Genomic DNA, 49802 nt, shown 5'->3' on the forward strand with positions numbered 1-49802 from the left:
CACCGTGCGTTATTACGGTTGCCCAGGCGAGGAAGGCGGCTCGGGCAAGACGTTCATGGTGCGTGCAGGCCTGTTTGATGACGTCGATACGGCGCTTACCTGGCATCCGGCGCCGTTCAACGGCGTACGTTCCACCAACAATCTGGCGGTTCTCGAATATTTCTATCGCTTCAAGGGCCTTGCCGCCCATGCCTCGAATGCAGCGCATCTCGGCCGTTCGGCGCTGGATGCCGTTGAACTGATGAATGTCGGCGTCAATTTCCTGCGCGAACACATGCCCCAGGATTGCCGCGTGCATTATGCTATAACCGATACCGGAGGGCGCGCCGCCAATGTCGTGCAGGCCCAGGCGGAAGTTGTCTATCTGGTCCGCGCGCCGGAGATGTCGCAGGCGCTCGATCTTGCCAAGCGGGTCGACAAAGTTGCACACGGTGCGGCGATGATGACCGAGACAGAGGTCGAAATCGTCTTCGACACCGCCTCCACCAATCTTCTGCCCAACATTACGCTCGAAACGGCCATGCATGAAAACATGATGGCGCTTGGTCCCATCGCTTTCGATGAAACGGATCTCGCATTCGCGAAATCGATCCAGGACACATTCACCGACGAGGCGATCAAGAGCAGCATCCGCCTTTATCAGATCAAGGGCGATGTCTTTTCCAATGCAAAGGTCGATGGTTCGACACCGTTGCATCTGGGGCTGCGCGACTTCGAGGGGCATTCGCATTTCCGTGCCGGATCTACGGATGTGGGAGATGTAAGCTGGGTAACGCCGACAGCGCAATGCTGGACGCCCACCTGGGCAATCGGCACCAACCCTCACACCTGGCAGGTGGTGGCGCAGGGAAAAAGTGCGGGTGCTCACAAAGCCATGGCACATGCAGCCAAGACGCTGGCGGCGACCGGCCTCTCGCTTATGACGTCTCCCGAACTTCTGGAAGCGGCCAAGGCGGAATGGACCGAGAAGACCGATGGCAGGAAATATGTGTGCCCGATCCCCGACAATGTGATGCCGGCCACACATTCCTCTGTGTGAAAAGAGATACGGCCATTCAGGGAATGGCCGCACAATCAGCTGGCACTAAGTTACCCAGCAAATCGCTAGTGATGCGCAGCGGTGGAGAACGAACCTTTGCGTGGCCGGTAGATGACGGCCAGCACCGCGATCCAGTAGCCAGAGAAGACGATGAGCTGCATCAGGTTTGGCCGGGCGCGATAGCCGGTCATAGATGCGAAGAAGCCGCCGGCGGTGGTGCCGTCGGAAAGAAGGAAATTGCTATTCCACAGCGCGCGCGACAGGCGTGGCAGGATGTCGAGATTGATCAGCCCGTCGATCCCCGTCATTAGAAGGCCGCAGGCGAGGAAGAGCAGCACGATCTCGGAAATCCGGAAGAAAACCCTCCACGAGATGACCCTGCTGCCGGTCATCAGCAGTGCATAGGTGATTGCGGCCGCGACGAAACCGGTCAGTCCGGCAAGAATACCGGCAAGCGGCGAACCCATGACCCCTGCAGACAGAATGCCGTAGATGAACACGACCGTCTCGCTGCCTTCGCGGGCAACCGCAATGAGCGCAAGGGCGAAGACGCCCCACCAGCTGCCTGCGGCAATCGCCGTGCTCAGAGAGCTTTCGAGCTCGCTGCGCATCGAGCGGGCATGACTGCGCATCCAGAAGACCATCTGCAGGATGAGCCCTGCTGCGAGCAGCGCGATCACCGTCTGGTAGATCGTCTGGGCGTCATCGGAAAATGCCTCGCCAAGCCAAAGCAGTATCACTGCAAGCACTCCGGCGATGGCAAGTCCCGCCGCCGCGCCGCCCCAGAGAAAACCGCGGGCGCGGCCTGTCTCCACGCTCCGGCTGACCAGCCAGGCATCGAGAATGCCGATCACCAAAAGGGCTTCGACGCTCTCGCGCCAGACGACAAAGGCAATGGAGGCAAACATGTCAGTCCTCAGAAGGAACCGCGACGAGAACCGCGGGCGGCGCGTCCGGATGGAAATCGTCGAAGAACGAATATTCACCCGGATCGAGATACTTGATGACGATGAAGGTCGAGACTCCGGGTCCGATCACCTTCTCCTTGCTCAGCGGAATGCTCTCGAACTCTGCCGGCGTCTTGCCATTGTTGATCAGCCGGATTTCGAAGCGGGTTTCGGCCGGCACTTCGAGACGCGACGGAGAAACCTCGCCATCGTTAAAGGTGATGGTGAAGCTCGGATCGTCAGCGGCCGTCGCTATTGTCGGCGGGACAATCGAAAAGGCAATGAACAGTGCCATGGTGAGGCCAAGGCACTGTTCGTTACGGGGTCGAGGGTGATCAGTAGCCACCCTTTTTACCCACGCCCGTGAAGGTAAAGTCATAGCTGGTCTCGAACGGCTCGAACCATTTGGCGACGCCGGTCTCGTCATCGACATGGCGGCCGAACATCATGCCGTCCGGCGCTGCAATCTTGAACACGAGGTTGTATTCGCCGGGGCCGTCGAGCTTGACGTTGTCGCCGTAATGCGGCCCGTCGGAGGCAACCATCGGCATCAGCGGGCCCTCCGACACTTTCGCGCCGCCCTTGGTCAGCACATAGCTGATTGTCAGGTTCGGCACCCAGTCGCCATTGGCAAAGCCGTTCTTGTTATCCTTCGTGGCGTGAATATCGGCTTCCAGATGCACGTCGGAATCGGCGGCTGCGCGCATCATATGGGCGGGTTCCATCAGGATAGGCTGCAGATAGACCGCAGCCACTTCCATGCCGCCAGCTTCCTGCGGCTCTCCGATCGGATATTCCAGGGCAGATGCCGAGCCGACGGAAAAGAGTGTTGCAGCCGCAAAAGCGGCGGGCAGGAATGCCGTTTTGAAAATGTGGGTTTCGCGCATAACAGGTCCTTTTCGGGAAAACGTGGCGCGAGCATCTGCTTTGAAAAATCTGGAGTCAAGTCCGAAAGTTTTTATCAAGGCCATGATGTAAATGACAAAATTCAAGTACTTCGGCTGATCTCCATGTTAAATATGAGAGTGTTTATCCTGATTGATTGGTATCTCACTCCAATTCGGGCGTGCGACATATTTACACGCTGAAATTGTTGTTGTGCCGAGAGAGATGAAATGACAGAGATTTACCGTCATCGTGATTTCGCTCCGGCGTCAACGTTCACATCATCGTTGCCGATTGAGGCGGAGGAGCTGCCCGAACGTCCAAACTGGCTGACCGCACTGGAAGCATTCTTCGTGCGGACGCGCCCATATTACTGGATCATCCAGGGCTTAATGTTTCTCGTGTTCCTTCTGGTACTCGGCCTGCCGCTTCTACTGCCTGATCCGCCGCCCGAGACTACCCCACTGTCGAATGGAACGCTGGCGCTGCAATATCTGCTTTGGGGCATCTGGTTTCCACTCGTCTTTCTCTCTGTCATTGTCTTCGGGCGGATCTGGTGCGGGCTTCTTTGCCCGATGGGTGCTGCTTCAGAGCTTGCCAACCGCTATGGCCTGCAGCAGAAGATCCCGGCCTGGATACGTTGGGAGGGCACGCCTGCACTGAGCTTCATCGTCATGACGCTTTACGGCCAGACGATCGGTGTGCGCGATCATCCCGAAGCCGCTGCAGGGCTCTTCGGCGGTACCATGCTGCTGGCCATCGCGATCGGCGGCCTTTATGGCCGGAAGAAACGAGTCTGGTGCAGGCATCTCTGCCCGATCGGCCGGGTGCTCGGGCTTTATTCCCGGCTCGGAGCGGTTCAGTTCACGCCGAAAATCCGGCTGCCTGGCGGCGATGCCTATAGTCAGAAAGGCGCCTGCCCGACGATGATCGACCTGCCGCGCAAGAGTGAAAGCCGGCACTGTATCGAGTGCTTTCGCTGCGTCCACCCTCACGCGGCTGGCAGCATCCGGCTGGATGTCCGCCGTCCGGGCCGCGAAATCGAGGACATACGTGATCATCGCGCCAACAAGGCGGAAGCCTGGTTCCTGTTTCTGGATACCGGCGTCGCACTCGGCGGCTTTCTCTGGCTGGTGCTGCCGCAATATCAGCAATGGCGGCAGGCTTTCGGCGTATTCGCAATCCAGCATCACTGGAACTGGGTCACTACCGTCGGCCCCTCGTGGCTGATGAGCGTTCATCCGGCGCGTGCCGAAGTATTCCGCTGGCTCGATTTCATCTTGATCGTCTTCTTCATGCTGGCAGTCATGGCGACATTGACTGCCGTGCTTGCTATGTTGACTGCGGCGAGTGCTTTTCTGGCGAAACGTGCGGGGGCAGATGCAAGCTTCGGGCAGCTGTTCACGGAACTCGGTTATCAATATGCCCCGATCGCGCTGATCAGCCTGATCATCGGGCTTGGGGCGGAACTGCTGGAACCGCTACGATATACCGCCTTTGGCGCAAGCGGTGCGGGGGCCATCCGCGGCGGGCTGTTCCTCATGGGGCTGCTGTGGAGCGTCTGGCTCGGAATAAAGATCCTCGAACGACAGCAGGTCGCGCCGATCAGTCGCCTTTTGCCTTTGCTTCCCGGCATTGCCGGCAGCCTCTTCGTCGGCCTCGGCTGGTGGCCGGCGATCATCGGGCTTTGATCGACGGCATTGCCGGGTTGGCAGCGGGCGTAACCTTTCTTAACGTGACGACACACCGGCCGCGCGTCTGATCGCTACGGTTGCTTCCGGATCATCCGCAGACACCTGCGGATAAAACGGAAAGGTGCCTCATGTACGGGATATCCCGATCAGTGCTGCCGCAAATGCGTCTTGCCATCTCGGCATTGTTACTGTGGCTGGTCTTCTTCTCGGCGTCACAGGCTGAAAGCCAAACTCCGGTCACGGTCGTCGTTGCTCGAAAAGGCGAGGTGACCGAGAGGATCCCCGTTGTCGGCTCGCTGGTTGCCAGTGAAGAGGTGGAAGTTCGTCCTTTCATCGAGGGGCGGGTGATCGAACATATCCTTGCCGAAGTCGGGCAGCGGGTCGAGAGAGGGCAGCCGCTTGCGCTAATCGACACGACCGAAGCACGCATGCTGCTCGACAAGAATTCTGTCAGCATGCTGCGGGCAAGAGCTGCCGCCGAAGTGGAGGAAAGCAGGCTGGAAGTTGCCGCCGTCAGCGAGGCAGAGGCGCGCAAGCTTTTGGAGCGCAGCCGGTCGCTGCAGCCGAGAGGCGCCGTATCGCAGCAGCTTCTGGACGAACATGAAAACGCCCATGCCCGCGCAGTGGCGGAACTGCGGCTTGCGCGCCAGTCGCTTGCTCTGGCGGAAGCCGATGCGGAACTGATTGCCCACGAACGGAAGGAAATCGAGCTGACGATTGAGCGCAGCACGGTCCGCGCGCCCGATGCCGGGCTGGTGCTCAAGCGGACAGCGCGCATTGGGGCGATGACGTCCGCATCCGCAAATCCGCTATTCGTCATCGCAAAGGATGCTGAAATCGAATTCTCCACGCAGGTGACGGAAACGAGTTTCCTGCGGCTCGATGAAGGCATGCGGGCGCAGATCAGCCTGCCGGGATATGAAGGCCAGCTCGGTGGCCGGCTGCGGCTGAATGCGGCGCAGATCGATCCCGTTACGCGCAGCGGCGAAGTGCGCATCGAACTGGATGAGGCGGACGGGCTGAAGCCCGGCGTTTTTGCCCGTGGCAGTATCAACGCCCCGGCACGACGCAACATTCTCCTTCCCGGAAGTGCTGTGAATACCGCAAGCGGCGTAAGCAATGTCTTTGTCGTCAAGGATGGTGTCGTGGATCGGCGCGACGTGACTGTCGGTGTCCGTCAGGAAGGCTTTGTCGAAATCATCGCCGGTGTCAGCGATGGCGAGATGGTGGTGTTGAAATCCGGCGGGTTTCTGAAAGCCCAGGAAAAGGTCCGGCCCGTCATGGCAATGTCAGAACGGTCGGTTTCCGATCATATGGCTTCCGCCCTTGCCATGGAAAGCAGGGGGACGGCGCGATGAACGGCAATATCTCCGCCTGGGCGATCCGCAATCCGCTTCCCTCCATCCTGCTTTTCGTCATCCTGACGGTTGTCGGCATCTATAGTTTTACCCGGCTACCGATCACCTATTTCCCGACGATCATAACGCCTGCCGTGAAGGTCACGGTCGAGCAGTCTGGCGCCACGCCTGTCGAACTGGAAACCGAAGTCACGCGGCTTGTCGAAAACGCGATCGCCTCGCTTCCGGCGATCAAGGAACTGTCTTCGACGATCGGGGAGGGGCGTTCCGTCACCACGGTCGAGTTCGAGCTTGGCCTGGTGTCGCCCGATCGGGCAATGAACGATGTGCGCGATGCCGTGACACGGATCAGAGGGGATCTGCCGGGCACGATCGACGAGCCGATCATCGAGCGGATCGAGGAGGAGGCGCAATCTATCGTCACCTATGCCGTCTCCAGCCAGGAAATGACGGTGACCGAACTCTCCTGGTTCATCGACGACACGGTCAAGCGCGACCTGCAGGGACTTTCCGGCGTCGGGCGTATCGACCGGATCGGCGGGGCCGACCGCGAGATCCATGTCGAACTCGATGCCGACCGGCTGCAGGCGCTTTCGCTTTCGGTAAGCTCGGTCAACGAGACGATCATGGAAACCCAGCTCGATCGCTCCGGCGGGCGCAGTGATATGGAAGGCCGTGAGCAGGTGTTGACGACGGCCGCTGCCGCGAGCACCGTTTCCGGCTTGGCGGAAACGCGCCTTTCGCTTGGCGGCGAAAACTCGGTCCGGCTGGCGGATGTTGCAACCGTCAGCGACACATTTGCCGAGCCGCGTGCATTTGCGACCCTGAACGGCGCTGATGTGGTCGGTTTCTCCGTTTATCGTTCCCAGGGTGCAAGCGCCGTCACCGTGGCGAACGAAGTGTCCGCCGCTGTCGAGAAACTGCGCCTCAGCCATCCCGGTCTCCGCTTCGAGATCGTCGATGATACGATTTCCTATACGGAGGGAAACTATCGCTCGGCGATCAATACTCTGCTGGAAGGTGCGGCACTCTCAATCGTCGTCGTGTTTCTTTTCTTGCGCGATTGGCGCGCGACGCTGGTTGCGGCTGTCGCATTGCCGCTGTCGATCATCCCGACATTCTTTGCAATCGACATGCTCGGCTTCTCGCTCAACATTCTCAGCCTGCTCGCCATCACGCTGGTAACCGGTATCCTGGTTGATGATGCGATCGTCGAGATCGAGAACGTCGTCAGGCATCGCAACATGGGGAAATCCGCCTATCGTGCGGCACTTGATGCAACGGACGAAATCGGTCTGGCGGTGATTGCTATCTCGGCAACGATCATCGCCGTCTTTGCGCCAGTCGGGCTGATGAGCGGCGTCGTCGGGCTTTATTTCCGCGAATTCGGCCTGACCGTGGCAATCGCGGTATTCTTCTCGCTTCTCGTCGCGCGGCTGATTACCCCGGTCATGGCGGCTTATATCATGACCGCCGCTCCGCCGGTCGAACCGAAAAAAGGCAGATTGTCGCTCGCTTATGAGTGGCTGTTGCGGCTGACCCTGCGCTGGAAATGGGCGACGGTCACAGTCGCTTTCGGTCTGTTTGCACTGGCAATGGTCTCGCTGATGTCGGTGCCGACGACGTTTCTGCCGGAAGAAGACACCGGCCGTCTGACACTGACCGTCGAATTGCCTCCCGGCACAAGCATCGACGAAACCCGTGAGGTCACCGACGGGATCGCGGCAACGATCGGCAAGGTCGCCGAAGTCGAGGGTGTGCTGGTTAGGGCCGGATCGAGCATGAGTGGCCAGCAGGACGTGCGTTATGCGGTCGTCTCCGTTGACCTTGTGCACAAGGCGGAGCGGAACCGGCCCTCCTTCGCCATCGAAGCCGAACTCGAAAAGGCGCTGGTCGACATTCCCGATATCCGACTGCGCTTTCTCAACGATCGCGGCGGTCGCGACATATCCTTTTCCGTGCTGGGCAGTGACGGCGATGCCGTTCAGGCCGCTACAGACCGGATCCTGCGCGAGATGGCCTCAGACAGCAGCTTCGTCGGGGCTTCGAGTGACAATGTCGCGATGCGGCCGGAGCTGCGCATGACGGTCGATACCGAAAAGGCCGCAACGCTCGGCGTCTCCACAGCAGCCATTGCCAGCACGATGCGCATTTCTACCGTTGGCGATGTGGATTCGCGCCTGGCGAATTTCGTTGAAGGCTCGCGCCAGATCCCGATCCGCGTCGTTCTTGATCGTGCCGCGCGTGGCAAATTGCCGGTTTTCGAAACGCTGAGCGTGCCAGCGGCGAATGGCCGGCAACTGCCGCTGTCTGCGATCGCTACGATCAGTTTCGACGAAACAATCGCGGCGGTCGATCGTTTCGACCGCCAGCGCCGGATCGAGATCGGCGCGGACATGGCCAACGGCCTGACCTCGGGCCAGGGGCTTGAGCGGCTGATGCAGCTCGAAGGCGTCAAGACGCTGCCGGATGGCGTACGCGTCCAGGCAACCGGCGATTCCGATACGGAAGGCGAGATCTTCGAAAGTTTTGCGGTTGCCATGGGCGGCGGGATCATGCTGGTGCTCATCGTCCTCGTCCTGCTTTTCAAAAGCATCCTGTCGCCCTTCACCATTCTGGCGTCGCTGCCTCTTTCTATCGGCGGTGTTGTCGCGGCGCTGCTTCTCAGCGGCTACCCGATATCCCTGCCTGTCGTGATCGGTATCCTGATGCTGATGGGTATCGTCACCAAGAATGCGATCATGCTGGTGGATTTCGCCGTCGAGCGGGAGGCGCATGGGCTTTCGCGCGGAGAGGCCGTTGTCGAGGCCTGCCGCGAGCGCGTGCGCCCGATCATCATGACGACGCTTGCCATGGCAGGTGGCATGCTGCCCTCGGCCTTCGGCATAGGAGAAGGGGGCGAGTTCAGGGCACCCATGGCAATCGCCGTGATCGGTGGGCTTCTCGTTTCCACCATCCTTTCGCTTGTGGTTATCCCCTCCTTGCACCTGATCGTCTCCGCCGGCGGTGATCGTGCAAGCCGTGTCTTTAGGCCCTTCCTCCCGTCGGCCGAAAGCCGTGTGGACGAGGAGCCTATATAATAGACGCGCCATAACACGCGGCCCCCCAGGCCGATCCCCGGCGCGTCTAGACGGGGCCAGCTTCCGCAGGCTGGCCCCGTCATCTGTTTCGGCGGAGTTTGATAATTTCATAAATTGGAAGAGCGGAGATGATCCCGTATCGATCCCATTCTTCCCGAAATGTCGCGACAGGCTCTCAGTAACTGCGATCAACTAGAAGCATCAGGATAACAGGGCCACCAAGAAGCGCGCTGACGAGAATAACCGATATCAGCACCTGGAACAGGAGGCGCGAAAGAGGTCTCCGGGCCATTCAGAGCAACCTGTGTCGGGTGGGAACTGCCTGATCTCGTAAGGGCTTCAGGGGAAGGGACAGCGAAAGCAACGTTGTCTTCAAACACATGGGTTGTTGCCTGCGGGCATGTAATTTCCCCGAAGCCGATCAGTCTTGAGCATCAGCAAGGTTCTGCAGATGCCTTATGATGTCGCCAACCGTAAAAAGGTGGTCGGCCGCGTTGTCATCGATCGTGCAGCTGAACTCCTCTTCGAAAACCATCATCATCTCGGTAATTTCCAGGGAGTCCGCACCCAGGTCGTGCAATAGGCTCGCCTCATCAACGAGAAGCTCCAACGGGAGATCAAGATAGGTGGCGATGATGCCTTTGACCCTATCGACCAGATCTTCGCTGTTGTTTTGGAGGGAGCCTGCATGAGGTCTAGTTTGCATGGTGCGGTCTCCCTTGGCGTTGTGATGGGATGCGGTGCTGTTTGCGAAGTCGTCAGTTATCGATTGCGAGGCGGCAGGCACTGCATGCATCCCACCCATATCGACCGGCCTCATCGCGTCGGCGATAAGGCGATGCCGGCAGTGTTTTCACGCCGACCAAGCCTTGAAGCCGCTCTTCTCAGCAAGAACTTCTCCCATCGGGTTCGGGCGACCAGCAATTCGGCTGCGAGCATCACGATGGTGACGATAAGCATGGAAAGCACGACGTCGGAGAGATAGTGTCCGCCGAACAGGATGCGGTTGAAGGATAGTGATATCGCGAGTGTTCCAAGAAGAATCTGCACAACTCGGCGCGTCAGTTTCCCCCCGGCTGGGATAAGGTAAAGCAGCGACATCATCGCCATTGCGCCGGCGGCTTCTCCCGAGGTGAAGGAACAGTTCGACGCGCAGGCCTGAGACATTTCCCAGGCTGCAGAAAGTGGCTGATCGCCACCCAGGCCAAGTGTGTCGCGCGGCCTTGCACGCCCGAAAGTGTCCTTCAGGAACATGTTGACGATGAGGCCGACACCCACTCCGTAGGTGATCAGGGGAACGAGCGTGCGCCCGAGGCTGACACCGAGCGCATTCCTGAGACGACGCGAGACCGACAGTGCCATCGAGGCACCGATGACGATGGTACCCGCCCAAAAATTCGCCTGTCGCAGCGCCTGCAGCAATCCATTGTGTCTTAAAGGAAACTGCTCGCCATCGAAGAAATACCGCGAGACGGCCATATCGATCGAGGGATTGAGGTAGAATGCTCCGCTTGCCACCATCGTTGCCATGAGTACGAGCGAAAGGTGGAATCTTGTCTGCTTGCGGTGCAGGATCGACGGCGTCATGGGTTTGCTCCGGGTTTTCGGGGCAAACTAATCCGGGCAACATCCTCGGTTCATTTCGTCTTATTTCGTATTGTTGCACGCCCTGTGGTGCGGTTTATGGAGTCATGCAGGGAGGCAATAACCGCTTGAATTTTGGGACGCTTCCCAAGCTTCGTAACAAAACTTAATAAAGCGAAACATATGCTATCCGGCCAGTATGCGACACGCGTGCATTCAGGCGATCAGGGACTACAGCCGTGCAAGCAAATTCAGCCAATGCAAAGATTTTGATTGTCGAGGACGATCCCGAGATCGGTAAACTGCTCGCGCTGGCCATCCAGGAAAACGGCATGACTGCAACCGTTGCCGAAGACGCGCATGTGATGAATGCCCTGCTGCGCAACAACGAATTCGACCTCATCATCCTGGATGTCATGCTGCCCGGTGAGGATGGTCTGAGCATCTGCCGGCGCATCCGCTCGGAAAAGACGACGCCGATCATTCTTTTGACCGCGCTTGGTGAAGAGGTCGACCGCATAGTCGGGCTGGAGGTCGGCGCCGATGATTATGTCACCAAGCCATTCAGCCCCCGCGAAGTCGTTGCCCGTATCCGCAGCCTGCTTCGGCGGGCATCCTATGGGCTGGTGAACACTGCGGTTCAGCGGAAACTACGCTTCGAGGGCTGGCAGATCGACCCCCTGCGTCGACAGCTGCACGATCCAAGTAACGCCCGGGTTTCCGTGACGACGACAGAGTTCGATCTGCTGCTCGCCTTCTGCCGCAATCCAGGCCGCGTAATTACGCGCGAAGAGCTGCTTTCGCTCACCCATACCGGCCTTGCCGGTCCGATCGAACGCAGCGTCGATGTCCATATCAGCCGTCTCAGGCAGAAGATCGAGGCGGATCCGAAAAGCCCGGTTCTGCTGCAAACCGTGCGGCTCGGCGGCTACATGTTTACCGCAAATGTCGAGCAGGGCTGAAAGCTCGAGGCGCGCTGAACCATGGGTGATGTAATCGGCAGATAACTCCGGCTTCATGACTGCGTGCTCGCCAGTCGCAGAACTCCGGTTTTAATCTGCGGAATTGCGGCGAAGGCGTATCGCAAGTGGAGTGAATTGCTGACTGGCGACGTTAGGCGGGATCGCGCGCGAAAGGTGGTAGACGCAATTCTGCACAGAACGCAGAAGCGATAGAAGCTGTTGGTGAATTCCGGGCGCCGAAAACAAGACATCGTCACTCAAAAGATCTAACGGTTTATCACCTTCCACGGATGTGAGGTGGCTTCTAGCCGCGCCGGCTTCCATCGCCACCAACCCGGCGGCGGCCACATCCCAAGGGAAAAGACTTTCAGTATGCGCGTCTAGGCGACCCATGCCAACATAACAAATGTCGAGCACAGGTGACGCGCTTCTACGAATATCCTGACAATTGCGCAGAAGTAGATCGACCCGCTGGCTCAGCGATCCAACGCTGGTTTTGTCGTGAGGGAAACCGGTGCTGACGACCGACCGAAGCAAATCTGTTGGCGACGAAGGCTCTATGCGCGTGCCATTGAAGGTCGCGCCCTCGCCTCTAACTGCGCGAAAGGTCTCGTCAAGGGCTGGTGCATGGACACAGCCAGCCAACACCTTCCCATCCATAGCGAACGCTACCGATATCCCGAAATATGGATGGCCGCGCACGTAGTTGGCGGTACCGTCAATTGGGTCGATGATCCATAGCGGGCCGGAATAGTTGTAGGCATGGCTGCTGCTATCCTCTTCAGACAGGATCCGATGGGCCGGAAATTCCCCGAGTATGCAGGATGATATTATTCGCTCAGAAAGGATATCTGCGGCGCTTACTATGTCTGTTCCGCCCTTGCTACGGATATCCGAGCGAGAGGCCATCCATTCGCTCACGACGGCGTGCCCGGCCTTTCTTGCTGCGCTTTCGGCGATTGCGGATATTTTGGCAATATCGAGCATAGGCATGCCCCCTCCGAACCGTTTCGCCAGCAAGATACGGTCATCGATATTTAGCTTGCCGCTGCGTTGAGGTCCACGGCGTTGGACAATTCGGGTAACCTCTATCGGAGTAGCCACGAGCGACGCTGGCCAAACAGAGTTGAGGTTGAGAACAGAAATGATTTGTCGGGGAAGTCCTGACATTCGCGACAGAGAGTATTCCTGAGAGCCGGACAATGCCCGGCCCTCGCTCCAAACGCCTCCCCGCCTTAAAATTTGTAGCCGACGAATAGAGAAGCTGAGGGCTGTGTCTTTTCTTCCACGATCGGGCTGTCTGCGGCGTCTCCTGTCAGGAAGCCCACGCCGGCCTCGCCGCGGATGAGCCAGTTTTCGCTCAGGAGGTAGATTGCCGATGCCGAAACGTTGACGCGTTTCAGGCCGGCCTCGGCCTTGTATTCTGGAAGACCGGATTTTGCTGCCTGGGCGGCGGTCACGTCGAAATAGGACTGCATATGCTTGTCGTTGGCGACTACCGCTTCGACACCGGCGCCTAGGATCAGCCGCTCACTTACCGGCGCCTGATATTCCGCGCCGAATGTGCCGATCAGGCTCTCGCTGCCTTCGATGGTCTGGTCAACGCTCGCATAGATCTCGAAACCGTCCCACTTGTAGGAGGCCTTGGCGCCGACCGTGGCTGCAAAGTCGATATCGCCCAGTCCCCTCAGGCGGTCAGCGTCGTCTTCATCACGCCCACCTTCGTAACCGACCTTGGCTGCGAGTGCGAAGCCGTTGTGCTCGAATGCGGTGATCGTCACGCCGCGCGGATCGATCTCCAGCCACTCGCCATAGGTGAAGACGACGAATGGTACGGGCTGTACTTTGAAATCGCCGCTACCCTCATATTCCGGCTCGTAAATTCCGCCTGCGCCGACGATGAGGCTCCAGTTGCGTTCGGGTTTCTCCTTGTTAAACCGCTCCTGGTCGAATGGCGGTTCCGGCGGCTGTCCTGAAAGGCCTGCATCGGCAGCAAGCGTGGTCGAAACCGTGCCGGCGATCGCGAGCGTGACGTATAAGGCGCTTGCGAGAAGTCGCCGATCGGTCCGTTGGATAAAAGACATGGGTGCTCCAGTGAATTTGACACGGGGCATCACCTGAAAGGGCGAGCCGTGCATGCAACGCATCTGTCCTGTCACGGATGGATCCGGCTCAGCATGTCTTTGTGTTACGCTTTGTTGCGGACAAGCTGGATTAGGTGGCCTAGGGCAAGCAAGTCGCGATCGACACAAAACTTAATGTGGTTTTGCGGCGGATGGCCTTATCTTCAGGGCAACAGGCCTGCGATAGGGGCCGCAATGCAATCTGTACCGGGCGGAACGGCCCAAGGGGGCGTTTTGGGATTTCGGGTCTCCCGGTTGTTTTCGACCATTCACGGCCAGATCACCGCAGTCATTTTTGCCTGCCTGATCATTGCTTTCATCATCGGTTCGACGCTCGAAAGTTGGGTCAGGGAGGAATACAGCGCTCCTGATATGGAAAGTATGTCGGCCCACGTGTCCGCGATCGCTTCTGTGCTTGCGCCGGCAACGCCCGGCGACAGAGATGTGATACTGGCGGCGGCTAATCACGAAGACGGGCGTCTGACATTGCAGCCGCTCTCGTATTCAGAACGGTTCACCACGTCCTCGCCTGACGAGCCTTTCCTCCAAGTCATCCTCGATCGGCTACTTCCTCCAGAAAACCACCCCGTACCATTCGGCGGCTGGAGGACGTTTGCCGACGGAAAACGTGTGCTTGCCGCGCAAGTCGACAACGATACACTTCTCGTCATGGAATTGCCCGAAAGCTTCCTTCGCAACGATGCGCTGATATTCGGTTCGAACTATCTGGTGGCAACAGTCACGCTGCTCATCCTGTTTTCGGTGTTTGCGGTGGGGGCGCTGACCAGCCCGTTGCGGCGCATCGCGTCGGCGGCAATGAAGGCGGATATCTCTCTCGGCCCGGCGATATTCGAAGAGCGTGGAAGCTCCGAAATCGTCACACTCGCCCGCGCGCTGAACGGCATGCAGCGGCGGATTTCGACCATGGTGGAATCGCGCACGAGGATGCTGCGCGGCATCAGCCATGACCTGAGGACACCGTTGACGCGCCTGCGGCTTCGCGCGGAAAGAGTGCAGGAAGACGAGACAAGGGAAGGCCTTCTCGGAGATATCGAGCGCATCGACCGGCTGCTGAAGGAAAGCCTGGGTTATCTTCGCGACAACCACCAGCGGGAAGTTTCGCAACGCGCGGATCTCGGCTCCATGCTGCAGACGACCTGTGACGAATTCGCCGACATGGGGCATGACGTGCAATATAGTGGCCCCGCACGCATGGTCACCAATTTCAAGCCTTTGGCGCTGACGCGCGCGATTACCAATCTCTGCGAAAACGCGATAAAGTTCGGCACGCATGTGAAGGTCGAGCTTCGCGCCGTCGAAGGGCAGGCGGTCATCGACATCAGCGATGACGGGCCGGGCATTCCGGAGCAATATCGCACCCGTGTGCTTGAACCATTTTTCAAGGTCGATACGGCGCGCCAGGACACCGAAACCGGCTTTGGTCTGGGCCTTTCCATCGTTGCCGAAATCGTCCAGGCGCATCATGGAAAACTGGTTCTGCTCGATCGTCAGCCCAACGGGCTCGTGGCGCGCATCATCCTGCCTCTGGAGCAAAAATAAAACGGCGAGCCGGTGAGGCTCGCCGTATCTTGGTCGAATGCGCGGAGCCGATCAGGCTGCCGCCAATGCTCCGGCCTTCGCGTCATTCAGATATTGGATGAGGTCCTCGATGGTGATGACCAGCAAGCCGTTCTGTTCCGCGAAGATCTCAAGCTGGGGAAGACGGGCCATGGTGCCGTCGTCATTGGATATTTCGCAGATGACGCCCGACAGTGCCTTTCCGGCCAGCCTGCAAAGATCGACTGCCGCTTCCGTGTGGCCGGGGCGGCCGAGAACACCTTCCGGATTTGCCCTCAACGGAAAGATATGGCCCGGGCGGGCAAAATCGGCGGGGCGGGCTGCCGGGTCGACAAGCGCCTTGACGGTCGCGGCGCGGTCGGCGGCCGAGATACCGGTCGTGGTGCCGGGAATGTAATCGACGGACACGGTGAAGGCCGTCTTCATCGATTCCGTGTTGTTCGGCACCATCAAGGGAAGTTCGAGTTCATCGATGCGAGTGTGGTCCATGGCGATGCAGATCAGGCCACGGGCCTTGTTCATCATGAACGCTATCTTCTCATTGGTTGCATCTTCTGCAGCAAAAATCAGATCGCCTTCGTTTTCGCGGTCCTGGTCATCGACAACCACAACCATTTCCCCGCGGGAAAAGGCTTCGATTGCATCTTCAATTCTGGAAATCGTCATTTCAAGTCTTTCAAGGGTTAAGCCGGTAAAGGCTGTTGCATCGGCTTATCACCGACAAAACTATCCCTTGGGCGAACAAGCGCCACGGGCAGCCCGGTCAAAGGCCGCCGCGGGTTGGTCTCTTCCATCCGGACTATAACCGTCGGCTCCGGCATCTCACCGGATCTGCTGACCTTCCTTTTTAAGGAAGCGCTCGCGGGCTCCGGGGGAAACCCCGATACCGCCGGTGGGGAGTTACACCCCGCCCTGAGAACGGAGCGAGTTTATTTCAACAGACGCTTGAATTGCAACAGGCAAACGCGCTCAGAAAATTCAGGTAGGGATGAAAATATTGCGCAATCGCCGGAAGATGCGCTTTATTTTGCTATCAGGATCTCGATGCCGCGCTTCTCGAATTCTTTAGCATCTCGGTCGGAAATGCCGTCATCGGTGATGAAGGAGTTGATCACGTCCAGCGATCCGAGACGGGTGAAGGACGAGCGGTTGATCTTGGTGCTATCGGCGACGAGATAGACATGTGCCGCTGCCTTGATCATCGCTTCCTTGAGCTGCAGGTCGGCAAAGCTCGGATAGGTGAGGCCCGCATCGAGCGCCACGCCGGCGGTGGCGAGAAACAGCTTGCCGGCAAAGATGTTGCGGAAATATTCGACCGACTTGTCGCCCGAAAGCGAGAGCGTCGGAGATTTGAACTGCCCGCCCGGCATATGCACCGCGAAGGTCGGCACCGAGCCGAGGATGATGGCGATGTTCAGCGCGTTGGTTATCAGCGTCAGGTCGCGCCGGTTGGTCAGCCGGGTCGCGATTTCGGTCGTTGTCGTACCAGCGTCGAGGATCAGCGTCTCGCCGTCCTTGACCAGGCTGGCGGCGAGCGCGCCGATCCGGCGCTTCTTGTCCATGTTCTCCTGATGATGGAGCGTCATCGTGCCGGTCGCAGGCGCTGCGGTATTCAGATAGGCGCCGCCATGCTCGCGGGTGATGAAGCCCTCGCTTTCCAGCCGTTCCAGATCCTGCCGGATCGTCGCTTCCGATACGCGGAAGGCGCCGGCGAGGTCTCTCACCCGCGCCGACCCTTCTTCCTGCAGCCATTCGAGGATACGGCGTCGTCTCGGCTCGGACAGGAGACCGATCATCGACTCCGAAGCATCCTGCTCTTCTTTCGCTTCCATTCCGGCCTGCCTAAATCCTTGAACCGCAAACAATCGAAACCATTCGATTCTCTTTTATGGGATCATTACAGGAACAGCCCTGAGCTTTAAATCCTCAATTCGCGTTCTGCTGCAGGACGACACGGGCCTGAAGCTTCTGCTGGACCTGATCGACGACGACGGCGGCGATGATGACGAGGCCCTTGATCACCGTCTGCCAGAAGGACGAAACGCCCATCATGATCAGCCCGTCCGCAAGGATGCCGATCACGAACGCACCGACGATCGTGCCCGCGATGCGCCCGCGTCCGCCGGACATTGATGTACCGCCGAGCACGGCCGCGGCAATGGCGTTGAGTTCGAATGTCTCGCCGGTCGCCGGGTGGCTGGCCTGCAGCTGCGATGAAATGATCAGGCCGACGAGTGCTGCGCAAAGCCCGGAGAACATGTAGACGAACAGCTTGGTGCGATCGACATTGACGCCGGACAATGCCGCCCCGCGTTCATTGCCGCCGACGGCATAGATATGCCGGCCAAGCGGTGTGCGCGTTGCAAGATAGGCAGCGCCCAGTGCGACCACGACCATGATCCAGACGGAGACGGGCAGGCCGAAGAATGTGCCCGAACCGATGATGCGGAACGTGTCCGATCCGTATTCCGGATTGCCCGCAAGATTGGGAAATGTCCGGCCGTCGGAGAAGAGCAGTGCTGAGCCGCGGGCGACATAAAGGATGCCGAGTGTCGCGATGAATGGCGCGACATTCAGCTTTGTTATCAGCATCCCGTTTATCCAGCCTATGAATATGCCGACGACAAGCACGATGAGGCAGATCTCGATCGTGTTGAACTGGACGCTGTAGGCGACACCGACAAAGCCGAGGTCGATGCCGTAAAGCACCAGATAGCCGGCGACCATGGCGCACAGGCCGACGATAGAGCCGACCGAAAGATCGATGCCGCCGGCAATGATGACGAAGGTCATGCCGATTGCGAGGATCGCGTTCAGTGCCACATGCTTGGAGATGATCAGCATGTTGCCTGTCGTCAGGAAGTTCGGTGCGGCAATGGCGAAGAAGGCGAAGACCAGGATCAGCGCCACGAAGGTGCGCATGTGCAGAAGCAGCAGAAGCGCCGATGTTCTGGATTTGTGACCGCCGATCACGGTCTTGGCGTTGCCCGAGGCGTCGATGCTGCTCATCGTGTTTCAACCCTGTTTAGATTGGGGGTTGCCGCGGAGATGACCTCCGCAGCGCTTGCGCCGGCCGGGAACTGTCCGGTCAGCCGTCCATTCGCCATGACGAGTACGCGATCGGAAAGGGCGAGAACTTCTTCCAGATCGGATGTTACGAAGAGGATGCCGAGGCCGTCTTCTGCAAGCCGGCGCATGGTGCGGAAAATCTCCGCCTTGGCGCCGATATCGATGCCGCGCGACGGTTCGTCCATCAGCAGGATTTTCGGCCGTGTCATCAGCGCCTTGCCGATCACGACCTTCTGCTGGTTTCCGCCGGAAAGGCTGGAGACGGGATGTTCGAGGCTGGCGATCTTGATCGCCATGCGCTTGACGAATTCCGCCGCCTTGGCGGCTTCGGCCTTCAGCGACAGGTGAAACCCGCGGGTAAAATCGTAAAGCGACGACATGGTCAGGTTTTCGCGGATGGTCATAATTTGCACGAGGCCGTCGCGCTTGCGATCCTCCGGGATGAGCGCCAGGCCGCGACGGATCCGGCCGGACACGCTCTTTTCCTTCACCGGCTTGCCGCCGATGAAGATCTGGCCCGAGGAATTCGGGTGTTGCGCCATGATGCATTCGAGAAGCTCGGAGCGACCCGCACCCATCAGGCCGTAAAGCCCGACGATCTCGCCCTCGCGCACGGAAAGCGACATGTGGTCGACGGCATAACCGCCCGCCGGGCTCGGAAGGCAGACATTATCGACACGGAACACTTCATTGCCGAGTTCATGATCGCCGGTCTTCGGAAACTCCTTCGAGGCGCTGCCGATCATGTTGGCGACGATCCATGGAATATCGACGCCCTGCATTGAGCGCGATCCGGTGATCGCGCCATCGCGCAGAACGGTGATGTAGTCGCCGATGCGGATCAGCTCTTCCAGCCGGTGGGAAATGTAGACGATGCCGACGCCCTGTTTCCTCAGGTCGCCGATGACCCGGAACAAGACTTCCACCTCGGCCGCGGAAAGCGCAGATGTCGGTTCGTCGAGGATCAGGATACGGGCGTTTTCGGCCAGCGCCTTGGCGATTTCGACGATCTGCTGCTGACCGATCCGCAGGTTGCCGAGCGGCGTGTCCGGGTCGATATTCTGTTCGAGGCGTTTCATCAGCGCCGCGGCAGCGGTTCTCTGCGCCTGGCTGTCGATATGGATGCCGGCGCGCGTCTTTTCGTGCCCGACGAATATGTTTTCCGCCACCGTCAGGTTCGGGAACAGGTTGAGTTCCTGAAACACGATGCCGACGCCGTGTTTTGCGGCATCCGTCTTGTCGGCGAAGACGACCTGCTGCCCGTCTATCTCGATCGTGCCGCCATTCAGCTGCTCGACGCCGGCGATGATCTTCATCAGCGTCGATTTTCCGGCGCCGTTCTCTCCGACGAGCACGTTTACCGCTCCCATGCGCAGATCGAAATCGACATTTTTCAGCGCCTGGGTGCCGGGATAGATTTTCGAGCCGTTGCGGATCGAAAGGCCGATAGGATTGGCGTCCGTCATGGCGCGACCTCGATCGATACCGGCGTGATCAACGGTTTTTCGCCGGCCGAGCGGATGACCACAGCGCCGACGAAATTCACCTTCTTGCCCTTCAGCTCGGTATCGGCCGCGGGCAGTTTGGAAACGGCCTTGTCGTTCAGCGCGCGCCCGAGTTTCGCGTATTCTATCTGGTCGCGGAATGTCGAGAAATCATAGAGGTTGGTGGTGTCGCGCAAGGCACTGCCCTTGACCACCGGTCCGAGCTGGAGCGTCGCATCTGCCTTTCCGTCGCCATCGACGTCGATTTCCGCAACGGCGGCCTTGGTGCTGGCGCGGGTATCTTCCAATACGGTGGCCGTGCCCTTGACCGGGAAATTCCAGCCGCCGCCGGCGCCGCCGACGCGAATACCGTGGCTTTCGCCCGCCTTGTCCAGGCTGCCCTTGATCGCGCCTTGCAGCGTTGCAAGATCGACCGCCTTTTCGGTAAGGGCCGGAACGAGCTTGGCGTCGAATGTCGTCTCGACGACTTCGGCAATGGGATCGGCGGCTGCGCCGCCTTCACCGTCACTGGTTTTCACCAGCTTGCAGCCGGAAACGGACGCGGCAAGAAGGCTTGCCACAAACAGGGTCGTGATCTTCATGGGTACCCGCACTTCTTTTAAAAGCAAGAGGCACCCGGGACATGTGGCATGTCCCGGGTGGGGATGGCGGTCTTATGGCTTCAGCGCGAAGGTCTCGAGCTTGCCGGCATTGTCGGCATTGATGAGAATGCAATCCATCAGCTGCTTTTCATCGAGGCCCGTCTTGCCGGTCTTGATGAACTTGTCCGCCTGTTCGACGGCGTTCTGCGCCTGCTGGTAGGCCGGCTGAAGAACGGTTGCCTTGATGCCACCCTTCTTGATCGAGTCACGAACGTCGTTCGAACCGTCGAAGCCGACGACGATGACATCCTTGCGGCCGGCGGCCTCAAGCGCCGCATAGGCGCCCATGGCCATCGTGTCGTTGCCCGAGATCACGCCCTTGATATCGGGATGTGCCTGCAGCATCGATTCCATCACCGTATAGGCTTCGGTCTGCGACCAGTTGGCCGTCTGCTTGGCAACCAGTTTCATATCGGAATACTGGTCGATGACGTCATGATAGCCCTGCGAGCGGATGCCGGCATTGGTGTCGGATTCCTTGCCGAGCAGTTCGGCATAATTGCCCTTTTCGCCCATCAGCTTGACGAATTCTTCCGCCCCGAGCTGGGCACCCTGGTAGTTGTTGGAGACGATCTGCGAAACGGCGACGCCCGCCGTGGTGATTTCGCGGTCGATCAGGAACGAGGGGATACCCTTGTCCTTGGCCTTCTGCACGGCGGCAACGGAGGCATCCGCGCCTGCATTGTCGAGAATGATGGCCTTCACGCCGGCGGCGATGGCGCTGTCGAAAAGTTCGCTCTGCTTGTTCGCATCGTCGTCGTGAACCAGAACCATGGTCGCATAACCAAGTTCCTTAGCCTTTGCCGCTGCGCCATCGGCTTCGGCCTTGAAGAATGGGTTGGAATGGCTCGGCGTGATGATCGCGATCGTATCGGCAGCAAGTGCCGTGCCTGACATGGCGCCGGCAATACCCAGCGCGACGACGGACATCAAAAGACGTTTCGTAAGCTTCATGATTACCTCCCGTTGAAAAAAGACCACCCTCCCGTGGCGTCTGTTTCGAACTATCGATCACTTTCGTTTATTGTCAATATATTTTTGATGACTGCGCTTTTGTGCGGCAATCACGCCTTGTTGTTCTCTCTTATGTTGCAATGCGGCATATTTTTTAAACATCCCGCCGCTTCAAGCTCCAATAATTCACTTGAATGTTCTCTCGACGTATGTCAGTTAATTTGAAACGAAAGAGATCGAAAGTAATCAAAAGTCTTTTGTTGGTTTGTCCGGGATGAGCGCTTTGTCCTGAGGAGAGGGGCGCATAGTGGCGCCGCGAGCGCGATATCACTCTGGAAGTCCGATAGGGGCGACACTGAATAATCGGAGGAAGCATCATGACTGAACAACGTTTCGGCGCCGGAATCTGGCATTTCGCAACCTATCTCGACCGTTACGCGACGGACGGTTACGGCACGCCGCGCAGCGTTATCGAGGCGATCGATCTCGCCGGCCAGGTCAAGGATCTGTCGGTCGTCGATATCAACTATCCCTTTTTCGGCGGCGACTTTTCCAATGCGCAGGTAAAAGAGGCGCTGGATCGCAACAAGCTCGGCGTCATCGGCATCACGCCGGAAATCTACACGCGCGAATTCGTCAAGGGCTCCTTCACCAACCCGGATGTGGGCGTTCGCCGCCGCACCCATGAACTGGTGACCGAAGCCTGCGACCAGGTCCGCTATTTCGGTGCCGATTACGTCAAGCTGTGGCCGGGCCAGGATGGCTGGGACTATCCGTTCCAGGTCGATTACGGCACTTTGTGGAAGCATTCGCTCGATGGCGTCGGGCAGCTCGCCAGTGAAAATCCGGATCTGAAATTCGTCATCGAATACAAGCCGCGCGAACCGCGCGTGCGGATGAGCTTCGGTTCCGTTGCCCGCACGCTTCTCGGCATCGAGAAGATCGGCCTGCCGAATGTCGGCATCCTGCTCGATTTCGGCCATGCCATCATGGGCGGTGAATCGGCTGCCGACAGTGCACAGCTCGCCATCGACTACGGCCGGCTGTTCGGCATGGACGTCAACGACAACTACCGCTCCTGGGATGACGATCTCGTCGCCGGCAGCCTGCATCCGATCGAAATCTTCGAGTTCTTCTATGTCCTGCGGAAGAACAAGTGGGAAGGTGTGTGGCAGCTCGACCAGTTCCCGTTCCGCGAAGACAGTGTCGCGACAGCCAATCACGCGATCGATTTCCTCAAAGCCGCCGACAAGGGCCTCGATGCGCTCGATGTCGATGCATTGAAGGAAGCGCAGAGCCGCCATGACGCAATCGGCGCCTTGAAGATCGCGCAGAAGGCCCTGTTCGGCGCCATGTAGGCGCCGCTTGCGGCAACAGCCAGGTCCGGCCCAATCCGGCAATGAAAGGCCAATACCCATGTTGAAGAATGACCTCGTCGATACCATTCGCGAGAAGGCATTGTGGATGCGCCGCAGGGCTTTCACGATGGTCTATGATGCCCAACTCGGACATCCCGGCGGCGATTTTTCGGCGATCGACATCATCGCGACGCTCTATTTCGGCGTGATGCGTTACGACCCGAAAAAGCCGGATATGCCGGAGCGGGATCGCTTCATCATGTCGAAAGGCCACGCAACGGGCGCGCTTTACACCGCCCTTTGCGCCGCCGGCTATTATCCGGAAGACTGGCTGAAAACCTATATGCAGCCGCAATCCAAGCTGAACGGCCATCCGAACCGCAATTATCTTCCCGGCGTGGAAACCAATACCGGACCGCTCGGCCATGGCCTGCCGGTGGCACTCGGTATCGCGATCGCCGGGCAGATGACCAATAGCGACTATCGCACCTTCGTTCTGACCGGCGACGGTGAGTTGCAGGAAGGATCTAACTGGGAGGCGGCGATGAGCGCCGGCAACCGCAAGCTCGGCAAGTTCACGCTCATCGTCGACCGCAATCGGCTGCAGCAGGGCATGGGTACGGAAGAGACCAACGGCCTCGATCCGCTCGACGACAAGTTCCGCGCCTTCGGCTGGGATGTCGAGGTGGTCGACGGACATGATGTAGGCGCTCTCGTCAACGCCCTGTCCGAACCGCCAGGCGGCCGTTCGAAACCGCTCTGCATCATCGCCAACACCATCAAGGGCAAGGGCGTTTCCTTCATGGAAAACAAGGCGTCCTGGCACCATGGCGTGCCGAATGCCGAGCAATATGATATCGCCATGGAGGAACTGGTCTGATGGCTGCTCCCGCTGCAAAACAGGAAGGTTTTTACGATTGTCGCGATGCCTGGGCACGCACGATCGAGGAACTTGCCGAAAACGATCCGCGCATTGTCGCTGTCGTCAATGACTCCGTTGGCTCCTCGAAGCTCGGCGGTTTCCAGAAGAAGTTTCCGGATCGGCTGATCAATGTCGGCATTGCCGAGCAGAACATGGTGGGCGTCGGCGCCGGTCTCGCAAATGGCGGGCGCATTCCCTTCGTCTCGGCGGCATCCTGCTTCCTGACCGGCCGTGCGCTCGAACAGGTCAAGGCCGATATCGCCTATGCCGGTTTCAACGTGAAGCTTGTCGGCCAATCGTCGGGCGTCGCCTATGGCGAGCTTGGGCCGACACACCATTCGATCGAGGATTTCGCCTGGCTGCGGCCGCTGAGCAATATCACGATGGTGGTTCCGGCCGACAGCTGGGAGACGGCGGAAGCGGTCAAATGGGCGGCTGCCCATGAAGGACCGGTCTATATCAGGCTCAGCCGCATGCCGGTGCCGGATCTGTCCGTTGAAGACCGGAAATTCCAGCCCGGCAAGGCCGAACTCGTCCGCAAGGGCAGTGACGTCACGATCATCGCCTGTGGCACCATGGTGCATCTGGCCGTGCAGGCTGCGGTAGAACTTGAGGCGGAAGGCATTTCCGCCCGTATCCTCAACATGGCAACGATCACGCCGCTCGATGAAGCTGCCATTTCCGCGGCTGCCAGCGAAACGGGTGCGATCGTCACGGTCGAGGAAGCCAATATTCACGGCGGCCTCGGCGGCGCGGTCGCCGAGCACACCTCCGCCAATCTTCCGGTTCCGATCGAGCGGATGGGCTTTCCGGGCTTCGTGCCGACAGGCTCGGTCGAATGGCTGTTCGATCACTTCGGCCTGACGGCCGCCGGGATCGCCAGGTCCGCACGCAAGGCGATCGGGCGCAAACGGGGATGAGCGCAGGCGGGAGGGGAGAATTCATCATTGCCGTTGATCAGGGGACGACCAATACCAAGGCGATCCTGGTCGATGCCGCGGGAGAGGTCGTCGCCAAGGCGTCCGCTCCCCTGACATCCAGCTATCCTCGCCCCGGTTGGGCGGAGCAATCTGCAGAGGATATCTGGGCGACGGTACAGGCGGTGATTGCCGATATCGTCGGCAAGGCCGGTGACAAGATTGCCGGGCTTGCGATTGCAAACCAGCGCGAGACGCTGGTGGTGTGGAACGCCGAGACCGGCAAGCCGATTGCGCCCGCCATCCTTTGGCAATGCCGGCGCACGGCAAAGGCCTGCGAAGCGCTGATTGCCGAAGGCCGCGACCCGATGGTGGTCGAGGCGACCGGGCTTTCGATCAATGCGCTTTTTCCCGCCTCCAAACTCGCCTGGGTGATGGAGAACGTGGCTGAAGCAAAGGCGCTTGCCGCGCAAGGCCTGCTTCGAGCAGGCACGGTCGATAGCTGGCTGCTCTACAAGCTGACGGGCGGAAAAGAATTCGCCACCGATCATTCGAATGCATCGCGCACGCAGCTGTTCAACACCGGCACGTTGAAATGGGATGAAGGTCTGTGCGACCTGTTTAAGGTTTCGGTCGCGGCCTTGCCCGATGTGCGCCCTTCCGACAGTCGTTTCGGCGAAGTGGCAGAGGGCGCAACCGCGCTCAGCGCCGGTGTCCCGATCCTCGCCATGATGGGTGACAGCCATGCAGCGCTTTATGGTCACCGCGTGCGTGAACCGGGCCTGGTCAAGGCGACCTATGGAACCGGTTCGTCGCTGATGACGCTGACGCCCGGACGTGTCCTGTCGAAAAACGGCCTGTCCAGCACGATCGCCTGGAGCGACCGGAACGGTGTCGCCTATGCGCTAGAAGGTAATATTACCGTATCGGCTCAGGCTGCTGCCTTTGCCGCCGAGATGCTCGGCCTGCCGGATGCAAAAGCCCTGTCCGCTCTTGCCCAAACCGTTCCGGATGCCGCCGGCGTCGTCTTCGTGCCGGCTCTTGCGGGCCTGGGAGCGCCGCATTGGAACGACAATGTCTCGGGCACGATTTCCGGCATGACGCTGGCGACAACCCGCGCCCACATCGCCCGCGCCACGCTCGATGCGATTGTCCTGCAGATATCCGATGTCTTTACCGCCATGGAAAAGGATCTCGGCGCAAGGCTCGATGGCCTGCTGGCCGATGGCGGCGCGTCTTCGAACGATTTCCTGATGCAATTGCAGGCAGATGTTCTGGATCGACCGGTGGCGCGGAGCGGTCAGGCGGAGGTCGGAGCGATCGGTGTCGCAATGATGGCGCTGCTCGGCCTGCATGGGGAGGGGGCTGGCGCCGACGAGACCCGAAGCGAGTTTCGGCCGCAAGCCGATGCAGCCGCCTGGCGACAGGAGGCAAGGCGCGGTTGGCAGTCGTTGCTGGCGAGGCTGATCGCGCATTAGGTCTGACGAGAGCGAACTCTCGTGTTGCTTCGCTGCCGAGGTCGCGCCTGAAGGGCGCGACATGTTCCTTTGCCGGCGAAAGCCGGCAAGGATCGATGGCAGGTATTTCAACTACTTTCGCGAGTGACTTTCGAATGGAGGCAACTTGGTTTTGAAAATAAGCAAATCGGATAAATTCGAAAACATTTGACAGAAAACGAAAATGCTTTGATAGTTGTCAACGAGGAACTTCAAGCGATCTTTGGGAGGAGATCATATGAAAACTTTCGCAAGACTTTTGGCTGCATCCGCACTGGCAACGGTGGTGGCGAGCGCAGCGCATGCAGAAGATCTGACCGTCTGGACGATCAGCTACTCGGCGGAATCTCAGGTGAAGGCGCTTCAGACGGCGGCCGAGAATTTTGAAAAATCCCACCCCGGTGTGAATGTCGAGATCGTCATGCGCGGCGTCGATGAGCACAAGACCGCCCTGCGCGTTGCAGCCGGGTCGGACAGAGGGCCGGACGTCTACATGAGCTGGGCCGGCCTCGGCCTCGGCGGCGAATATGTCAAAGCCGGTCTCAGCAAGGACATCACCGCCGACTACGCCAAATACGGCTGGAACGACCGCCTGACGGCGCCGTCCCTGGCATTCTCCAAGAGCTACGGTTCCGGCCAGCACGGCGTTCCGTTCCGCTTCTCCGGCGAGGGCCTGTATTACAACAAGGCGATGTTCGAAAAGGCGGGCATCACCCAGGAGCCGAAGACCTATGACGAACTCGTCGAAGCCGCCAAGAAGCTGAAGGAAGCGGGCATTCCCGCCTTCACCTTTGGCGGGTCGGTCAACTGGCATCTGATGCGCCTGATGGACGAAATCCTCGAGACCACCTGCGGCGCCGATGTCCATGACCAGCTGAAATCGATGAAAGCGGACTGGAGCAAGACCGAGTGCGCCACAAAAGCCTTCGCCGAAATGAAAATGTGGGGGCAGAACTATATCCTGTCGCCATTCATGGGCGTCGACCAGAAGCAGTCCTTCACGCTGTTCCTGGCAAAGCGCGCTGCGATGATGCTCGAAGGCGACTGGCTCGTATCGCAGATCAAGGAAGGCGGTAACGTCGACGATTACGACGTCTTCCCGTTCCCGAACGGTACCGGCCGCCTTTATGGCTTTGCCGAATATTTCTACATTTCATCGAAGACCAAAAAGGCGGATCTCGCAGCCGAGTTCATCAACTCGTTCACCTCGACTGAATTCCAGACCCAGATTGCCGGCACGTTCGGTGCGCTGTCCGTCAACAAGGAAGTGAAGCTGAAGGACGATGCGTCGGCCATGCACAAGGAATGGACGCAGATCTTCGCCGATGCGAAGGGCACGTTCGTCAATGGCGACCAGGCATTCCCGCTCGATGTGACGACCGAATATTTCCGCGTCATCAATGATGTCGCGGCAGCGAGGATCGAACCTCAGGCGGCGGCTGCTGCGATGCAGACGTTTATCGGCAACCGCAAGAAGTAAGTCGCGCGGCGCCTGATCTCTCCGCGGCGACGTCGCCGCGGAGACTGTCGACCTGCAAGGTAGGTCAGGACTCGGGACAAACGGGTTTCCAATGTTCAACTCAAAATTCATGCAGTCCTCACGGACGCAAGCCCTGCTGCTTATCGGTCCGGCGCTGGCGGTTTATGCCACCTTCGCCATCTGGCCGATGATCGAAGTGGTGTTCCTGAGCTTCCAGCACTGGAACGGCCTCGATCCGCACAGGGAATGGGTGGGGCTTGAGAACTACCGCTACATTCTGACGAATGACGCGGTGTTCTGGGTTGCCCTGCGCAACACCATCACCTGGACCATTCTTGCCGTCATCTTCCCGCCGACGATCGGCCTGCTCCTGGCGCTCGGTCTCAACCAGCAGCTTTTCGGCCGGGTGCCGATGCGCGCCATCTACTATCTGCCGGTCATCATAGCACCGATCGCGGTCGCGACCATCTGGCGGTGGATGTATGACCCGTTCTTCGGCCTGTTCAATCAGGTCCTGACCAGTCTGAGCCTGCAATCGCTGATCAGCGACTGGCTGGGTGATCGCGAGATCGCTCTCTATTCGATGTTCGTTGCCTATACCTGGCAGTATGTCGGCTTCTCGATGGTGCTTTTTCTCGCCGGCCTGCAGAGCGTCGATCGTTCGCTGGTGGAAGCTGCACGCATCGACGGCGCGAGCCGCTGGCAGGTTTTCCGCCATGTGACGCTGCCGGCGCTGCGGGTAACGCTGGCGATCGTGCTTGTCCTTTCGACCATCTCCTCGCTCAAGGCCTTCGACATCGTTTACGGCATGACCGGCGGTGGCCCGGCCCAGTCGACACAGATGCTGGCTTTGTGGGCTTTCATGCAGTCGATGCAGATCTTCGATTTCGGCAGAGGCTCGGCGATCTCGGTCATCCTGCTTCTGGTCACGCTGACCATTGTCGTTCCCTACCTGCGCTGGTCGCAACGTGATGAAGGAGCAGGCGAATGACTGCTATAGCACCCCGCCGCGAAGACGACTCCCTGCAACTCAAGCCGCGCCGGGACCCATTTCTGATCATCCTCTGGATCATCCTCGTCACCTTTGCGCTGGTCTGGATTGCGCCTGTCGTTCTGATCGCATTCACGGCGCTCAAGTCGAATGCCGAGGTTATGGCCACGAGCGCCTTCACGCCGCCGCAGGAGATTGCCTGGAACAACTTTTCCGGCGCCTGGGCGCGCGGCAATTTCGAGACGACGTTCAAGAACAGCGTCATCATCACCGTCATCAAGGTGCCTCTCGGACTGATGTTTTCGGCGATGGCGGCCTATGCGCTGGCAAGGATCAGGCTGCGTTTCGGCAAATTGCTGCTGCTGTTCTTCCTCTTCGGTGCGATGATCCCGTTCCAGGTCATGCTGGCGCCGATCTTCACCCTGGTGAACGGTTTTGGCCTGATCGATACCTATCCCGGCGTGATCCTGCCTTATCTGGCCTTCGGCGTTCCCTACCAGGTTTTCATCCTGCACGGCTTCTTCAAGGCGGTGCCGAAGGAATTGTCCGAAGCGGCGCTGATCGACGGTGCATCGCATGTCACGGTCTTCCGCCGGATATTCCTGCCGATTTCGCTGCCGGTGCTGGCTGCACTTTTGATCCTCGACTTCGTCTCCACCTGGAACGAATTCGCCATGGCTCTGGTGCTCTTGCAGGACCGTCACATGTGGACCCTGCCGCTCGGCCTGATGTCCTTCCAGGGACAGTTCTCGACCGATTACGGCCAGCTGAATGCGGCAATCGCCATGACCGTGTTCCCTGCGGTCCTCGTCTACATGATCTTCCAGAGATACTTCGTCAGCGGACTGACATCCGGTGCGGTCAAAGGCTGAAAATCCAATCATATCCAGGAGTTAGAAATGTCAGAACAAGTGAGCCGGTGGGACGTATTCGAGTTTTCGATCAAAGGTCCCGCAGGCGGCAATCCCTATCTCGACGTCAATTTCGCAGCGACGTTTTCGCTTGGCAATCGCGACGTGACGGTTCCCGGCTTCTATGATGGCGACGGCGTCTACAAGGTGCGTTTCTGCCCGGATACGGAAGGCGAGTGGCGGTTCGTCACGACATCGACCGACAAGGCGCTTGCAGGCCTGAGCGGCCAGCTCTCGGTCGGTCCGGCCAAATCGGGCGTTCATGGCCCGGTGCGGGTTCGCAACCAGTTCCATTTCGCCCATGCCGACGGCAAGCCGTATCTGCCCTTCGGCACGACCTGCTATGCCTGGACGCACCAGACGGTGGAACTGCAGGAACAGACCTTCAAGACGCTCGCAGATGGTCCTTTCAACAAGATCCGCATGGGTGTCTTCCCCAAGGACTACATCTACAACACCAACGAGCCTCTTTTCGACGTTTATGAAAAGCGCGCCGATGGCAGCCACGATCTGGACCGGCCGAATTTCGAGTGCTTCCGCCATTTCGAAACGCAGATCGGCCGCCTGATGGATATGGGTGTCGAGGCCGATATCATCCTCTTCCATCCCTATGACCGCTGGGGTTATTGCACGATGACGGAGGAGCAGGATTTCCGCTATCTCCGTTATATCGTCGCCCGCATCGCCGCCTATCGAAATGTCTGGTGGTCGCTTGCCAACGAATACGACTTCCTTCTGGACACGAAGCCGATGGAGCGTTGGGACCGCTTCTTCCAGATCATCGAGGAAGGCGATCCGTTGCGTCATCCCAAATCGATCCACAATGGCGACGTGGACAAGAACTATGATCACCGCAAGCCCTGGGTCGATCATGTCTGCATCCAGAACTGGGACGTCAAGAAGACGCTCGACTGGCGTGCGGCCTATGGCAAGCCTGTCGTGAACGACGAGCCGGAATATGAAGGCAATATCCCGAAGGAATGGGGTAATATCGATGGCCACGAACTGGTTCATCGTTACTGGCTGACCCTTTGCCGCGGCGGCTATATCGGCCATGGCGAGACATTCCTGGATGCCAATGACGAGCTCTGGTGGGCAAAGGGTGGCGTGCTTCACGGTGAGGCGCCGGCCCGTATCGCCTTCCTTCGCAATATCTTCGAAGAGGATGCGGTCAACGGCCTGACGCCGATGCTGGAGCGCGGAACGACCTACAAGCGCGTGTCCGCGGTGCAGGATGGCGATGTCCGTTACATCTATTTCGGCGAGCACCAGCCGGTCGAATGGGCGCTTGGCTTGCCCGAAAAAGACGGCGATTGGGAAATCGACCTCATCGACGTCTGGAACATGACGGTTACGCCGCTGGAAAAGGGACCGCTGCCAAAAGTCCATCCGCAGCGCATCACCGGCGGCTCGCATATCACCAACCAGTTTGCCGCCGCATTCGGGCTGAAACTCCCGGGCAGGCCGTATCTTGCCGTGCGCATACGCCCGCGCAAGACGCACTAGAGAAGAGGTATCATCATGGCGACGGTTCAAGTCTCCGATCTGCGCAAGAGCTTTGGTGCGCTCGAAGTGGTCAAAGGTGTTTCGATCGACATCCGGGATGGGGAATTCCTCATCCTGGTCGGGCCGTCTGGCTGCGGCAAGTCGACCTTGCTCAGAATGATCGCCGGCCTTGAGGACATATCGGCTGGGCGTATCGATATCGGCGGGCGTGTGGTCAACACGCTTTCGCCGAAGGAACGGAACATCGCGATGGTGTTCCAGAACTATGCGCTCTATCCGCAAATGACGGTCGGCCAGAACATGGGCTTCTCGCTGGAAATATCCGGCATGAAAAAGGCCGAGATCGACAAGAAGGTTTCGGAAGCATCCGAAATTCTCGGGCTGACCCCGCTCTTGCAGCGCAAGCCGTCGCAACTGTCCGGCGGCCAGCGCCAGCGTGTCGCCATGGGGCGTGCGATCGTTCGCGATCCCGATGTCTTCCTGTTCGACGAACCGCTCTCCAACCTCGATGCCAAGCTGCGCGTGCAGATGCGCGCGGAGATCAAGGCGCTTCACCAGAGGTTGGGATCGACGATCGTCTACGTCACTCACGATCAGGTCGAAGCCATGACCATGGCGGATCGGATCGTCGTTCTGCGCGGCGGTTGCGTCGAGCAGATCGGGACGCCGCTGGAACTTTACGATCACCCGGAAAACATGTTCGTTGCAGGGTTCCTCGGGTCACCGTCGATGAATTTCTTGCGCGGCAGGATCGAAGGGCAATCGCTGCTTCTTGCCGGTGGTGAGCGTCTGGCCCTGCCTTCCCTGCCGAAAGCCGCAAGCGGCGGTGATGTCGTTGTCGGTATCCGTCCGCAAGGATTTGCCGCAGGCCTACAGGACGGCGCAAGGGCGACGATCAAGGTCGTCGAACCGACCGGCGCCGACACGCATGTTCTGGCCGATATCGGCGGCACGGAAATCACCTGTGTCGTCAACGACCGGGTGGATTTTGCACCGGGCCAGGAAATCCGCCTGTCGATCACGTCTGCCAAGGTCCACTTCTTCGATCCGGCGAGTGAAGCCCGGCTCGATTGATCGAGGCCCATACAAGAACCGCGAGATTGTTTCATTCAGCTTCTCGCGGCGCTTGCATCACCCACTTGACCGGCCCGGCGGCCTGTCATAGCCTCATCGCATTCACCAGGGGTGTCCCGGCAAGGGGCTGAGATTCTGCTATCGCGCGCAGTGACCCGTTGAACCTGATCCAGTTCATACTGGCGTAGGGACGGTGCAAAACGCTGCGATAATTCTGAATTCGTAACCCGGATTCCGTCATCGGCGTTCTTCCATCTTTCCGGCTCTAGGACTGGGTCTCCAACCTTGAAACTTGGAGCCTCACGATGAATATTGCCGCCAAACCGCAAAGCCCGACCGTCACTTCGGGTCCTTTTCCGGCCTCCTCAAAAATCCATGTCGCGGGAGAGAAATTTCCTGATCTGCGTGTGCCAATGCGCGAGATCGCTCTCCACCCGACATCCGGCGAACCGCCGGTCACCGTCTATGACAGTTCCGGCCCCTATACCGATCCGAAACACATCGTCGCAATCGACCAGGGTCTTCCGCGCCTGCGCGAAAACTGGGTTCTGGGTCGCGGCGATGTTGGCCGCTATGATGGCCGCCACGTCAAGCCGGAGGATAACGGCTTTGCCACCGGCGAGCGGCTGACCCCCGAATTTCCCATTCGCAATATGCCATTCAAGGCGAATGCGGGTCGCGCCGTCACCCAGCTTGCCTATGCCCGTGCCGGCATCATCACCCCCGAGATGGAATTCATCGCCATCCGTGAAAACATCGGCCGTCAGGCGGCCAAGGAAGCCCTGGTCCGGGACGGCGAAAGTTTTGGCGCGCACACTCCAGATTACATCACGCCGGAATTCGTCCGTCGCGAAGTGGCCGAGGGCCGTGCCGTCATTCCAGCCAATATCAACCACCCCGAAAGCGAACCGATGATCATCGGCCGCAATTTTCTGGTGAAGATCAACGCCAATATCGGCAATTCCGCCGTCACCTCCTCCATGGCGGAAGAGGTGGAAAAGATGGTCTGGGCGATCCGCTGGGGCGCCGATACGGTCATGGACCTGTCGACCGGCCGCAACATCCACAATATCCGCGAATGGATCATCCGCAATTCGCCGGTGCCGATCGGCACGGTGCCACTTTATCAGGCGCTGGAGAAGGTCAATGGCATTGCCGAGGATCTGTCATGGGAGGTCTATCGCGACACGCTGATCGAACAGGCCGAACAGGGCGTCGACTATTTCACCATCCATGCCGGCGTGCGGCTTTCCTATATCCACCTTACCGTCAACCGCGTCACCGGCATCGTTTCACGCGGCGGCTCGATCATGGCCAAGTGGTGTCTGCATCACCATCGCGAGAGTTTTCTCTACGAGCATTTCGACGAGATCTGCGACATCGCCCGCGCCTATGACGTGACCTTTTCGTTAGGCGACGGCCTGCGCCCCGGCTCGATCGCCGATGCCAATGATGCCGCCCAGTTTGCCGAGCTGGAGACGCTCGGAGAACTGACGAAGATCGCCTGGGAGAAGGATTGCCAGGTGATGATCGAAGGCCCCGGCCATGTGCCGATGCACAAGATCAAGGAGAACATGGACAAGCAGCTGAAGACCTGCGGCGAAGCGCCGTTCTACACGCTCGGTCCGCTCACCACCGATATCGCCCCCGGTTACGATCATATCACCTCGGCCATCGGCGCTGCGATGATCGGCTGGTTCGGCACGGCCATGCTGTGTTACGTCACGCCGAAGGAGCATCTGGGCCTTCCGGATCGCGACGACGTGAAAACCGGCGTCATCACCTACAAGATCGCAGCCCATGCCGCCGATCTCGCCAAGGGGCATCCGGGGGCGCAGATGCGCGATGATGCCCTGTCTCGCGCCCGTTTCGAGTTCCGTTGGGAAGATCAGTTCAACCTGTCGCTGGATCCGGATACGGCGCGGAATTTCCACGACGAGACCTTGCCCAAGGACGCACACAAGGTGGCGCATTTCTGCTCCATGTGCGGCCCGAAATTCTGCTCGATGCGGATCTCCCACGATATCCGCGCCGAGGCGCAGAAGGAGGGGCTGGAGGCGATGGCGGCCAAATATCGTGACGGTGGCGATCTCTACATGCCGGTGGGAAATCCACTGGCAAATGCCGGGAGTGAAGCCTGATGTCTCTCTTTCTCGTCAAAGGGGCCGGCGTTGCCGGCCTCGCGGTGGCTCTTGAGCTTCTGAGACGCGGCGAAGATGTCGATATCGTCGATTATCAGGACACGATCGGGCAGGGCGCATCGCATTTCGCCGGCGGCATGCTTGCCCCCTATTGTGAGCGAGAGGCGGCGGAAGAGATCGTGCTGACGCTCGGTCTCGATGCCGCCGACTGGTGGGATCGGGCGGTGCCGGGGGCGGTCATTCGCAACGGCACGCTGGTCGTGGCGCAGCCGCGCGATTTGGCCGATCTTGTCCGGTTCGCTTCCCGCACATCGGGCCATATCTGGCTCGACCGCGAAGGCATAACCACACTCGAACCGTCACTTGCCGGCCGTTTCGACAAGGCGTTGTTTTTCGAAGGTGAGGCGCATCTCGATCCGCGCCGGGCATTGACCGGGCTCGCCAAGGCGATCCGCAATCTCGGTGGCCTGTTCCATCTCGGCTGGGGGCCGGTGCCGAAGAAGAACTATACCGCCGTTCTCGATTGCACCGGCCCGGCGGCGATCCCGCATATTCCCGGCCTACGCGGTGTGCGGGGCGAAATGCTCTATCTCGAAAGCGATGAGGTCGCGCTGTCGCGGCCGGTGCGCATGCTGCATCCGCGCCACCCGATCTATGTCGTGCCACGCGATGATCATCGTTTCATGGTCGGGGCAACGATGATCGAGACCGAGGACGACGGGCCGATTTCGGCACGCTCGCTGATGGAGCTACTGAATGCGGCCTATGCGCTGCATCCGGCTTTCGGCGAGGCACGTGTGGTGGAAACCGGCGTGGGTATCCGCCCTGCTTTCGACGACAATGTGCCGCGCGTGGTGGAGACGGATGGCGGGCTGGCGATTGCCGGCATGCACCGCCACGGCTTTCTTCTGGCGCCAGCCATGGCGAAAAAGGCTGCCGGCCGGCTTTCCAACGCCTATGTGCCCGAGAAGGAGCTGATCCCATGAACCTCATCGTCAATGGTGAAAGGCAGTTTCTGGAGGCCGCCACGCTTGCCGAGCTTCTGGCTGCGCTGGAATATGAAGGCGAGTGGCTGGCCACCGCCGTCAACGGCGATCTCGTCCATCGTGAAGACCGAGCGGATGCGAGTCTTAAAGAAGGAGACCGGATCGAAATCCTTTCTCCCATGCAGGGAGGCTGAACCATGCTGAAACTCTATGATGCCGAATTGTCGTCGCGCCTGCTGCTCGGCACGGCGCGTTATCCTTCTCCGGCGGTTCTGTCCGAGGCGGTCAATCGCTCAGGCGCGGGCATCGTCACCGTCTCGCTTCGCCGGGAAACTTCGGGCGGCAAAACGGGTGGCGCATTTTTCGAACTGATCCGGAAGCTCGGTGTGCGCATCCTGCCCAATACCGCCGGATGCCACAGTGCTTCGGAAGCGGAGCTGACCGCAAAAATGGCGCGCGAAGTATTCGGCACCAATTGGATCAAGCTCGAGGTTATCGGCCATCACGATAGTCTGCAGCCGGATGTCTTCGAGCTGGTTGAAGCGGCGCGCATCCTCACCGACGAAGGTTTTGCGGTTTTTCCCTATACGACGGACGATCTCGTCGTCGGTGAAAGGCTGCTGGCCGCCGGTTGCCGGGTGCTGATGCCCTGGTGCGCGCCGATCGGCTCGGCAGCAGGCCCGCGCAATCCATCGGCGCTTGTCGCCATGCGGGCTGCCTTTCCCGAAATTCCGCTGATCGTCGATGCCGGTCTCGGCCGGCCATCGCATGCGGCCACGGTGATGGAGCTGGGTTACGATGCCGTGCTGCTCAACACGGCGGTTGCCGGTGCAGGTGACCCGTCGGCGATGGCGCAGGCTTTCGCCGGGGCGATCGATGCGGGCCGCCTTGCCTATCTTTCCGGCATGCTGGAGCCGCGCGACATGGCGGTGCCTTCCACACCTGTCATCGGCAAGGCGGTGTTTTCATGAGGCTCGATCCTTTCTACCTCATCGTCGATAGCGCCGACTGGATCGAGCGGCTGGTGCCGCTGGGCGTCAAGCTTGTGCAATTGCGCATCAAGGACAAAGCCGAGACCGTTTTGCGCGCCGAAATCCGCCGCGCGAAGGCCATATGCTTGGCTCATGGCTGCCAGCTTGTCGTCAACGACTACTGGCAACTGGCAATCGATGAGGGCTGCGACTTCATCCATCTCGGTCAGGAGGATTTGGTCGAAGCCGATCTCGCTGCCATTCGCCGGGCGCAATTGAAGCTCGGGGTATCGACCCATGATATCGCCGAACTGGACAAGGCTCTTTCCGTAAAGCCGGATTATGTGGCGCTCGGCCCCGTCTGGCCCACCATCCTGAAGAAGATGAAATGGCAGCCGCAAGGCGTCGAACGTGTCGCCGACTGGAAGCGGCGGATCGGCGATCTGCCGCTGGTCGCCATCGGCGGCATTACCGCCGAACGCGCACCGCTGGTTCTCGAACAGGGCGCGCAAAGCGCTGCGGTCGTGACCGATATCGTGCTCAACGAAAACCCGGAAGCCCGCACGCGGGAGTGGCTGGCTGTGACGGCCGCGTGGCGACAGGAGTTGGAAACACAGGTCGGATGAAGGTTTCATGACAGGCGCTGTGCATGCGCGTTCCTGTCAAAACCTGTCATGAAAGCGTTATGCGAGGACAGTAGAAACGGCGCCGACTGGCTTGAGATTGCACGGCTGTGCATCTGCCGGTCAGCGCCGCCCCGATCATATTTCGATTGAGTTGGCGGTTCCCAATTTTACTCGCCCGACTGAATCGGAGATAAAGATGAAACGCCGTACTTTTATGATGTCCGCAGCCGGTGCCGCCGCCGGTCTGGCGCTCGCGCCCCGCATGAGCTTTGCCGCAAAGGGCCAGATCGACTGGTACACCAGCTCGGACACCAACATTCTCGATTTCTGGACAAATATCGTTAAGCCCGCATTCGAGGCTGCCAATCCGGGCCTCAAGCTCAATCTCGTCGATGCAGGCGACGGCGCCGGCATCATCGCGATCGGCGAGCGTGCGATTGCTGCCAAGCAGACCAATGCCGATCCGCAGGCAGACTTTTTCGAATCCGCCGACGCGCTTCTGCCGGCCGGCGCCATCAAGGCCGGCGTTTACACCAATATCAAGGCTGCCGGGCTTTCCAACTATTCCAAGGTCAACCCGCTCGCCATCGAAAGCGAATACAGCCTGCCTTACCGCGGCTCACAGGTTCTGCTTGCCTACGACACGACCAAGCTGAAGCCGGCCGATGCGCCGAAGACCTGGGACGCGCTCGTCACCTGGATCAAGGCCAATCCGGGCCAGTTCGTCTATAACCGTCCCGACAAGGGCGGTTCGGGTGGCAATTTCGTCCGTCGCGCCATCCATCAGGCAAACGGCCTCGACCCGAAGGCCTTCAAGGTCGACAACTATACCCCTGAATTCGGCGAGGAAGCGCTCGGCAAGGCGTGGAAGCTTCTGGCCGATATCGCTCCGCATCTCTACGACAAGGGCGCCTATTCCTCCGGCAACACCCAGTCGCTGCAGCTTCTTTCGCAGGGCGTCGTCACCATGATCCCGGTCTGGTCGGACCAGGTTCTGCAGGCGATCGAGCAGGGCGTGCTGCCGGCTGAAACCGGTCTGGTACAGCTGCAGGATCTGGCGCTTTGCGGCGGTTTCACCCGCTCCGTCGTCATCGAGAATGGTGCAAATCGCGAGGCTTCGCTGAAGCTCGCCGATTTCATGCTTTCGGAAGAAATGCAGAGCGCCATCCTTACCGAACTCGGCGGTTTCCCCGGCGTTTCCTGGGATCACGTCTCGGAAGATCTGCGTAAGAAGTTCGCCGACATCATCCCGAAGACGATCCCGACCTTCCCGGGCGGCAAGTGGGAAGCCGCCATCAATGACGGCTGGTATCGTCACGTCGCACCGAACGTCGACCGCAAGTCGTGAGCGAATTCGTCGAAAGAGCGGTTTCGGTACCCGCCGAGACCGCAGCAGGCAGGAGGCCCATCGGCCTCCTGCTTGTCGCCATACCCGTTTTTCTGGTGATCTGGCTCGTCATCTGGCCGGCCATCAACGCAATCAGCCGCACGATCTGGCGCACCGATGCCGACGGCAATTCCAGCTTCGACCTGTCGAGCTATGCGTTCTTCTTTTCCGATCGATACAGCCTCGACAATCTGGCCATAACGCTCTGGACGACGCTTGTCTGCGCGGTCCTGCTTCTGGTCATCTGCCTGCCGATCGCGCTTTACCTGCGCTTTTCGCATGGCCGTCTACCGGCCTATGTGCAGGCGCTCGCCATCCTGCCGATGTTCGTGCCGTCGATCATCCTCGCCTTCGCCTTCATCCGCGTGCTCGGCCCCAACGGCATGGTCGATATCCTGCTCAATGCAGTCGGATTGCCAAAAATCCGCACGCCCTATCTCACGCCCTGGGGGCCGGTCATCGGTCTCGTTTGGGATAACATTCCGCTGACTGTCCTGATCCTGCTTTCGGGTCTCGGCAGTGTCGCCAATCAGTCCATCGAGGCTGCGCGCGATGTCGGTGCCAATACACTCCGTGTTTTCTGGCACATCATCCTGCCGCGCATTTCCAATTCCATCCTCGTGGCGCTTTCCTTTTCGGTGCTCGGTATTTTTTCGTCCTTCACGCTTCCCTATCTGCTCGGTCCGGCCTCTCCGGAAATGCTCGGCCCATTCATGCAGCGTACCCTGCGCGATGTTCAGGACCCGATCGGAGCCATGACGCAGGCCGTTGTCGCTTTCGGTTTCTGCATCCTGTTCGGGCTCTTTTATGTGCGCTCCGTCGCCAAGAACCGGGGGAAATGAGATGACGTCTCTTACCCTCAAGCGCGCGCGCCCAGACTGGTCCGGCATCGCCTTCGCGGTTATCCTGACGCTGGTCATCATCGGGCCGCTCGTCGTTGTCGCCACCTGGGCCTTTACCGAGGTCTGGCGTTATCCCAACATCATTCCGCAGAAATTCGGCTTCCGTTTCTGGGGCCAGACTTTGGGTCGCCCTGATGTCTGGAACGCGCTGATGCTGAGCCTGAAGCTGTCGACGGTGGTGACGCTGCTGTCGGCGCTGATCTGCCTTCCGGCGGCTTACGCTTTTGCACGGATGAAGTTTCCCGGGCGCGATATCCTGTTCTTCTCCTTCCTCGCCGGCCATGCCTTCCCGAAATTCGGCCTGCTGGTGGCGATTGCCGCGATCTTCCTGCAGCTCAATCTCATCGGCACCTTCTGGGGCGTCGTGCTGATCCAGCTTGTCGGCACACTGATGTTCATGATCTGGATCCCGGTCGCGGCTTTTCAGGCGGTCGATAAGCGCATGGAAGAGGCGGCGCGCGATGTTGGGGCCAGCCCCTTGCGGGTTTTCTGGTCGATCACCCTGCCGCAGGCCGGGCCGACGATTTTCGCCGCCGTGCTGCTGAGCTTCGTCGGCACATTTTATGAAACCGAAGGCGCCTGGCTGATCGGGGCTCCCGGCATCCGCACAATGCCGGTGCTGATGATCAGCTACATCAACAACCAGATGGTCATCCAGTATGGCGCGGTTCTCTCGGTTCTTCTCTGGGTTCCCTCGTTCATCGCCCTCATGTTCGCCCGCCGGGTTATCGGTGGCGGCGCATTTGCCCGCGGTTTCGGCGGTTAGGAAATATCATGTCTGTTCTTCATATCGCTGAGGTCACCAAGACCTTTTCCGGCGGCACCCACGCCGTCAACAGCTTCTCTCTCGATGTCGCCGATGGCGAACTTGTCTGCCTTCTCGGCCCCTCCGGCTCGGGCAAGTCGACGCTCCTGCGCATGGTCGGCGGCTTCGAACAGCCGACCAGCGGGCGCATCACCATTGATGGCGAAGATGTCACCCATCTGCCGCCCGAACGCCGGCCGACCGGCATGGTATTCCAGAGCCATGCGCTCTGGACCCATATGAATGTCTTCAAGAACCTCGCCTTCGGTCTGAAACTGCGCCGCATGCCGGCAGCGGAGATCAGGGAAAAGGTCGAGGCGGTGCTCGAACTGGTCGGGCTTGCCGGTTATGGCGACCGCATGACCAACCAGCTTTCCGGCGGCCAGCAGCAGCGCGTGGCGCTGGCGCGTTCGCTGGTGCTGGAGCCGAAAATCCTGCTTCTCGACGAACCCTTTGCCAGCCTCGACCAGCATCTGCGCGAGCGCCTGCGCGAAGAGGTGAGGGACATCCAGCAGCGGCTCGGCATCACCACCCTGTTCGTCACCCACGGCCAGGACGAGGCGCTTTCCATGGCCGATCGCATCGTCGTCATGGCGAACGGCAAGACCGAGCAGATCGGCCGCCCCGATGTCGTCTATCGCGACCCGAAAACGCCTTTCGTCGCCGGTTTCATCGGCACGATGAACCTAGTCGAAGGCGAAGTGAAAAACGGCCATTTCGCACGTTCTGACTTCAGCTTCCCGCTGTCCATTGCGGACGGTCCGGCAACGCTCGCCATTCGTCCCGAAGCACTGGATCTCACCGTTTCCGAGACACCCAAGGCGAAAGTGCATCGTGTGACCGACTACGGATCGCACGGCCTGGTCGACCTTGATCTCGCCGATGGCACGCGGTTGAAATCGATGGTAGCCCATCCCGACCTGTTTCGCACGGGGCAGGGCGTCGATCTTGAACCCCGCGCCGTCGCCGCCTATCGCAACAACCAGCAGATCTTCCGGAGCTGACCGTGAGCGCACCCATCCATCTTGATCGCGATGGCCATCGCACGGCCATCAAGTGGCATCGCGGCCGTCGCCGTATCTCCGATCCGGTCTTTACCGGCGGGCTTATCGTCGAGGCGATGCGGCTTGGCGCCAGTGTCGAAGTCGATCTCGTCGTTCATGGCGATCACGGTTTTGCTGTCCTGCATGACCTGATGCTGGAGCGGGAAACGACCGGCCACGGCAAGGTGCGCGACACATCGGCCGACGCCCTGCGCGCGCTTCATCTGCGCGGCAATGACGGCGAGCCTATCGCCGACAGGGTTCTGCTTCTGGAAGATCTCTGTGCGCTTCTTAGCCGCGAAGGCGTGCATCCCGACGCGTTGCTGCAGCTCGACTACAAGGAAGACCTTCAAGCGCTGACCCCGCAGGCCATCTCCGGTTTCGGCAAGAGTGCAGCGCCGATCGCCGCATCGCTGATCCTGTCCGGTGGTGATTTCGACGCCATCGAAGCGCTGGCCAAGGCCGCTCCCGGCATAGCGACGGGATATGACCCCTGTTACGGCGAGAGCTTGGCACGTTTGAAGGCGACGGGCGACTATCGCGACTTCATCGAACAGGCGCTGAACACTGCCCCCGATGCCGGCATGATCTATCTCGATTACCGCATCGTCCTTGCCGCCGAGGATGCCGGTTTCGATCTCATCGCGCCCGTCCACGCGAACGGCCGCCGTGTCGATGCCTGGACGATCAATCACATCACTCCGCAGACTATTCCCCTGGTCGAACGCCTCTTGAAGCTCAAAGTCGACCAGATCACCACAGATGACCCGGAAGGGTTAGCCAAGGCATTCAGTTCATGACAGTCAATTACAGCAAGATCCTCGACCACATGGTCGAAACCGCCCGCGAGGCCGGTGCCCTGACGCTCGAGCATTTCAAGCGCTTTCGCGATATCGAGATCGGCATCAAGGGACCGGGCGATTTCGTCTCCGACGCCGACAAGCAATCCGAGACGCTGATCCGCGAACGCCTCCTCAGCCAGTATCCCTGGGGCCTGACCGGCGAGGAATTCGCTCCCGTCGAAGGCTCCGACAGCGAACATCGCTGGCTGGTCGATCCGATCGACGGCACGACGAACTTCATCTACGGCCAGCATTACACGATCACAATTTCGCTGCGCCGCGGCAACGAGACGATGTGCGGCCTCATCTACAATCCCGTTTCCGACGAGATGTTTACCGCGATCAAGGGTGAGGGCGCCTATCTCAATGGCACGCGCCTGAATGTCAGCACCTCGACCGATGTGGCGCTGATGTGCGTCGGCACCGGCCTGCCGACACCTAACCTGCAGCTGCATCCGGGCGCCTATCAGCGTCTCGATGAGATCCGTGCGCCGATCGGTGCGGTTCGCATCGTCGGCAGTGCGGCTAATTCCTGCGCGTATGTCGCTTGCGGTCGACTGACCGGTTATTACGAGGAGACGGGTTTCGTCGATACGGCGGCCGGAATTCTCATCGTCCAGGAAGCTGGCGGGATCGTCACGGACTGGTGGGGACGCGGCCCGGAGGTCTATGAAAAGACCGGCACGCTCATCGTTGCCAACCCGGCGACCCACGCCTATCTGCTGGAACGCCTTCGCGGAGCACCGCCGAAAAACGCGGCCTGAATTTTTGCTCCATGCCTGCCTCCAGGCGGGCATGGAGCTCTTGCCTCTCGCGATGTTCTCTTGTCTGGCAAAGCTTATCGCCAACCTTCAAGCAGCCGCCCGTTCAAGGCAAATGCCGCGTGCAGCACTCGGCAGATATTTGCGACAGATCAAAAGATACCCTGCGGTTCATTGTAACAATGAGCCAAAGGACACGTCGAACATTTTCCGGTTTTCAAAAGGCGCTGGTGCCGTCTGATCAATGTCGATCTCATTGATCTTCTGACGTGATAAACTGCTATGGCGTCATCTGTTCACCGCGTTGTTCCAGATACAATTCGCGGCAAGCTCCTCGCGATTTTCGGTGTCGCGGTCATTTTGCCGATGGTTGCTGCGGGCATCCTGATGGAGCGAGAGGGCAAGTCTGCCCTGCTGCATGAGAAAGAGCAGAAACTCTTCGGCATAACGAGAATTCTCGACCTCTATCTGGATGCCGATTTGAAAGATCTGCTTGCCGACAGGCGGGCTTTGTCAATCGGAGCCAGGCAGGAACGTCTCACGCAGCTGAACAACAGGCTCTCCTCCTTCACGGATATGGTTGCCGCTGCCAATCCGGGGATCGGCATCGGTTATTATTCGAAGGCTCTGGATGCGATCGTTACCTATGGTCCGAGCAGGCAATATGGCCGCGCGATCGGGATGCCGATTGCTGCGGACCATCCGGGGCGGATTGTCATGAGAACCGGCCATGAGCGGATAGAGACCGGTCCGCAGGTCCGTGGTTCAATCATGAATGCGATGCGCCCGATCAAGCAAGGTGAAGAAATCGTCGGTTACATATGGGCAAACGAGCTGTCGACAGATGTCGAGCGGCAGACTTTTGCAATCGACCGGGCCGCCATATATGTCTGCGGAACGGGTATTCTTCTTGGTACGGTCCTCGCCTTCGGCCTTTCCCGTGGCCTTGATCGCGATATCAAAAGCATCACGCGCGGATTGGCGCATATGCGCACGGATCTGAGCGTCAAGATTCCCGAGCCGCTCGGGGAAATAGGTGCAATCGCGATCGAGATCAACGGGATGGCGCGCGCGGTTCTGGATGCGCGATCGGTCACCGAACGGATTTTACACAGCATCGCCGATGGGGTTGTCGCCGTGGATAGCTCCAGCCGGATCACATCGATAAATCCTGCCGGGCAGAAAATGCTCGACGTGACCGCGCCGGAGGCGATTGGTCATGCTTCCGATCTTGTATTCGGAGAGAATTATATCTTTTCACGATTGTTGCTCGATGCGCTGGATGCGGGAGAAGAGCATACGGATATTCCCGGCGAGATCGTTCTGCAGGAGCGCAGCCTGCATGTGGCAGTGTCCAGCAATGTGCTGCGTGACAGCAGCGAGAAAACGATGGGCGCCGTTGTCGTCATCAAGGATCTTACGGAGCAAAGCCGCCTTCGAACGCAGGTCATGCGGGCCGACAGGCTTGCGGGGCTCGGCGAACTTATGGCCGGCGTTGCGCATGAAATCCGCAATCCGCTGACATCCATCCGCGGGTTCATGCAGTTCCTGGAAAGCTGCGACGACATCGAGGAGTGGCAGAAATATTCCCCCCTGATCATCCGCCAGGTCGACAGTCTCAACTCTATTATCGCCGAGCTCCTGGAGTTCGGAAAGCCGCGGCCGCCTGCGATCCAGTTCGTCCAGATCAACGATCTGTTGAGAGAAGTGCTGCTTCTGGCTTGCGGCAAGTCGAGCGTCCATGTGGTGCTCGACCTGTCGCCCGACCTGCCTGCCATTGAGGGAGATGGCGAATCCCTGAAACAGGCGTTTCTGAATATCATCATCAACGCGCTTCAGGCGATCGGGAGAGACGGCAGGATCGAGATTTCCACCTCGATGCAGACGAATAGCGTAGCACTGGTCCGTTTTAGGGATGATGGCGAAGGGATTGCTGCCGAGGATCTCGAAAAGATCTTCGATCCTTTCTACTCCACCAAGCCGAATGGAACCGGTCTCGGCCTCGCCATGGTCCACCGCATCGTCGACGCGCATTACGGAACAGTGACGATCTTCTCAAAGCGAGGAAAGGGAGCTGAGGTCAACCTCCGGCTTCCCCAGTTACACCATAGAACCGATGGGTTGCCCGTATCATGAACAGATCCACCAGCACCGCACTTGTCGTCGACGATGACGAGGCCATTCGTCAGATGCTCATGGCCGTGCTGACGAAGGCGGGTTATGTCGTCACCACGGCCCGTGATGGGATGGAAGCCGTTGCGGCATTTTCGACGCAGCGCCCCGACATCGTCCTGATGGATATCCGGATGCCGAACATGACCGGTCTTCAGGCTCTGGCTGAGATACGCCGGATAGATCGGGCGGCAACCGTAATCCTGATGACCGCCTATGCCGAGGTCGGCACCGCTGTGCAGGCGATAAAGGACGGCGCATTCGATTACATCATCAAGCCGTTCGATATCGAGGAGGTCATGCTCCTCATCGGCAGGTCGCTCCAGATGCGGACCATGCGTGACGATATCGCAGCGCTTCAGCGGGAGCTTTCCGCCAGCTACCGTATGGATCGCATCCTCACCAATAGCCCGAAAATGCTGAGCCTGCTGCAGATGGTGGCCAAGGTTGCGAGAAGCAATGCCACGGTCCTGGTGACGGGAGAAAGCGGCACCGGCAAGGAGATGATTGCTTCGGCCATCCACTATAACAGCACGCGCAGCAACGGCCCCTTCGTCAAGATCAACTGCGCGGCCGTGCCTGAGGGATTGCTCGAAAGCGAATTCTTCGGCCACGAGAAAGGGGCTTTTTCGGGCGCGGTCTCTCGCCGGTCGGGACGTTTCGAACAGGCGGATGGTGGAACTCTTTTTCTCGATGAAATCGGCGATATTTCCGCCAGCCTGCAGGTCAAGCTCCTGCGGGTTCTGCAGGAGCGGGAGTTCGAGCGTGTCGGTGGCGACAAGCTCATACCTGCGGATGTTCGCATTGTCGTCGCGACCAACCGGAACCTGGAGGAAATGGTCCGGCAGAACCTGTTCCGCCAGGACCTCTATTTCCGTCTCAATGTCGTTACGCTGCGAACGGTTCCGTTGCGGGAAAGACCGGAGGACGTCCGCCTTCTGTCCAGCCATTTCCTCCAGCGCTTCGCTTCCGAAAACCATATCGACGTCGATGGCTTCGATCAGAATGCCGTCGAATGCCTGATGCGATATTCGTGGCCGGGGAATGTCCGCGAGCTTTCCAATGCTGTGGAGCGCGCGGTCGTCATGAGCACGGGCGGCCTGGTTTTTGCCGAAGACCTGCCGGAAAATATCAGATGCGGTCTGGAAGAAGGCAGCGACCTGACCGTGACAACGGAGCCGGACGATCGGGACAAGGCGCTGCGCGACCTGATCTCGGATTATGAAGCCAGGGTCATCGCCGATGCCTTGACGCGCAATGGTGGCAACAGGGTCAAGACGGCCCGCCAGCTTGGCATCAGCCGCCGCTCGCTGCTCTACAAGCTGCAGGAATACGAACTTACCTGAACCGCCCGGCCTTGCCGGATGCGGTGCGCAACGCTGTGCGCACTATGCAGGATCTTGCACCGATAACCTCTTCCCCAGCTATCAAACAGCAAGCCTGGAGCGCTTTTAGCGCCGAATGAAGGTGGCACGCTTTATGCAATTTAAATAGGCGAACCGCCTGAAAAGGTCTCTCGTGAAGCATTTTTTCCAGGCAGTTCAGGAGGATCAGTCCTGCCGGCGCCTATCCGCGCCGACAGGCAAATTCTCCTTCCCGTCAAGGAAAGGATGAATATTTCATGAGTAAATTGCGAAACCTGGAAGATGCCGTTGCGGCTATTCCTGATGGTGCGGTGTTGATGATCGGCGGCTTCATGGGCGCCGGCACGCCCCACCGTCTAATGAACGAACTCGTGCGGCAAGGCAAAAAAGGCCTGACGGTCATTGCCAATGATACCGCCCGTCCGAATGTCGGTATCGGCAAGCTGATCGATGCGAAACTCGTCGCAAGGCTGGTAACCAGCCATATCGGCACCAATCCCGAAACACAGCGGCAGATGATTGCTGGAGAAACGCAGGTCGAACTCGTGCCTCAGGGCACGCTTGCAGAGCGCATTCGTTCCGGCGGTTTCGGGCTTGGCGGCGCTCTCACGCCGACAGGCGTCGGCACGACCGTGGAGGAAGGCAAACAGACAATCGAGATCGACGGCAAAACCTATCTCGTCGAGAAACCGCTAAAGGCGGACTTCGCCCTGATCAATGCCAAGCGCGCTGACTATTACGGAAACGTCGATTACGCGCTGACGGCGCGAAATTTCAATCCACTGATGGCAATGGCGGCCGAAACCGTGATCGTCGAAGCCGCGGACATCGTTCCCGTCGGCGTTATCCCACCGGATGTGGTCGTCACCCCGAATGTGCTGGTGGACTACCTCATTGCTACGGAGAACCGTCATGGATGAAAAGACTTTGATCGCCAAGCGTGTTGCGCTTGAACTGCAGGATGGTTTCCTGGTCAATCTGGGTATCGGCTTGCCGACGATGGTTGCCGCCTATCTGCCGAACAACATGAATGTTTTCTTCCAATCGGAAAACGGCATCATCGGCATGGCGGCGCTTCCTGAACAGGGCTTTGCGCTAGGAGATCTGACCGACGCCGGCGGCGCTTTCATCGGCGCCCTGCCGGGAGCCTGCGCCTTCGACAGCGCCACGTCCTTCGGGCTCATTCGGGGCGGCCATCTCGACGTCACTGTCCTTGGCGGCCTGCAGGTCGATCAGTCGGGGCAACTCGCCAACTGGATGGTGCCGGGCAAGATGGTGCCGGGCATGGGCGGGGCGATGGACCTCGTTTCGGGTGCAAAGCGTGTGATCGTTGCCATGCAGCATACGGCCAAGGGAAAGTCGAAGATCGTGCAGAAATGCACGCTGCCGCTGACCTCGGTGCGCCGCGTTGATCTGATCGTCACCGACCTTGCCGTTCTCCAGCCAAGCGATGAAGGCCTTATCCTCAAGGAGACCGCGCCCGGCGTCTCGATCGATCAGGTAAAGGCCGCAACCGACTGCGAGCTGATCATTCCCGCAAACGTTCCCGAGATGCAGATCACAGAGTGATCCTTCTCTCATTCAGAAAGAGATAAATCATGTCGTCCGTTCCCAGCGGGGAAACGAGCGCGAGCCGTTTCAACCCCATTCACGCCCTGACAAAGGGCCTTTCAAGCCTTGTAAGCCGTTACCTGCCTGATCCACTGGTATTTGCTATTCTCCTGACGATCATAACGTTTGCCCTTGGCGTCTTCCTGACGCAGTCCTCCGTGCTCGACATGGTGAATATGTGGGGCGACGGTTTCTGGAACCTTCTCGCATTCTCGATGCAGATGGCTCTGGTTCTGGTGACCGGCCATGCCCTGGCCAGTTCAGATCCCATCCACAAACTGATGGTGAAGCTGTCCTCCATTGCCAAGACACCGCGTCAGGGCGTTATGCTGGTCGTGTTTGCCTCGAGCGTTGCCTGCGTCATCAACTGGGGCTTCGGTCTGGTTGTCGGTGCCATGTTCGCCCGTCAGGTGGCCCGTCGTATTCCCGCAGCAGATTATCGCCTGCTGATTGCGTCGGCCTATATCGGCTTCATGACCTGGCACGGCGGCCTTTCGGCCTCCGTTCCGCTGGTCGCCGCCACTCCTGGCAATCCAATGGAGAAGTCGGTCGGTCTCATCCCGATTTCCGACACGATCTTCACCGGCTACAACATCTTCATCACAGTCGCCCTCATCGTCGTCCTGCCGTTCCTGTGCCGCTTCATGCACCCGGCCGAAAAGGATGTCGTCGCAATCGATCCCAAGCTCCTGAAGCCGGAAGAATCGACAAAACGTGTTCTGGGGCCGGATGCCACCTTTGCGGAACGTCTGGAAGAAAGCCGCGTCTTCGTCTGGATCGTTGCTGCGCTCGGTATCGTCTATCTGGTTCAGTATTTCCAGAGCCATGGCTTCAACATGACGGTCAACATCGTCAACCTGATCATGGTGATCGCTGGCTTGCTGCTGCACCAGACCCCGATGGCATATGCTCGCGCCATCAGCAATGCAGCCCGCGGAACGGCAGGGATTATGATCCAGTTCCCGTTCTATGCCGGCATTCAGATGATGATGGAGCATTCCGGTCTCGGTGGTCTGATCACCAACTGGTTCGTTGAAATAGCCAACAAGGACACATTCCCGGTTCTGGCATTCCTGTCGTCCGGCTTCATCAACTTTGCCGTACCTTCCGGTGGCGGACACTGGGTCGTCCAGGGTCCCTTCATCATGCCGGCCGCACAGGCTCTCGGCGTGGACAAGGGCATGGCCGCCATGGCGATCGCCTATGGCGAAGAGTGGATGAACATGGCTCAGCCCTTCTGGGCACTGCCGGCGCTTGCAATCGCCGGACTCGGGGTGCGCGACATCATGGGTTATTGCGTGACCGCACTCATCGTCACGCTGCCGATCTTCCTGATAGGCCTCTACTGCTTCTGACATCGGCGCGCGCCGGCAAACCCCGGCGCGCCTGTTTCTCCTTTTGAAAATGGCCAAAAGTGCCGGAGTAAAAACCATGAGCAATATCGTAATTGTTTCTGCCGCCCGCACGGCGATCGGCAAGTTCATGGGTGGGCTTTCCACCCTTCCCGCAAGCGAGCTGGGCTCGATCGTCATCCGCGAAGCTCTCGAACGGGCCAAGCTTGAAGCCTCCGCCGTTTCCGATGTCGTGCTCGGCCATGTGCTGAGTGCCGGCCAGGGCCAGAACACCGCTCGCCAGGCAGCCGTTGCCGCCGGCATTCCGATGGGTGCCACGGCACTCACCATCAACCAGGTCTGCGGTTCGGGTCTCCGTGCGGTTGCCCTCGGCGCCCAGTCGATCCTTGCCGGCGATGCCGATGTGGTGGTGGCCGGCGGCCAGGAAAACATGAGCCTTGCCCCGCATGCCGCAGTGTTGCGCACTGGCGTCAAGATGGGCCCGGCCGAGTTCGTCGACACGATGATCAAGGACGGCTTGTGGGATGCCTTCAACGACTATCACATGGGCATCACTGCAGAAAACGTCGCTGAGAAATATGCACTGACCCGCGCTGAACAGGACGCTTTCGCACTGGCCTCGCAGACCAAGGCCGCTGCCGCAATTGCGGACGGTCGGTTCAAGGCAGAGATCGTGCCGGTGACGATCAAGACCCGCAAGGGCGATATCATAGTCGATATCGACGAGAACCCGCGCGCCACGACGCTCGACGTTCTGGCCGGACT

45 protein-coding genes and 2 riboswitches (1 of these 47 only partly in view) are annotated in these 49802 nt (G+C 59.4%); of the genes, 32 read left to right on the top strand and 13 right to left on the bottom strand.

Annotation, left to right across the window (positions count from 1 at the left end; all coding sequences use genetic code 11):
- Positions 1-1039: the 3' portion of a M20 family metallopeptidase gene (locus HNQ72_RS27995; RefSeq protein WP_183997566.1), read on the top strand. 410 nt of this gene lie to the left of the window's left edge; the window shows 1039 of its 1449 coding nt (coding positions 411-1449); its start codon lies beyond the left edge, outside the window; it ends in the stop codon at positions 1037-1039.
- A 65-nt stretch (positions 1040-1104) separates the two neighbouring features.
- Here HNQ72_RS27995 and HNQ72_RS28000 read toward each other — a convergent pair whose 3' ends face one another.
- The 3 genes from HNQ72_RS28000 to HNQ72_RS28010 are packed head-to-tail and all read right to left on the bottom strand — an operon-like array spanning position 1105 to position 2873.
- Positions 1105-1947, bottom strand: a complete 843-nt coding sequence (locus tag HNQ72_RS28000; protein ID WP_183997568.1) for an FTR1 family iron permease — start codon at positions 1945-1947, stop codon at positions 1105-1107.
- Between the two features lies 1 nt (position 1948).
- A complete protein-coding gene (locus HNQ72_RS28005) occupies positions 1949-2332 on the bottom strand; it encodes a cupredoxin domain-containing protein (RefSeq protein WP_308422379.1) in 384 nt (127 codons plus the stop codon).
- A complete protein-coding gene (locus HNQ72_RS28010) occupies positions 2322-2873 on the bottom strand; it encodes an iron transporter (protein ID WP_183997570.1) in 552 nt (183 codons plus the stop codon). Before HNQ72_RS28010 ends, HNQ72_RS28005 begins: the two co-directional genes overlap by 11 nt.
- A gap of 228 nt (positions 2874-3101) precedes the next feature.
- Here HNQ72_RS28010 and HNQ72_RS28015 point away from each other — a divergent pair, with 228 nt between their 5' ends.
- The 3 genes from HNQ72_RS28015 to HNQ72_RS28025 all read left to right on the top strand — a co-directional run bounded on the left by HNQ72_RS28015 (position 3102) and on the right by HNQ72_RS28025 (position 9003).
- Positions 3102-4562 (top strand): 4Fe-4S binding protein, encoded by a 1461-nt coding sequence (locus HNQ72_RS28015; protein WP_183997572.1) that lies wholly within the window; start codon positions 3102-3104, stop codon positions 4560-4562.
- A gap of 131 nt (positions 4563-4693) precedes the next feature.
- Positions 4694-5923: an efflux RND transporter periplasmic adaptor subunit gene (locus HNQ72_RS28020; RefSeq protein WP_244654615.1), complete on the top strand. Its 1230-nt coding sequence runs from the start codon at positions 4694-4696 to the stop codon at positions 5921-5923.
- Positions 5920-9003, top strand: coding sequence for an efflux RND transporter permease subunit (locus HNQ72_RS28025; RefSeq protein ID WP_183997574.1), 3084 nt, complete (start codon positions 5920-5922; stop codon positions 9001-9003). Before HNQ72_RS28020 ends, HNQ72_RS28025 begins: the two co-directional genes overlap by 4 nt.
- Positions 9004-9424: 421 nt before the next feature.
- Here the strand turns inward: HNQ72_RS28025 and HNQ72_RS28030 are convergent, their stop codons facing one another.
- Both HNQ72_RS28030 and HNQ72_RS28035 read right to left on the bottom strand, forming a co-directional pair.
- Complete coding sequence (locus HNQ72_RS28030) at positions 9425-9790, bottom strand: acyl carrier protein (protein ID WP_244654616.1); 366 nt, start codon at positions 9788-9790, stop codon at positions 9425-9427.
- Positions 9791-9819: 29 nt separating this feature from the next.
- Positions 9820-10590 (bottom strand): phosphatase PAP2 family protein, encoded by a 771-nt coding sequence (locus tag HNQ72_RS28035; protein WP_183997576.1) that lies wholly within the window; start codon positions 10588-10590, stop codon positions 9820-9822.
- A gap of 236 nt (positions 10591-10826) precedes the next feature.
- On the opposite strand from HNQ72_RS28035, the gene HNQ72_RS28040 reads away from it, so the two are divergent.
- Positions 10827-11549 carry a response regulator transcription factor gene (locus tag HNQ72_RS28040; RefSeq protein ID WP_183997577.1) on the top strand — a complete coding sequence of 241 codons (723 nt, stop codon included), beginning with the start codon at positions 10827-10829 and terminating at the stop codon, positions 11547-11549.
- A gap of 90 nt (positions 11550-11639) precedes the next feature.
- Here HNQ72_RS28040 and HNQ72_RS28045 read toward each other — a convergent pair whose 3' ends face one another.
- Both HNQ72_RS28045 and HNQ72_RS28050 read right to left on the bottom strand, forming a co-directional pair.
- Complete coding sequence (locus HNQ72_RS28045; protein WP_183997579.1) at positions 11640-12542, bottom strand: inositol monophosphatase family protein; 903 nt, start codon at positions 12540-12542, stop codon at positions 11640-11642.
- A gap of 242 nt (positions 12543-12784) precedes the next feature.
- Positions 12785-13633: a MipA/OmpV family protein gene (locus tag HNQ72_RS28050; protein ID WP_183997581.1), complete on the bottom strand. Its 849-nt coding sequence runs from the start codon at positions 13631-13633 to the stop codon at positions 12785-12787.
- 234 nt (positions 13634-13867) lie between these two features.
- Here HNQ72_RS28050 and HNQ72_RS28055 point away from each other — a divergent pair, with 234 nt between their 5' ends.
- Positions 13868-15232 carry an ATP-binding protein gene (locus HNQ72_RS28055; RefSeq protein ID WP_183997583.1) on the top strand — a complete coding sequence of 455 codons (1365 nt, stop codon included), beginning with the start codon at positions 13868-13870 and terminating at the stop codon, positions 15230-15232.
- 51 nt (positions 15233-15283) lie between these two features.
- Here HNQ72_RS28055 and ribB read toward each other — a convergent pair whose 3' ends face one another.
- The 6 genes from ribB to HNQ72_RS28085 all read right to left on the bottom strand — a co-directional run bounded on the left by ribB (position 15284) and on the right by HNQ72_RS28085 (position 21419).
- Positions 15284-15916, bottom strand: a complete 633-nt coding sequence (gene ribB / locus HNQ72_RS28060) for a 3,4-dihydroxy-2-butanone-4-phosphate synthase (RefSeq protein ID WP_183997585.1) — start codon at positions 15914-15916, stop codon at positions 15284-15286.
- A gap of 112 nt (positions 15917-16028) precedes the next feature.
- Positions 16029-16174, bottom strand: a riboswitch (FMN riboswitch).
- 98 nt (positions 16175-16272) lie between these two features.
- Entirely contained in the window at positions 16273-17082 is an 810-nt protein-coding gene (locus HNQ72_RS28065) for a DeoR/GlpR family DNA-binding transcription regulator (protein WP_183997587.1), read from the bottom strand.
- Between the two features lie 94 nt (positions 17083-17176).
- A complete protein-coding gene (locus HNQ72_RS28070; RefSeq protein WP_244654617.1) occupies positions 17177-18172 on the bottom strand; it encodes an ABC transporter permease in 996 nt (331 codons plus the stop codon).
- Positions 18173-18255: 83 nt separating this feature from the next.
- A complete protein-coding gene (locus tag HNQ72_RS28075) occupies positions 18256-19785 on the bottom strand; it encodes a sugar ABC transporter ATP-binding protein (RefSeq protein WP_183997591.1) in 1530 nt (509 codons plus the stop codon).
- On the bottom strand, positions 19782-20405 hold the full coding sequence (locus tag HNQ72_RS28080; protein WP_183997593.1) for a DUF2291 family protein: 624 nt from the start codon (positions 20403-20405) through the stop codon (positions 19782-19784). The genes HNQ72_RS28075 and HNQ72_RS28080 overlap by 4 nt, the downstream gene beginning before the upstream one ends.
- Positions 20406-20477: 72 nt before the next feature.
- Complete coding sequence (locus HNQ72_RS28085; protein ID WP_183997594.1) at positions 20478-21419, bottom strand: D-ribose ABC transporter substrate-binding protein; 942 nt, start codon at positions 21417-21419, stop codon at positions 20478-20480.
- A gap of 377 nt (positions 21420-21796) precedes the next feature.
- Between HNQ72_RS28085 and HNQ72_RS28090 the strand changes: the two genes are divergently transcribed.
- The 26 genes from HNQ72_RS28090 to HNQ72_RS28215 all read left to right on the top strand — a co-directional run.
- On the top strand, positions 21797-22777 hold the full coding sequence (locus HNQ72_RS28090; protein ID WP_183997596.1) for a sugar phosphate isomerase/epimerase family protein: 981 nt from the start codon (positions 21797-21799) through the stop codon (positions 22775-22777).
- A 58-nt stretch (positions 22778-22835) separates the two neighbouring features.
- Complete coding sequence (locus tag HNQ72_RS28095) at positions 22836-23657, top strand: transketolase (RefSeq protein WP_183997598.1); 822 nt, start codon at positions 22836-22838, stop codon at positions 23655-23657.
- On the top strand, positions 23657-24619 hold the full coding sequence (locus tag HNQ72_RS28100; RefSeq protein ID WP_183997600.1) for a transketolase family protein: 963 nt from the start codon (positions 23657-23659) through the stop codon (positions 24617-24619). The genes HNQ72_RS28095 and HNQ72_RS28100 overlap by 1 nt, the downstream gene beginning before the upstream one ends.
- Positions 24616-26094, top strand: coding sequence for an FGGY-family carbohydrate kinase (locus HNQ72_RS28105; RefSeq protein ID WP_183997602.1), 1479 nt, complete (start codon positions 24616-24618; stop codon positions 26092-26094). Before HNQ72_RS28100 ends, HNQ72_RS28105 begins: the two co-directional genes overlap by 4 nt.
- Positions 26095-26350: 256 nt before the next feature.
- Entirely contained in the window at positions 26351-27592 is a 1242-nt protein-coding gene (locus tag HNQ72_RS28110; protein ID WP_183997604.1) for an ABC transporter substrate-binding protein, read from the top strand.
- Positions 27593-27683: 91 nt separating this feature from the next.
- Entirely contained in the window at positions 27684-28583 is a 900-nt protein-coding gene (locus HNQ72_RS28115; RefSeq protein ID WP_183997606.1) for a carbohydrate ABC transporter permease, read from the top strand.
- Complete coding sequence (locus HNQ72_RS28120; protein ID WP_183997608.1) at positions 28580-29455, top strand: carbohydrate ABC transporter permease; 876 nt, start codon at positions 28580-28582, stop codon at positions 29453-29455. The genes HNQ72_RS28115 and HNQ72_RS28120 overlap by 4 nt, the downstream gene beginning before the upstream one ends.
- Before the next feature lie 27 nt (positions 29456-29482).
- Complete coding sequence (locus HNQ72_RS28125; protein ID WP_183997610.1) at positions 29483-31000, top strand: DUF5060 domain-containing protein; 1518 nt, start codon at positions 29483-29485, stop codon at positions 30998-31000.
- Between the two features lie 15 nt (positions 31001-31015).
- Positions 31016-32074 (top strand): ABC transporter ATP-binding protein, encoded by a 1059-nt coding sequence (locus tag HNQ72_RS28130; RefSeq protein WP_183997612.1) that lies wholly within the window; start codon positions 31016-31018, stop codon positions 32072-32074.
- Between the two features lie 97 nt (positions 32075-32171).
- A riboswitch (TPP riboswitch) is annotated at positions 32172-32283 on the top strand.
- Between the two features lie 96 nt (positions 32284-32379).
- Complete coding sequence (gene thiC / locus HNQ72_RS28135) at positions 32380-34215, top strand: phosphomethylpyrimidine synthase ThiC (protein WP_183997614.1); 1836 nt, start codon at positions 32380-32382, stop codon at positions 34213-34215.
- Positions 34215-35201: a glycine oxidase ThiO gene (gene thiO, locus HNQ72_RS28140; protein WP_183997616.1), complete on the top strand. Its 987-nt coding sequence runs from the start codon at positions 34215-34217 to the stop codon at positions 35199-35201. The genes thiC and thiO overlap by 1 nt, the downstream gene beginning before the upstream one ends.
- Positions 35198-35395: a sulfur carrier protein ThiS gene (gene thiS, locus HNQ72_RS28145; RefSeq protein ID WP_183997618.1), complete on the top strand. Its 198-nt coding sequence runs from the start codon at positions 35198-35200 to the stop codon at positions 35393-35395. Before thiO ends, thiS begins: the two co-directional genes overlap by 4 nt.
- A gap of 3 nt (positions 35396-35398) precedes the next feature.
- Positions 35399-36172, top strand: coding sequence for a thiazole synthase (locus tag HNQ72_RS28150; protein ID WP_183997620.1), 774 nt, complete (start codon positions 35399-35401; stop codon positions 36170-36172).
- Positions 36169-36798, top strand: coding sequence for a thiamine phosphate synthase (locus HNQ72_RS28155; protein WP_183997622.1), 630 nt, complete (start codon positions 36169-36171; stop codon positions 36796-36798). Before HNQ72_RS28150 ends, HNQ72_RS28155 begins: the two co-directional genes overlap by 4 nt.
- Positions 36799-36994: 196 nt before the next feature.
- A complete protein-coding gene (locus HNQ72_RS28160; RefSeq protein ID WP_183997624.1) occupies positions 36995-38146 on the top strand; it encodes an extracellular solute-binding protein in 1152 nt (383 codons plus the stop codon).
- 59 nt (positions 38147-38205) lie between these two features.
- Complete coding sequence (locus tag HNQ72_RS28165) at positions 38206-39027, top strand: ABC transporter permease (protein WP_244654618.1); 822 nt, start codon at positions 38206-38208, stop codon at positions 39025-39027.
- Position 39028: 1 nt separating this feature from the next.
- Positions 39029-39853: an ABC transporter permease gene (locus tag HNQ72_RS28170; protein WP_183997628.1), complete on the top strand. Its 825-nt coding sequence runs from the start codon at positions 39029-39031 to the stop codon at positions 39851-39853.
- Positions 39854-39861: 8 nt separating this feature from the next.
- Positions 39862-40896 (top strand): ABC transporter ATP-binding protein, encoded by a 1035-nt coding sequence (locus HNQ72_RS28175; RefSeq protein WP_183997630.1) that lies wholly within the window; start codon positions 39862-39864, stop codon positions 40894-40896.
- Positions 40897-40898: 2 nt separating this feature from the next.
- Positions 40899-41735 carry a glycerophosphodiester phosphodiesterase gene (locus tag HNQ72_RS28180; RefSeq protein ID WP_183997632.1) on the top strand — a complete coding sequence of 279 codons (837 nt, stop codon included), beginning with the start codon at positions 40899-40901 and terminating at the stop codon, positions 41733-41735.
- Complete coding sequence (locus HNQ72_RS28185; protein WP_183997634.1) at positions 41732-42541, top strand: inositol monophosphatase family protein; 810 nt, start codon at positions 41732-41734, stop codon at positions 42539-42541. The genes HNQ72_RS28180 and HNQ72_RS28185 overlap by 4 nt, the downstream gene beginning before the upstream one ends.
- 279 nt (positions 42542-42820) lie before the next feature.
- A complete protein-coding gene (gene atoS / locus HNQ72_RS28190) occupies positions 42821-44674 on the top strand; it encodes a two-component system sensor histidine kinase AtoS (RefSeq protein WP_183997636.1) in 1854 nt (617 codons plus the stop codon).
- A complete protein-coding gene (gene atoC / locus HNQ72_RS28195; RefSeq protein WP_183997638.1) occupies positions 44671-46056 on the top strand; it encodes an acetoacetate metabolism transcriptional regulator AtoC in 1386 nt (461 codons plus the stop codon). The genes atoS and atoC overlap by 4 nt, the downstream gene beginning before the upstream one ends.
- Before the next feature lie 275 nt (positions 46057-46331).
- Positions 46332-46994: a CoA transferase subunit A gene (locus HNQ72_RS28200; protein WP_183997640.1), complete on the top strand. Its 663-nt coding sequence runs from the start codon at positions 46332-46334 to the stop codon at positions 46992-46994.
- On the top strand, positions 46987-47643 hold the full coding sequence (locus HNQ72_RS28205; RefSeq protein ID WP_183997642.1) for a 3-oxoacid CoA-transferase subunit B: 657 nt from the start codon (positions 46987-46989) through the stop codon (positions 47641-47643). Before HNQ72_RS28200 ends, HNQ72_RS28205 begins: the two co-directional genes overlap by 8 nt.
- Positions 47644-47672: 29 nt before the next feature.
- Positions 47673-49040 (top strand): TIGR00366 family protein, encoded by a 1368-nt coding sequence (locus HNQ72_RS28210; protein ID WP_148146968.1) that lies wholly within the window; start codon positions 47673-47675, stop codon positions 49038-49040.
- A gap of 76 nt (positions 49041-49116) precedes the next feature.
- On the top strand, positions 49117-49802 hold a 686-nt coding region (locus HNQ72_RS28215), incomplete at its 3' end, for a thiolase family protein (RefSeq protein ID WP_281400800.1).

The sequence above is a fragment of the Aliirhizobium wenxiniae genome (assembly GCF_014201355.1).
Classification (GTDB): domain Bacteria; phylum Pseudomonadota; class Alphaproteobacteria; order Rhizobiales; family Rhizobiaceae; genus Neorhizobium; species Neorhizobium wenxiniae.

Excerpts from the sequence above, each read along its gene's own strand:
- HNQ72_RS28125 (WP_183997610.1), top strand. The coding sequence starts at position 29,483 with ATGTCAGAACAAGTGAGCCGGTGGGACGTATTCGAGTTTTCGATCAAA.
- HNQ72_RS28080 (WP_183997593.1), bottom strand. The coding sequence starts at position 20,405 with ATGAAGATCACGACCCTGTTTGTGGCAAGCCTTCTTGCCGCGTCCGTT.
- atoS (WP_183997636.1), top strand. The coding sequence starts at position 42,821 with ATGGCGTCATCTGTTCACCGCGTTGTTCCAGATACAATTCGCGGCAAG.
- atoC (WP_183997638.1), top strand. The coding sequence starts at position 44,671 with ATGAACAGATCCACCAGCACCGCACTTGTCGTCGACGATGACGAGGCC.
- HNQ72_RS28070 (WP_244654617.1), bottom strand. The coding sequence starts at position 18,172 with ATGCGCACCTTCGTGGCGCTGATCCTGGTCTTCGCCTTCTTCGCCATT.
- thiC (WP_183997614.1), top strand. The coding sequence starts at position 32,380 with ATGAATATTGCCGCCAAACCGCAAAGCCCGACCGTCACTTCGGGTCCT.
- HNQ72_RS28050 (WP_183997581.1), bottom strand. The coding sequence starts at position 13,633 with ATGTCTTTTATCCAACGGACCGATCGGCGACTTCTCGCAAGCGCCTTA.
- HNQ72_RS28200 (WP_183997640.1), top strand. The coding sequence starts at position 46,332 with ATGAGTAAATTGCGAAACCTGGAAGATGCCGTTGCGGCTATTCCTGAT.
- thiS (WP_183997618.1), top strand. The coding sequence starts at position 35,198 with ATGAACCTCATCGTCAATGGTGAAAGGCAGTTTCTGGAGGCCGCCACG.
- HNQ72_RS28130 (WP_183997612.1), top strand. The coding sequence starts at position 31,016 with ATGGCGACGGTTCAAGTCTCCGATCTGCGCAAGAGCTTTGGTGCGCTC.
- HNQ72_RS28090 (WP_183997596.1), top strand. The coding sequence starts at position 21,797 with ATGACTGAACAACGTTTCGGCGCCGGAATCTGGCATTTCGCAACCTAT.
- ribB (WP_183997585.1), bottom strand. The coding sequence starts at position 15,916 with ATGACGATTTCCAGAATTGAAGATGCAATCGAAGCCTTTTCCCGCGGG.
- HNQ72_RS28120 (WP_183997608.1), top strand. The coding sequence starts at position 28,580 with ATGACTGCTATAGCACCCCGCCGCGAAGACGACTCCCTGCAACTCAAG.
- HNQ72_RS28100 (WP_183997600.1), top strand. The coding sequence starts at position 23,657 with ATGGCTGCTCCCGCTGCAAAACAGGAAGGTTTTTACGATTGTCGCGAT.
- HNQ72_RS28205 (WP_183997642.1), top strand. The coding sequence starts at position 46,987 with ATGGATGAAAAGACTTTGATCGCCAAGCGTGTTGCGCTTGAACTGCAG.
- HNQ72_RS28015 (WP_183997572.1), top strand. The coding sequence starts at position 3,102 with ATGACAGAGATTTACCGTCATCGTGATTTCGCTCCGGCGTCAACGTTC.
- HNQ72_RS28035 (WP_183997576.1), bottom strand. The coding sequence starts at position 10,590 with ATGACGCCGTCGATCCTGCACCGCAAGCAGACAAGATTCCACCTTTCG.
- HNQ72_RS28010 (WP_183997570.1), bottom strand. The coding sequence starts at position 2,873 with ATGCGCGAAACCCACATTTTCAAAACGGCATTCCTGCCCGCCGCTTTT.
- HNQ72_RS28175 (WP_183997630.1), top strand. The coding sequence starts at position 39,862 with ATGTCTGTTCTTCATATCGCTGAGGTCACCAAGACCTTTTCCGGCGGC.
- HNQ72_RS28115 (WP_183997606.1), top strand. The coding sequence starts at position 27,684 with ATGTTCAACTCAAAATTCATGCAGTCCTCACGGACGCAAGCCCTGCTG.
- HNQ72_RS28150 (WP_183997620.1), top strand. The coding sequence starts at position 35,399 with ATGCTGAAACTCTATGATGCCGAATTGTCGTCGCGCCTGCTGCTCGGC.
- HNQ72_RS28055 (WP_183997583.1), top strand. The coding sequence starts at position 13,868 with ATGCAATCTGTACCGGGCGGAACGGCCCAAGGGGGCGTTTTGGGATTT.
- HNQ72_RS28170 (WP_183997628.1), top strand. The coding sequence starts at position 39,029 with ATGACGTCTCTTACCCTCAAGCGCGCGCGCCCAGACTGGTCCGGCATC.
- HNQ72_RS28155 (WP_183997622.1), top strand. The coding sequence starts at position 36,169 with ATGAGGCTCGATCCTTTCTACCTCATCGTCGATAGCGCCGACTGGATC.
- HNQ72_RS28045 (WP_183997579.1), bottom strand. The coding sequence starts at position 12,542 with ATGCCTATGCTCGATATTGCCAAAATATCCGCAATCGCCGAAAGCGCA.
- HNQ72_RS28210 (WP_148146968.1), top strand. The coding sequence starts at position 47,673 with ATGTCGTCCGTTCCCAGCGGGGAAACGAGCGCGAGCCGTTTCAACCCC.
- HNQ72_RS28185 (WP_183997634.1), top strand. The coding sequence starts at position 41,732 with ATGACAGTCAATTACAGCAAGATCCTCGACCACATGGTCGAAACCGCC.
- HNQ72_RS28105 (WP_183997602.1), top strand. The coding sequence starts at position 24,616 with ATGAGCGCAGGCGGGAGGGGAGAATTCATCATTGCCGTTGATCAGGGG.
- HNQ72_RS28020 (WP_244654615.1), top strand. The coding sequence starts at position 4,694 with ATGTACGGGATATCCCGATCAGTGCTGCCGCAAATGCGTCTTGCCATC.
- thiO (WP_183997616.1), top strand. The coding sequence starts at position 34,215 with ATGTCTCTCTTTCTCGTCAAAGGGGCCGGCGTTGCCGGCCTCGCGGTG.
- HNQ72_RS28075 (WP_183997591.1), bottom strand. The coding sequence starts at position 19,785 with ATGACGGACGCCAATCCTATCGGCCTTTCGATCCGCAACGGCTCGAAA.
- HNQ72_RS28085 (WP_183997594.1), bottom strand. The coding sequence starts at position 21,419 with ATGAAGCTTACGAAACGTCTTTTGATGTCCGTCGTCGCGCTGGGTATT.
- HNQ72_RS28095 (WP_183997598.1), top strand. The coding sequence starts at position 22,836 with ATGTTGAAGAATGACCTCGTCGATACCATTCGCGAGAAGGCATTGTGG.
- HNQ72_RS28025 (WP_183997574.1), top strand. The coding sequence starts at position 5,920 with ATGAACGGCAATATCTCCGCCTGGGCGATCCGCAATCCGCTTCCCTCC.
- HNQ72_RS28000 (WP_183997568.1), bottom strand. The coding sequence starts at position 1,947 with ATGTTTGCCTCCATTGCCTTTGTCGTCTGGCGCGAGAGCGTCGAAGCC.
- HNQ72_RS28160 (WP_183997624.1), top strand. The coding sequence starts at position 36,995 with ATGAAACGCCGTACTTTTATGATGTCCGCAGCCGGTGCCGCCGCCGGT.
- HNQ72_RS28110 (WP_183997604.1), top strand. The coding sequence starts at position 26,351 with ATGAAAACTTTCGCAAGACTTTTGGCTGCATCCGCACTGGCAACGGTG.
- HNQ72_RS28065 (WP_183997587.1), bottom strand. The coding sequence starts at position 17,082 with ATGGAAGCGAAAGAAGAGCAGGATGCTTCGGAGTCGATGATCGGTCTC.